At 35.9% G+C, this 47,369-nt stretch carries 43 protein-coding genes, 6 tRNA genes and 1 pseudogene; 7 read left to right on the plus strand and 43 right to left on the minus strand.

The features are described from left to right. Positions 1-504: 504 nt before the first annotated feature. The 15 genes from LZ480_RS18705 to LZ480_RS18775 form a co-directional block, all read right to left on the minus strand. Complete coding sequence (locus LZ480_RS18705; RefSeq protein WP_241371064.1) at positions 505-906, minus strand: NUDIX hydrolase; 402 nt, start codon at positions 904-906, stop codon at positions 505-507. Positions 907-935: 29 nt separating this feature from the next. Then, positions 936-1,484: an AAA family ATPase gene (locus LZ480_RS18710; protein ID WP_241371065.1), complete on the minus strand. Its 549-nt coding sequence runs from the start codon at positions 1,482-1,484 to the stop codon at positions 936-938. Next, on the minus strand, positions 1,481-2,140 hold the full coding sequence (locus tag LZ480_RS18715; protein ID WP_241371066.1) for a hypothetical protein: 660 nt from the start codon (positions 2,138-2,140) through the stop codon (positions 1,481-1,483). Before LZ480_RS18715 ends, LZ480_RS18710 begins: the two co-directional genes overlap by 4 nt. Positions 2,141-2,192: 52 nt before the next feature. Then, positions 2,193-2,600, minus strand: coding sequence for an NUDIX domain-containing protein (locus LZ480_RS18720; RefSeq protein ID WP_241371067.1), 408 nt, complete (start codon positions 2,598-2,600; stop codon positions 2,193-2,195). A gap of 141 nt (positions 2,601-2,741) precedes the next feature. After that, positions 2,742-4,163 (minus strand): HlyD family secretion protein, encoded by a 1,422-nt coding sequence (locus LZ480_RS18725; RefSeq protein ID WP_241371068.1) that lies wholly within the window; start codon positions 4,161-4,163, stop codon positions 2,742-2,744. Then, positions 4,163-4,846 (minus strand): amino acid transporter, encoded by a 684-nt coding sequence (locus LZ480_RS18730; RefSeq protein ID WP_241371069.1) that lies wholly within the window; start codon positions 4,844-4,846, stop codon positions 4,163-4,165. The genes LZ480_RS18725 and LZ480_RS18730 overlap by 1 nt, the downstream gene beginning before the upstream one ends. Positions 4,847-5,259: 413 nt before the next feature. After that, positions 5,260-5,733, minus strand: coding sequence for a GNAT family N-acetyltransferase (locus LZ480_RS18735; protein ID WP_241371070.1), 474 nt, complete (start codon positions 5,731-5,733; stop codon positions 5,260-5,262). Positions 5,734-5,851: 118 nt separating this feature from the next. Beyond that, complete coding sequence (locus tag LZ480_RS18740; protein ID WP_241371071.1) at positions 5,852-6,361, minus strand: YfiT family bacillithiol transferase; 510 nt, start codon at positions 6,359-6,361, stop codon at positions 5,852-5,854. Between the two features lie 230 nt (positions 6,362-6,591). Next, the gene (locus tag LZ480_RS18745) at positions 6,592-7,809 is read right to left on the minus strand and encodes a translocation protein TolB (RefSeq protein WP_241371072.1); all 1,218 of its coding nucleotides are present in this window, start codon (positions 7,807-7,809) and stop codon (positions 6,592-6,594) included. Positions 7,810-8,001: 192 nt separating this feature from the next. Beyond that, positions 8,002-9,651 (minus strand): DUF4179 domain-containing protein, encoded by a 1,650-nt coding sequence (locus LZ480_RS18750; protein WP_241371073.1) that lies wholly within the window; start codon positions 9,649-9,651, stop codon positions 8,002-8,004. Further along, positions 9,638-10,171 carry an RNA polymerase sigma factor gene (locus LZ480_RS18755; RefSeq protein ID WP_241371074.1) on the minus strand — a complete coding sequence of 178 codons (534 nt, stop codon included), beginning with the start codon at positions 10,169-10,171 and terminating at the stop codon, positions 9,638-9,640. The genes LZ480_RS18750 and LZ480_RS18755 overlap by 14 nt, the downstream gene beginning before the upstream one ends. A 267-nt stretch (positions 10,172-10,438) precedes the next feature. Next, positions 10,439-11,314: an ABC transporter permease gene (locus LZ480_RS18760; RefSeq protein ID WP_241371075.1), complete on the minus strand. Its 876-nt coding sequence runs from the start codon at positions 11,312-11,314 to the stop codon at positions 10,439-10,441. A 53-nt stretch (positions 11,315-11,367) separates the two neighbouring features. Beyond that, on the minus strand, positions 11,368-12,282 hold the full coding sequence (locus tag LZ480_RS18765) for an ABC transporter ATP-binding protein (RefSeq protein ID WP_241371076.1): 915 nt from the start codon (positions 12,280-12,282) through the stop codon (positions 11,368-11,370). Further along, a complete protein-coding gene (locus LZ480_RS18770; RefSeq protein WP_241371077.1) occupies positions 12,279-12,701 on the minus strand; it encodes a DUF3021 domain-containing protein in 423 nt (140 codons plus the stop codon). Before LZ480_RS18770 ends, LZ480_RS18765 begins: the two co-directional genes overlap by 4 nt. A 1-nt stretch (position 12,702) precedes the next feature. Continuing rightward, on the minus strand, positions 12,703-13,155 hold the full coding sequence (locus tag LZ480_RS18775) for a LytTR family DNA-binding domain-containing protein (RefSeq protein WP_241371078.1): 453 nt from the start codon (positions 13,153-13,155) through the stop codon (positions 12,703-12,705). Between the two features lie 273 nt (positions 13,156-13,428). Here LZ480_RS18775 and trpB point away from each other — a divergent pair, with 273 nt between their 5' ends. After that, on the plus strand, positions 13,429-14,607 hold the full coding sequence (trpB, locus tag LZ480_RS18780; protein ID WP_241371079.1) for a tryptophan synthase subunit beta: 1,179 nt from the start codon (positions 13,429-13,431) through the stop codon (positions 14,605-14,607). Between the two features lie 185 nt (positions 14,608-14,792). Here the strand turns inward: trpB and LZ480_RS18785 are convergent, their stop codons facing one another. From LZ480_RS18785 to LZ480_RS18835, 11 genes are all read right to left on the minus strand, one after another. Further along, on the minus strand, positions 14,793-15,815 hold the full coding sequence (locus LZ480_RS18785) for an LCP family protein (RefSeq protein ID WP_241371080.1): 1,023 nt from the start codon (positions 15,813-15,815) through the stop codon (positions 14,793-14,795). Continuing rightward, the gene (locus LZ480_RS18790) at positions 15,805-16,332 is read right to left on the minus strand and encodes a sigma-70 family RNA polymerase sigma factor (protein ID WP_241371081.1); all 528 of its coding nucleotides are present in this window, start codon (positions 16,330-16,332) and stop codon (positions 15,805-15,807) included. The genes LZ480_RS18785 and LZ480_RS18790 overlap by 11 nt, the downstream gene beginning before the upstream one ends. Positions 16,333-16,607: 275 nt before the next feature. Next, positions 16,608-17,117: a 4'-phosphopantetheinyl transferase family protein gene (locus tag LZ480_RS18795; protein ID WP_241371082.1), complete on the minus strand. Its 510-nt coding sequence runs from the start codon at positions 17,115-17,117 to the stop codon at positions 16,608-16,610. Positions 17,118-17,301: 184 nt separating this feature from the next. Next, on the minus strand, positions 17,302-20,253 hold the full coding sequence (locus tag LZ480_RS18800; protein WP_241371083.1) for an amino acid adenylation domain-containing protein: 2,952 nt from the start codon (positions 20,251-20,253) through the stop codon (positions 17,302-17,304). A gap of 80 nt (positions 20,254-20,333) precedes the next feature. Further along, positions 20,334-22,079: a methyl-accepting chemotaxis protein gene (locus LZ480_RS18805; RefSeq protein WP_241371084.1), complete on the minus strand. Its 1,746-nt coding sequence runs from the start codon at positions 22,077-22,079 to the stop codon at positions 20,334-20,336. 518 nt (positions 22,080-22,597) lie between these two features. Beyond that, positions 22,598-23,020 carry a FosM family fosfomycin resistance protein gene (fosM, locus tag LZ480_RS18810; protein WP_241371085.1) on the minus strand — a complete coding sequence of 141 codons (423 nt, stop codon included), beginning with the start codon at positions 23,018-23,020 and terminating at the stop codon, positions 22,598-22,600. A gap of 364 nt (positions 23,021-23,384) precedes the next feature. Then, entirely contained in the window at positions 23,385-24,359 is a 975-nt protein-coding gene (locus LZ480_RS18815) for an alpha/beta hydrolase (protein ID WP_241371086.1), read from the minus strand. A gap of 254 nt (positions 24,360-24,613) precedes the next feature. Next, on the minus strand, positions 24,614-25,285 hold the full coding sequence (locus LZ480_RS18820; protein ID WP_241371087.1) for a hypothetical protein: 672 nt from the start codon (positions 25,283-25,285) through the stop codon (positions 24,614-24,616). A gap of 163 nt (positions 25,286-25,448) precedes the next feature. Then, a complete protein-coding gene (locus LZ480_RS18825) occupies positions 25,449-26,225 on the minus strand; it encodes a GNAT family N-acetyltransferase (RefSeq protein ID WP_241371088.1) in 777 nt (258 codons plus the stop codon). A 357-nt stretch (positions 26,226-26,582) separates the two neighbouring features. Continuing rightward, positions 26,583-27,458, minus strand: coding sequence for a hypothetical protein (locus LZ480_RS18830; protein WP_241371089.1), 876 nt, complete (start codon positions 27,456-27,458; stop codon positions 26,583-26,585). A 342-nt stretch (positions 27,459-27,800) separates the two neighbouring features. Beyond that, positions 27,801-28,031, minus strand: coding sequence for a hypothetical protein (locus LZ480_RS18835; RefSeq protein ID WP_241371090.1), 231 nt, complete (start codon positions 28,029-28,031; stop codon positions 27,801-27,803). Between the two features lie 766 nt (positions 28,032-28,797). Here LZ480_RS18835 and LZ480_RS18840 point away from each other — a divergent pair. The 3 genes from LZ480_RS18840 (at position 28,798) to LZ480_RS18850 (ending at position 31,255) form a co-directional block, all read left to right on the plus strand. Beyond that, a complete protein-coding gene (locus LZ480_RS18840; protein WP_332844051.1) occupies positions 28,798-29,475 on the plus strand; it encodes a M15 family metallopeptidase in 678 nt (225 codons plus the stop codon). Positions 29,476-29,856: 381 nt separating this feature from the next. Continuing rightward, positions 29,857-30,375: an RNA polymerase sigma factor gene (locus LZ480_RS18845; RefSeq protein WP_241371091.1), complete on the plus strand. Its 519-nt coding sequence runs from the start codon at positions 29,857-29,859 to the stop codon at positions 30,373-30,375. Further along, complete coding sequence (locus LZ480_RS18850; protein WP_241371092.1) at positions 30,368-31,255, plus strand: DUF3298 and DUF4163 domain-containing protein; 888 nt, start codon at positions 30,368-30,370, stop codon at positions 31,253-31,255. The genes LZ480_RS18845 and LZ480_RS18850 overlap by 8 nt, the downstream gene beginning before the upstream one ends. 161 nt (positions 31,256-31,416) lie before the next feature. On the opposite strand, the gene LZ480_RS18855 is transcribed toward LZ480_RS18850, so the two are convergent. Together LZ480_RS18855 and LZ480_RS18860 are read right to left on the minus strand one after the other, a co-directional pair. Then, positions 31,417-31,974: a copper resistance CopC family protein gene (locus LZ480_RS18855; RefSeq protein WP_241371093.1), complete on the minus strand. Its 558-nt coding sequence runs from the start codon at positions 31,972-31,974 to the stop codon at positions 31,417-31,419. Between the two features lie 259 nt (positions 31,975-32,233). Further along, complete coding sequence (locus LZ480_RS18860) at positions 32,234-32,413, minus strand: TlpA family protein disulfide reductase (protein WP_241371094.1); 180 nt, start codon at positions 32,411-32,413, stop codon at positions 32,234-32,236. Between the two features lie 599 nt (positions 32,414-33,012). Between LZ480_RS18860 and LZ480_RS18865 the strand changes: the two genes are divergently transcribed. From LZ480_RS18865 to LZ480_RS18875, 3 genes and pseudogenes are all read left to right on the plus strand, one after another. Further along, positions 33,013-33,564, plus strand: coding sequence for a sigma-70 family RNA polymerase sigma factor (locus tag LZ480_RS18865; RefSeq protein ID WP_241371095.1), 552 nt, complete (start codon positions 33,013-33,015; stop codon positions 33,562-33,564). A gap of 3 nt (positions 33,565-33,567) precedes the next feature. Then, a complete protein-coding gene (locus LZ480_RS18870) occupies positions 33,568-33,990 on the plus strand; it encodes a PadR family transcriptional regulator (protein ID WP_241371096.1) in 423 nt (140 codons plus the stop codon). Then, positions 33,987-35,321, plus strand: a pseudogene (locus tag LZ480_RS18875) (FtsW/RodA/SpoVE family cell cycle protein). Before LZ480_RS18870 ends, LZ480_RS18875 begins: the two are co-directional and overlap by 4 nt. A 387-nt stretch (positions 35,322-35,708) precedes the next feature. Here the strand turns inward: LZ480_RS18875 and glmS are convergent. From glmS to LZ480_RS18950, 15 genes are all read right to left on the minus strand, one after another. After that, on the minus strand, positions 35,709-37,508 hold the full coding sequence (gene glmS / locus LZ480_RS18880) for a glutamine--fructose-6-phosphate transaminase (isomerizing) (protein WP_241371097.1): 1,800 nt from the start codon (positions 37,506-37,508) through the stop codon (positions 35,709-35,711). A 698-nt stretch (positions 37,509-38,206) separates the two neighbouring features. Then, entirely contained in the window at positions 38,207-39,559 is a 1,353-nt protein-coding gene (gene glmM / locus LZ480_RS18885; RefSeq protein ID WP_241371098.1) for a phosphoglucosamine mutase, read from the minus strand. An 86-nt stretch (positions 39,560-39,645) separates the two neighbouring features. After that, on the minus strand, positions 39,646-40,656 hold the full coding sequence (locus tag LZ480_RS18890) for a CdaR family protein (RefSeq protein ID WP_241371099.1): 1,011 nt from the start codon (positions 40,654-40,656) through the stop codon (positions 39,646-39,648). Next, positions 40,649-41,485, minus strand: a complete 837-nt coding sequence (gene cdaA / locus LZ480_RS18895; protein WP_241371100.1) for a diadenylate cyclase CdaA — start codon at positions 41,483-41,485, stop codon at positions 40,649-40,651. The genes LZ480_RS18890 and cdaA overlap by 8 nt, the downstream gene beginning before the upstream one ends. A 153-nt stretch (positions 41,486-41,638) precedes the next feature. Continuing rightward, the gene (locus LZ480_RS18900; RefSeq protein ID WP_241371101.1) at positions 41,639-42,250 is read right to left on the minus strand and encodes a zf-HC2 domain-containing protein; all 612 of its coding nucleotides are present in this window, start codon (positions 42,248-42,250) and stop codon (positions 41,639-41,641) included. 13 nt (positions 42,251-42,263) lie between these two features. Then, the gene (sigW, locus tag LZ480_RS18905) at positions 42,264-42,827 is read right to left on the minus strand and encodes an RNA polymerase sigma factor SigW (protein ID WP_241371102.1); all 564 of its coding nucleotides are present in this window, start codon (positions 42,825-42,827) and stop codon (positions 42,264-42,266) included. A gap of 146 nt (positions 42,828-42,973) precedes the next feature. Beyond that, a complete protein-coding gene (gene rocF, locus LZ480_RS18910) occupies positions 42,974-43,879 on the minus strand; it encodes an arginase (RefSeq protein WP_241371103.1) in 906 nt (301 codons plus the stop codon). A 184-nt stretch (positions 43,880-44,063) separates the two neighbouring features. Next, a tRNA-Lys gene (locus LZ480_RS18915) sits at positions 44,064-44,136 on the minus strand. 16 nt (positions 44,137-44,152) lie between these two features. Further along, a tRNA-Gln gene (locus LZ480_RS18920) sits at positions 44,153-44,227 on the minus strand. 13 nt (positions 44,228-44,240) lie between these two features. Continuing rightward, positions 44,241-44,324 (minus strand) — tRNA-Tyr (locus LZ480_RS18925). A gap of 31 nt (positions 44,325-44,355) precedes the next feature. Then, positions 44,356-44,431 (minus strand) — tRNA-Val (locus LZ480_RS18930). A 43-nt stretch (positions 44,432-44,474) separates the two neighbouring features. Continuing rightward, a tRNA-Glu gene (locus LZ480_RS18935) sits at positions 44,475-44,549 on the minus strand. 138 nt (positions 44,550-44,687) lie between these two features. Then, positions 44,688-44,763 (minus strand) — tRNA-Asn (locus LZ480_RS18940). A gap of 236 nt (positions 44,764-44,999) precedes the next feature. Next, a complete protein-coding gene (locus tag LZ480_RS18945; RefSeq protein WP_241371104.1) occupies positions 45,000-46,283 on the minus strand; it encodes an alpha/beta hydrolase in 1,284 nt (427 codons plus the stop codon). 128 nt (positions 46,284-46,411) lie between these two features. Beyond that, entirely contained in the window at positions 46,412-47,062 is a 651-nt protein-coding gene (locus LZ480_RS18950) for an FBP domain-containing protein (RefSeq protein ID WP_241371105.1), read from the minus strand. Positions 47,063-47,369 lie beyond the last annotated feature (307 nt).

Here is a 47,369-nt window from a genome sequence, read left to right on the forward strand (position 1 = left end):
TTCATTTTTGCTTCATTCAAGAAGCTGTATTCATTAACGTTGCTTGTTCAGTTTTCAAGGTTCATGTTGTTTCGATGTCGTTTTAGCGACTTCTCTAATTTAACACTTTCAAACTCCGTTGTCAATAACTTTTTCACAAAAGTTTTTTAAGCAATTTCAGTAGTTGATTATGTTGTTTCAAGTACGTCTTAGCGACTCTTAATATATTACAATACTATTCACTGAACCGTCAACAACTTTTTCAAAAAAGTTTTTAGCTAGCTTAATATCATAACTGAAACATTTAAATATCCTGAGTTTCTACTATAAGAATATACGATTAATAAAAAAACTAGAGATGCCTTCATGAATTGTAAATTACATCCGCTTTATCTGGTTGGTTATTAAATTGTAATTCGGTTTCAGCTTGTACAGATGTTCATTTTCCGCAAAAATTTAAAATTAGTAGCTCACAATAACCAATTTAATTAATAGATTTATAATAACCGCGCTAGGTTTTTAAAATTATAATTCATTCACTAGTAATTGCATAATTACCTTTTGATCTTCATTGTAATCATGCTGAATTTGAGCAATTTCATCATAACCCTTCCATGCAATTTCTACAATTGTTTGATCAGGATCGTGATAGGTGATTTCACCGTCAATAATTTCACACAGAAAATATTGCGTCGTAACTTTATAGTTCTCGATAATCGTCTTTTTTATATGCAACGGTTGAATGATTCGAGCCTTATAGCCGGTTTCCTCCCAAATTTCACGAATACACGCTTGCCAGGCGCTCTCACCTTGTTCAACGCCACCAGAGGGAACACCCCAGCTGTTTGTATCCTTTCCACGCACCATAAGTACTTTGTTTTCTTTTATAATAATGGCTGAAGCACCGTTCCAAATTTTATAATCCATTTGTTTGTCCTTTCTCACTTTGATAAAAACTATTTTATTTGAGGCGTGTTCAACTGCTGGATTTCATTCAATATGAAATTAATAATTGTCTCCACACTTACATTCTCTGTATCAATCTCTGGGCCAAAGTTATTTTTCTCATAGGCCTCTAAACATTTATCAGTTTGATGGAAGCACCAATTGCCCTCCTGCTCCCCACGCTCCTTAAGTCTTTTATGAATTGTTTCCTTACTGGCTGTTAAACAAAAATGATAGGTTTGTTCGTCTATGCTTTTGAGGCCGTTATAAATATACTCAAAATACTCTGGCTTTCGGATGGTCATGGGTACAATTAAATGCAGCTGATAGTGCTCAACTAAACGCTTTGCCATCTCTACTGTTAGCTCTTTCCATAGTATAAAATCCTGAAAGTCTCCCGTCGTTGCTTCTGCACGCTTAATATCATTTGGGAGAACATGTCTCAGCATTCCCCCAACCATTTCAGGGTCATAAATCATACTGTTCGCCAATTTTTCGTGCAGTGCCTGTGCAGTAGTTGTTTTCCCAACACCAAAAGCGCCGTTTATCATAATAATCATGTATTTAGCTCCTTTTTCATTAAATATAGTTCACTTACAATAGCATCTATTAACGAATCTAATGGGTTTATAATCCCCACGCCTACTTTTTTCGACGCATTTACCATCGATAACTGGGCTACTGAAATGATCATTTCTTCTTTATTCATCGTATTTATATATTCATAAATTGCCTCATCATATTGTGACTTGTGGCCCTCCATGATTAAGTCAAACGTATTTTCAATGACTTTTACTTCTACATCAATATTTTTTTGATGATCGTGCGCATATTGATGAAGACGTGCCAACGTACCCTTTACTGTTGCAGGGTTTGTAAATAGCATAACTTGTGGTCTTTGGATATTACAGATGCATTCAAAGTACGGTTCATCGATTTTCATAATTGGGATAGATACCATATGTTCTTGTAAAATAGCAATATAATTCGTACACGTAATTAAAATCGCATCGACACGACAGTTAGCAATCCATTCTAATTGCTCATTCACCTTATGTTTAGCGTCTTCAACTGTGAATGCTCTATTTGTAGTAACTTGATGCATTAATGCTGGGTCAACAAAATGCATGAGCTCCACGTCATATGAGGAAAGAGCATTTTCGATATAGGCAATATTGGAATGATGTGCATGTAAGCAGGCTAATGTTTTTTTCATTTAATTTCCGACCTCATAAAATATATCGTAATGATTTTTTTATTGCCCAAACTTAATGTCCATGAACTAGTTTTGTCATTGCTTGCATGGGATCTAGCCAAATTAGGGAATGATCTTCCTCCAAAGGTCCGCTAATATCTTTATCTTTCTCGCATAAATAAAAATGTCCTTCATTCAAATAATGTTTCGCATCATTAACTGAATAAAAATACTGCTGCGCACACCCTAAGTAATGTAGCACTTCAACATTCATTCCAATCTCCTCACGTGCTTCTCTTTGTAGACACCTGACATGGTCCTCTCCATATTCGATACCACCGCCCGGAAGAAAACAATGCTCGGAATTCACGATAACAATCGCAATTCTTTCTTTTTTCTTATCAAATACTACGGAATAGACAGCATCTCTTTTTACATAGCGTTCATTTGCCTTCTTTTCGCCAAATACAGAAATTGTCATGGTTGTCCCCCTTTAAATTCCTTTCTTAATAGAGCTAGCCTTTTCTTCATTATCGGAAATTATTGGAATTTATTTAATTTCACTACTTGCCAATACACCAAAAAGGCAAAGAGCCCCCTCAGCTCTTTGCCTTTTTCATGTTTATTTCAACCAATATTTTAAAATTAATCGCCAATCACTTTCAATATGACTTAATTCAAATGATTGAAGTGGATATGGTAAAAATGTTGGTGCGGATAGGTTGCGGGTTGTTCCATCTAAAAAAATCGGATACAATTCATCCGGTCCTGAAATAACCGCTACATCTATCAGTTCTTCTTTTACCACTTTTGGCTTTGATTCAGCCTTTAAATTTACTGTCTGAATGCGTGGTGTTGTAGGTTGTTCCGTTTCTTCAAGTTCCTCGCTACCCTTCGAATCCATCGTTAGTGCCTCATGTTGATTTAACCTTGATTTATAGACAAAGTATTTTTCAACAGGCTGTAGCAATGTATTACCATTTCCATCAAGCATATAAATATACTGCGCTTTGTCGTCATCCTCATTTTCGATTTGAACAAGCCATTCGTTATCTACACCCAAGCTATGTGGTTCTTCGTTAACTGATATATCTGCGTTAGCTAATGTCCCTATAGGCGTATCGGATATATCCTCACTTAATTGGATACTTACCTCATATACCGTTTCGTTAACATTTATTTTTTCGTGCTTTTTCATTTCTTGAAAGACAATGGACTCAAGAGCTGGAATTTGTTGCTTTTCAATTACACTTCCATCTATCGTTAATTCATTATCTTGCCCTTTGAATAATGTTATTTTAGCCATTTGATCGATTTCGACTTCTTGCCATTGCTTTGGTGTTACATAAGTAACTAGCTTCTTATCAGTAGATTGTATATTGAAGATAATCGAATCTCCTTCTAACACAATCTCCTTCACGATACCGTCAACAGGAGACGTTAACATATTATTTTCACTCAATTGGGTAATACGACTAGACAATAATTCCATTTGTCGCTCTGTTTCAGCTATAGCACGTTGAATAATCGCAATACCCTCGACTGTTGGTGTACCTTGTTCAATCCCTAATTCAATCGATAAAGTAAGATTCAAGATGTCTTCAACACGCGTCGTATTCGAATCGATTGCAGAAGTTGAATCCGTCTCTGTACTAACTATTTCTAGCTGCGAAACAACACTTTTTAACTCTTCTAACTCGGTTTCATAGGCAGCAAGGTCCGATTCTAGTCGAGCAATTTCTTTTTCCGTTTCTTCTAACTTGAAGAGCACCAATTCGCCAAGCACATCTACCGTTTGTCCTTCCGTTACGAGTACCTCATCAACCGCTTGAACAGGTGCTGCGATAAATTGCTCATTGCTTGAAGTTACAATAGCGTCTGTTGAGAGAATTTTCTCATGATCTTTCGTTACTGCAAAGTGTGCATCATTAATATAGTATTTCTTTAAAATAATGTCGTTCTCTCTCAATAGTAGATAAGCATTCACTAATACTAATATCGCAATAATTGCGCCTGTGATTTTCACTTTTTTCGACACATACATTACTTACCTAGCCACCCTTCGATCCATGTAGCCATTGGTAGAATGCTAATAAGGGCCACAATTGCTGCTATTATAACTTGAAGAAGAATTAGTTTAATAAGTAGTACTTTTTTGCGATTTTCCCATTGTGCTAAAAATGTATATTGAATCCATACAGTTACAACGGACGCAACAGTGATCTGATTAAGAAAATAAAGCAAATAATCCTGATAATATACATACGATACCATTGGAGCAACTGAGAAAAATGTAAACGGCGTCGCAAAACCAACCGCTGCAAAAATAATAACCGTAATAAGCTTTTCAACAATAATAATAGGAATCACATAAAGCTGTACCTTTTGAATCCAATGATATGGAATATTACTCGTAAAAGCATATAAAATGCCTGGAATAAAATAATAATAGAATAGGAAATATAGTAACCCTGTCAAAATAGCGCCTATTAATGATATAAGCCGCGCAAAACGGTACTGGTCATAGTCGCCATTTACGAGCAAATACGTCAGTTCCGTTGTGTTCATACCCCAAATATCACGTACAATAAAATATGCAAGGGTAAACCCTAAAATAATCGTTACCCACTTTATGTAACCTTTTAACTTCCCGTTCTCGCTATTTTCTAAACTATGTGCAAGGCGAGAAGGTTGGGAAAGCTGTTGCCAGTAATGAAACTCACTCATATTCTCACCTCGATTTTAGATTTAACCCCAATACTAGATTTCTATAACTTTAGGAGTTTTTATTTTATCGCTATTCTATTAAATACGTTTTCTATTATACACTCTTTTTTAATCTTATTTGTTCCAAGTGAATATTTAAATATTTTTACTAGTTCTATAGTAAATAAGGCGAGCTCGAGTGATAAATTCTCTTTATGCATTCTACGATTAACCCTACAAATTCATAGAATAAAGAGGCTAGGACACAACTCTTTTTTTGAATAATGGTGAAAAAATATTAATATTACGCCTAATCAGATTGAATTCCCACTCGTAAAGCAAAAAAATGTTAGACCAATTATATCTTGGTCTAACATCTTCCCTTTTTACCCCAGTCTATTTGTTTTTAGATTGTATGTGACAAACTAAAATAATCAATCTTTTTTAACCATCGTCATAAACTCCGTACCACCCGTGCTGAAGTTTTTTTCTGCAACAAAACCTAGCTTTTTATATAAATGAATAGCTCTTTCATTAAACGTTGCTACCGTTAATCGGATTGTAGGGTTATTAGGTTGCTGTCGAATAAATTGAATAACATGCGTACAAAATTCAAAACCATTCCCTTTACCTACTAGGGTCGGATTCATACCAACCCCCATATCTACTAAATCTTCAGCGTACACACCATACTGATTACCTGCAGGGACTTTAGCATTGGCTCCAATACAAAAGAAGCCAATTAACGCATCGCTGCCTTCAACAATCGCATAATATGAACCGTCGAGCATTTCTTTCATCGCATCCTCTGTTTGTTCATTATTGTAAAAATCGTACGGCTTATCGTATTGCCAACCCAAAATATCAGTAGCCATCGCTTCATTCATCTGTCGCACAAACAATTGCATTTTGTTCACCTCATGAATTCTCAAATTTTAATAAAAGTAATCCCCCTCCAATAATACAGTAATTTCCTTAAAAGTAAAAAAACGAAACAGGCTGTTTGCGCTGCTTCGTTACCAAATGTTATTTAGCTAATGCGTATTTAATATGCGCCAAGTGGTGTTCCTCATGCCACGCGAGTTTGGCTACCTTTGTTACGACTTTAATTTCACCGTTCACTTGATGCGTGAACACACGATTTAATTGCTCTTCTGTTAAATGCTCTCCCAATTCAACAATGCGTTCGTTAATGCCCTCTAGCATTTTTATCGAGCTTTCTACTGGAAGTTTTGTATCTGGTTGAATCGCCCACTGTTCTTCATCAAAAGCTGGTACAGTTGGATTATTATCTGTTAACGCCAGCTTTAAGCGTTGGTACATATTGAGCTGTGAATCAGCAATATGATGCACCAACTGACGCACATTCCAGCTACCATCCCGATACGTTTTGTTTAAATCATCTTCACTTAAACCATCTACCGTTTCACGTAAGCGCTGTGTATAAGTCTTGGTTTGTTTTAACCATTCTTGAACATTTTTAAGCGTTACATGTTCAGGCACTAGCAATTGACCAATTGGGTATTTTACGTCCATTTACATCTTCCTTCCTTTTTGTATTCAAGTTAACTATATCGAATTGGATTCATTAATGCATGTTTTTAATCCAACTATTCAACGTTGCGAAAAGAGGCCCGGACAATCTTTAATTATAAATATCACCATATTAAGGTATTGCATGTTAATCTATACCGACATCTTTAACTGCATAAAAAAAGGAACTGTAATTACAGCTCCTTTTTAAATAGAATACTTAGATGTATTAATTAATTTGTATCAAAAAAAGTTGGTGCAGCATCTACATTTTTTAACCATCGTTGTTCTAGACCATCCATTCTATCTTTAATCCATACATCTCCCTTGTTTTCTTTTTCAGATGTTCGAAACCAAGTAATCGTTGAACCAACCACTTGAGGAGAATTGTCTAGTTGATTGTTCTCCGGAAAGGTCAGCTGCTTTTGTTCACCTGTATGAATATTTATCACGTATAGCGCTGTAAACATCGTAGGTACTGGGCCCTCGTTCCACTTTTTGTTTTCTTTTGCCCGAGCAACAATTATTTCATTCGCAGAAAGCCATTCCAAGTCAAGGTCAACATATCCTTTTGGTGTGTATTCTTTAGGTTTATTTAATGTAGGAATATCGGCAACAGCTGTATTTTTGTTTTCGACGTAAAATCTTCCTTCACCCGATATGAATGCTAATTGATTTTTCGTAGGAGCCCACTTGATCCAATTTCCCCTCTCAAGCATTTTCCCTATTACTTGAAAGTTGTCTCCTGCTGATGAAAGTACAGATAGCGTATTACTATCAGCAGACCAAGACGCAGTAGGAATTAATAAAAAGCTAACCCAACTACCATCAGGACTCCATTTAAAATATTCTGCATCAATCGCAAATAAGTCAGTTGTATTTGTTTGAACAGTATAAAAAGGCTTTATCTTATTTGTATCAAGATTAGCATCTACGGGCACTTTAAAAAGACGAACAGGTTCCCAACCAGTAGGAAGCAAATTGGATTGCGATGAAACAATAAACTCTTTTCCATTTGGGAACCATTCAAAATCACTAACACCCAGAGATACATTTTCAAAACCTTGTGGTCGCCCATTTTTTGTTTGTGTAACGTTTAGGACACCACCTGAAGTGTAAGCTAGTTGATTGGATGTTGGAGACCATTTATAATTACTTGTTTCAATTGAAATATAGGGCAAATAGCTTTCCTTTTTCTTTACATCATAAATAAACAAATTGGTGTTCTCGCCATTTTTGTCACCTGCTGTATACGCAATAAATTGACCATCTTTTGACCACTGCGGATTGGAAACATACGTACCTTTTGTAAGTTGCGTTTCTTTATTGCCCTCTTTCATCCAAAGCTGATGATCCCTTATAAAAGCGGCTTTAAGTGGAACTGCAGCAGAGGCAACTGTTGAAAAACTAAAGCCCATAAATAGTAGGAATAAAAAAATCCTAATTACCATTCATCACACCTCCTACTTATAAGGTGTCCTTACGAAAAATATATATCCGTAAATTGAAAATAGCAGTAGTTGGTACGATCTATGATTTCCCATAAAGGGTAACATCCACTTTTTCATACTTCGCCATTACATTATCTTCATGTAGCAATAGAGTGAACACCACCTAGTTCCAAACTGCATCGCGAAGCCATATTATTTTCCAGCCTTAAGCGGAACTCGTAGTATATCATCGTGATCATGGGTTCCATAATTCGAAATGAAAATGTCGAGCTCGGTCTTGTCGAAATTCTCATACACGTCCATTCTTTTATTATTCTCACTGCCAAATATCCCCTGAATAGCAGGCATTCCATAATGCCGCTCTTTTCCGTCCAGATAATAAGTTTGAACAACTCCACCGAATATTGTGTCTGAACTTAAAGATTCCACATAGAGGTTATTATCCTTCATATAATAAGTCCATGAAATCGGATATCCCGCAATGTGTGTTGTTAAGCTTTGAGGTTCCGCTGATATATCCGTCAAACGTATCGGATTGTTGTCTCCTTCAGCTTCATTAATACGGTGCTTAGCGATAAACGTCATAGGTTGCTTCGCTAAGGACATCGCATCAATCCCAGTAATTTCAAAGTGTAGTTCCATCTCGTTAGGACCCAGCCTTTTACCTGGCATATACCCAGTTAACAGAGTTCCCCCTATATCCAGTTGATAATCTGTGTAAGGGAAAGTGTAATATTTACCTCTACCTTCAATGATGAGACGAACTTGAGTTGGTGTTACCGTCATCTCGCGAATTTTTCTTTCCATCGGGTCATCGACCAGTGGAATATTTAATACTTCCTTAAATGATGCATTTTTCAGTTGTTTCTTTTCTAAATTTAAATTTAAGTTCCAAATACCGTTAGTAGTTTCTAGTGTATGATTATAAGTTAACTGAAATTTAGTATTCTCTGCACGTAAGCTGTCCGTTTTAAATACTTGCTGGCTTAAGTATTGTCCTGTTGCTCCAGGGGTTCCAAAAGTCGAAGTTTCAGCTTTTTTAATCGGTTGATTCATGTCATCAATTACTTCAATACGGGCCCAGCTTTCACTTGCCATTTTAGTATCTGTAAACGTAACAGATGATCGAAGTAGTGTTTTTTCTCCAGGTTGCTCAAAAGCTTGCACTGTCACACTGTCAATTCCATCCTGCTGAATTTGGAAAACTTGTGTATCAGAATTGTTAGGATTGTAATCAATTGGCTTGTTCGCAACACCGATAAATTGAATATTTTCCATAACAAACTCAACATTGGCAGCCTGTCCTTTTACTATCCAGTCCGTTTCAAAATATCCTTGGAACACACCAAGTTCATTGTTCCACTGGTGCCCATAATTCCCTTCGATTAATTTGCCATTTTGATCTTTCAATCCAACTTGTTCAAAATTAATATCTTTTCCACTCCATGACGCGTTAGGTTTTAGACTATACAATAAAAACGTTCGATTATCATCTATATACGCCGTATGCACGGTTAGCGTAACATCGTTCTTTGTAATGGATTGCTCAATTGTTTGTCCAAATCCTTGTTCTAATGCGGTCTGAATACCTTCTCTATAGGAAAGAATGTTGGACCAGTCATAAGTTAGTGCTCCATAAACAGGTGTTGCCAATAATGCAACGGTTAAACCCGCTACTAAAGCAAATCGTTTTCGTCTTCGAGGAACAATTACAACTGGTTTGCCTCCATTCGTTTTCAATTCGTCCTGCTGAATATCGTTCCACATTTGATCAAAATCTGGATAAGATAAATTATCCGAGTTCTTCATTTCATTTTTAATCTTCTTTTCAAAGCGTTCCAAATTGATTCTCCCCCTTCAACCATGAGTTGTTATTGGATTCAAGCTTTTTGCGCAAAATTTTCAATGCCTTATGAAGCCTCGACTTCACTGTGCCCACAGGTATTTTTAAGATTTCAGCAATTTCCACCATCGACAGCTCGCCAATATAGCGGAGGGTAACAACTGCCATCAACTTATCAGGAAGCTGCTTCAACAGTTCCTCCCATTCCGCCGCAACTGTTTTTTCCAATAGGATAGTGTCTATCGACTTAACCGAGGCCGTAGTTTGTTCATGGGACCATTGAATCTGCTCCTGCTTTTCACGTTGGGTTTGATTCCTTTTTAGTAAATTTAAGCAATGATTCATCGCGATGCGCATAATCCATGCCCGTGTATGCTCAACATCTTTCCAATCTTGGCGAAAAATTGTGACAAACACGTCATGGCAAATATCCTCTGCATCTTGTTTGTTCCGCAGCATGTAATAGCAGGTGCGGTATACATCTTTGTTGTATGCATCGAATAATTCTCTTTCGGTCAATTCGAGGCACCCCTTTCTTCACGTTATACTTTATAAACAAATGACTCTCGGAAAAGGTTCACTTATTTTAGATATTGAAAAACATTGCAGATGGGAGTCATTATTTATTGATACGGGAGTACTTTTTGTAAACTTTATTATCTATGTAAAAGCAATCAATTTGAAACATCTTATTCTTCCAGTTCCCCTCATTATTTGGATAACTTGTTACATACAAAATAAGACCACCCATCGCCGAGCAGCCTTATTTTGTATATATAGTCATTTCTATTTATTTCTCTTTTTAAATATAAGTATGGATAACGCTGCAAATACAATTGTTGTTCCTACTATAATAAGCAAGCTTGTAGTAGAGGCTAGTAAATTGCCATTCATTTTATACACGATGCCATAGTTTATTTTATAAGCCTCTATCTGTTCATTTGAAGCCCCAGCAAAAACCGTTTGAATTGAGTTTTGCATAAATGCCTCGCGTAAAAGAACGGTCGTATGACTGATTGGAAAATACATAATCAGGTTTTGTGCAAATCCAGGCAATACCCCAAAAGGAACATACACACCACAGAGAAATCCTATTACTGTTCCAACGATTGTAGTTAATGTAGAATATGCATTTTGTGAGTGAACAAATAATACGAGAAACATATTCAATGTACTTGCCAATAAGACCGATAAAATTAATATCCCTATCACTTTCACCATTTCTGTAATATTTAATAGCTGACCACCTGTTGCAACAATAAAAATTTCGCATGCTATAAAAGCAATGAATGAAAAGATAAATCCGATGAAAAAAGCATTTAATACATAGCTAAGTTGAATTTTTGCTCTAGAAATAGGTGCCGTTAAAAAATCGGCTGCTGATTTAGATTCAAGATCCTGTATCGCTATGCCAAATGCGCCAAGTGTCGTTGTCACCGCAATCATTGATAATAGACCCGCAACTAACCATTCATTTACCATTGTTATTGTTTCTGGAGTAGCTTTTGTCACCTGTTCAATTGCATCAACTTGCATCTTTTGTAGAAAGATACCGTATAAGGCAATTACAATGATGATAGATAATAATGAAAAGAATACTTGTGTTTTATCTCTTCGAAACATTTTATTATTCCGAGCTACTAAACTAATTAATGCTTCCATTAAACCGCATCTCCTTCATGCATAATATGTGACATCCGCCAGGGGCTTTATCTTCATACAGCGTTTGGACGCTGAATGGAGATAAACACGTCGTCCATTGTGCCTTTAATCACCTCAAATGATGTAATCAATGATTCCATTTGCTTTAATAATGCTAAAGCATGCATGGTAGAAGTAACTCGAATCGAATAAACACCATTTCGCACAGTAAAGGTTAATCCATTTTGTTGTAGCCATTTTTCACCTTCTGCTATACTTTGAAAAACAACTTCTAGCTGGTCATAGGCATATTTCGTTTTTAATGCATCAGGAGTCCCTTCAGCAACAATTTCTCCATTTTTTATAATAACAATCTGATTTGCAACGGCTGCTTCCTCCATATAATGCGTTGTTAAAAATACCGTCATATTTGTCTCCTGCTGCAATTTTTTAATGGCCTGCCAAACAAATTGACGCGTTTGAGGGTCTAACCCAGTAGTTGGCTCATCTAAAAACAATATTTGTGGGCGATGAATTAATGCTCTTGCAATATCCGCTCGTCTCTTTTGACCACCTGATAGTGCACTATATTTTCTCTGCTCAATGTCATCTAACTGTAAATAGGTCGAAACAAATTGATAGTTTTGCTGTAGTTGAATTTTCGATAAACCATACATTTTTCCCCGATGTAATATATTTTCATGAACAGTTAATTTATCATCTAACAAGCTTTGTTGAAAAACAACACCAATAGACTTTCGAATATTCGCCTGATTATTTTCATCTACATCATAGCCATTAATACAAACTGAACCACTTGTTTTTTCTAATAATGTACATAGAATTTCAATTGTAGTAGATTTACCCGCACCATTTGTCCCTAAAAAAGCAAAGAGCGTACCTTCGTCAACAGTAAAAGAAATACCTTTTACAGCTTTATGTTGACCATACGTCTTCTGCAAATTTTTCACTTGTATAATATTTTTCATTTCAGTTCACCACGTCTCTTTTTAATTGTTTTATTCAATTCATCTACATCTTTTTTCATTATGTTTTTCATAATCCACCACGTACCACAATAAATGACAAAAGTAGAGACCAACACAATTATAATTGTCGACACATTCGATACATCATACCAATCCCCTAAATAGCCTGCCGTGAATACACAGACTAAAATCCCTAAAATATGTAGCAACAACTGCCCTAAAAATGGTATTCGTTCAACTTCAAAAATTTGTGAAATAATGCTAATCGCTATTCCCAATCCTATCGCAATAATGACTTCCTTTAATAATTCCTGCCCATTCATTACTTCATTTGACGTAAAAACGACCGATGACATAATGATATAAGAGCAGCTTAGCGAAATGAGTATACTAATGATTAGAGTACGAAGAAATCGCATGTTAGTACCCCCTTCCAATTCCTAGTTGCGTTTTTAGTTCTTTTAAATATTTCCTACTTATGTGTACAGAAACCCCATTATCTAAAAGAACTTGAGTAGTCCCAATCGTCGCTAATTGAATTGAAGCAATTTTATTTAGATTAATAAGTGTCGATTTATTCACCCGAACAAAATCCTTTGCAAATTGTATTTCAAGCTCATACAATTTCCTTTTCGCCTCAAACTCCTGCTCATCTGTTTGTAAATAGACTTTTGGGCCCTCTGCATATATTGAATAAATTTCATCAATCTTGAGCATATGGATTTCTTGATTTAAATAACCATAAATCATCTTTGAAACCTGTGTCGATTGTAATTGCTTCATCAATTGTTCAATTTGATCATTGTACTCTTTTGCATGAATATGAATTTCAGTTTCTTGAAGCGCTTGATTAATTACCAAGTGAATTTTCACCCAAATATCCCCCTAATAACATAACTTTACCATATCAAAATCCAAACAATATTAATTCGTCGATAAGAGGTTACTTAAACACGATAGGTGGTATCTCCTCCCTATTTTTTGTCCAAATTATGAATAGCCTTCACTCCCCATCCTTTTCCACAATAAAAACATAATGATACGTAAAATTAAATTCTAACTATTTCTAATTTTCATAACATATTAGTTCCATTCATGTAATACAATTACAATATATCGTTCAGTTGAAAAGGAGACTAGATTAGTATGAGTTTAGAACAAAAAGTAGAGTTGCAAGAAGGGTTTTTCGGGGAGTTTGGTGGTAGTTTCGTGCCTCCAGCATTACAAAATGTATTAAATGACTTAGCGGAGCAGTTTAATCGTTATAAAGAAGACGAGGAATTTATTGCGGAATACAAGCATTACCTGAAAGAATTTGTAGGTCGAGAAAATCCACTGACGTATGCCAGCAATTTAACAGACAAATTAGGTGGCGCAAAAATTTATTTAAAACGGGAGGATCTGAATCATACAGGTGCTCATAAAATCAATAATGTAATTGGACAAATTTTACTCGCAAAACGTATGGGGGCTACTCGTATTATTGCAGAGACAGGGGCGGGCCAACACGGCGTTGCAACTGCGACTGCATGTGCATTATTCGGCATCCCTTGTACGATTTACATGGGGAAATTAGATACAGAAAGACAAGCCTTAAACGTATTCCGTATGGAGTTATTAGGGGCAAAAGTAGTAGCGGTCAACAAAGGGCAAGGTCGTTTAAAAGATGCCGTTGATGAGGCCTTAAACGATTTAGTAGAAAACTATGAAAATACGTTTTATTTAATGGGTTCAGTAGTGGGACCACATCCATTCCCAACGATGGTGAAGCATTTCCAAGCCATCATCAGTGAAGAATCAAAACGCCAAATTCTCGAAAAGGAAGGCAAGTTGCCAACAGCTGTGATTGCATGTGTAGGTGGCGGAAGTAATGCCATTGGTGCGTTTGCCCATTATATTGATGAACAATCTGTCCGTTTAATAGGCGTAGAGCCAGCGGAAGCCCCTTCATTAACACAAGGTGTTCCGGCAGTCATTCATGGCTTTAAATGTTTAACGCTTTTAGATGAAGAAGGGAAACCTCAGCCAACGTATTCCATTGCAGCAGGTTTAGATTATCCTGGGGTTGGTCCTGAACATTCCCATTTAAAAGTAAGCGACCGCGCTGAATACGTAACGGTAACAGGTGCTGAAACACTCGCCGCTTTCCAAGAACTTTCTCAAAGCGAAGGGATCATTCCAGCACTTGAGAGCGCACATGCCATTGCACATGCGTTGAAATTAGCACCGACATTATCGAAAGAAGACATCCTGATCGTCAACTTATCGGGACGCGGTGATAAAGACGTTGAACAAGTTTTTGAAATGCTTTCTGAACAAAAATAAAGAGAATTGAACTGAATTAGATGGTTCCGATATTCTGTCGGAGCCATTTTTTGGGTTTCATTGCTTTCATAATGGATTGTAATATACTATGTATCGTTCACAAATCCATAACCTAAAAAATCACCTCAAATACTATTAAAGAGGTGATTTTTATTATATACAATCCGTAAATTATCATTTCCTATTTATTTAAATGTAGTTAACTCCTTTGACACAGAATTTAAAAAATCTTCCTCAAACCGATAGATAAATTTACCTGTTGTACTGCTTAATGGTATGTGATCTGCTATCATTCCATCACTTAAAGAAACCGATTTTATAGAATTAAATTTTAATTGATTATCAATCAACGAATCTAGCGACACATTTGCTTCTATTTGAGTAAACAGTTCTTTTAATTGTGTTGGTGGAATTTGGCTCTTTGTTTTATTCATAACAGCATTCATTAGATTTAATAGGTCTTCTTCATCTAAGCCGACTCCCTCTTTCACTGTAGCAGCCATCATTAAGGCCACAACTTCCTCGCCATTCAAACGATGCTGTCCTTTTTCGAAGTCAAAGGCCACTTGTGATACCGCTCTTACTCGCATATCTTCCGGCAAATCATAATCGATCCCATTCACCGAATCAATTAGCGTTGAAAAAGTTTCTAAATCGATAACGGCATAATAATCAATTGGTAAATCTAAGAATCTTGAAACGGTTGTTCTTACATTTTCTGCACCACCAAAATTATAAGCAAATAATAATTTATCGTATACAGTAGTCCCATCATCGTTATCCGCTACCGGCACATACGAGGCATTAGGGAGCGATGCAACTTTCATTATCTTTTTATCTTTACTATAAGTAAGTAAAAGATTTAAATAAATTCGATCATCCATCTCCTTCGACTTCACCGTGATTAAAGTGGTGTAGTATCCAGCTTCCTTAACTACTGGGTCATTTACAACAGTTGTGTTAGATTCTTCATTAAAGTTTCCAGGAAGTATCGATGGAAGATACAAAAACATACACAAGCCTACTGCCAATAAAGAAACTATAAGGGGAGCAAACTTTTTAAAAGAAACAATAGATTTCTTTTTTAATTGAGGATTCGCATCTAGTTCACGAAGTTGTTCAAATACTTTATGACGATCTTCTTTCGTAAATTGTAGTTCTTGGTCCGACGTATTATAAAATTTATCTCTTAATCGTTTATCTTCCATTAAATTCTGCCTCCTTTATCACCGACTCTAACCTTTGTTTTGCTCTTCTTAATCTAGTTTTCACTGTATTAAATGGAATATCTAAAACGTGGGCAATTTCTTCTGTCGATAATGAATCATAGTAGTATAGATAAACCACCTCCCTATACACTTTTGGAAGAGAAAATAGAGCATCTTTTAGTTCTTCTTTTTTGTATTTATCGATAACGGTTTTTTCTGTTGATGGTAATATTGACTTTGCTGTTTCATTTAGAAAACCTTTTACCTGTACCATTTTGTAATTCCAACTTTTTAAATAATCTTTACATTCGTTAATTGTTATACGATAGAGCCATGTTTTTATTTGTGCGTCATATCGAAACGATTCAAGATTTTTATAGCATTTGATAAATGTATTTTGTACCATATCCTTAGCAGTCTCCGTATCTTTCACATATGAAAATGCCAATCGTACCAACTCGTTACCATATTCAATCATCATTTTTTCTAATATAAAATCTTTTTCTTCTCTGTCCAATCTACTCCCCCCTTTCAACCTAGTTCAAATTCGGCTATTAGACGATTGTCGAATCATAATAGGTTCAATTTCCAAAAAATATTTATTTTAACGAAGATTTTCTTCTAATCAGCATTTAATATTTCATTAATTTTTAATAATATTTCGTAAAAAATTGTTCATACAATTATAACTAAAATACAAAACCTGTATCCTAGATTAACAAGTAATCATAGATACAGGTATATTTTTTATAATTATTCCACTAACAATAGCGTTTAACCGGTCAATTTTTTTTATAAAACTACACTCGTATACAATTTCAAATTCACCGACCTATACTCACTACACACACTAATAGAAAGGTCGTTAAATGAGAAGGAAATGACATTGTATTCATTGGCATAGCTATTTAAGTCAGACATATTATCGTTAATACCCTCACCTGTAAATTTTAAAATAGCTTCTTTCCTCGTCCAAATTTCAGAAAATAAAGTACCCCTGTTCAATTTATCTTTTTCTTGTTCATGTAATATCCAACCGTATAATGACTCGTCATAAGGTATATTATTAGCCTCTACATCTATTCCAATATGCCCTATTTCGCTAAAAGCAATTACCAAAAAACGATCTGTATGCCCCCAATTTATAAATTTATCTTCATTTACAATGTAAGGTTTACCCCGTGCATCTTTTTTGATTTGAATCCTGTCAAACATACGTTCAATAATATTTGTAGCCCAATTTTCTTTAGGTTCATTAAAATTAATTTTACTTTTCCAATCTTCAATAATGTATATCTCCATTTACACTTTTCCCCTTAATAAAAAAGGGCTTGTCCGAAAATTAATTTCTGGACAAGCCCTTTGCACCGACGATGGTGAGAATTTATTCTTACCACCGCAGAAGCACCGCCACAGCGGATGATTAACACATAAGTGGAACACTGTCCTAAAAGTAAATACTTTTTGGACAGCCCCTTACTTCTTGTTATGCCATGACTGCTTCTTTAATAAAACCAACTGAAATCGCATGGTTAATTAATTTACCAATGTACTCTGTATCAAGTGCAGGAATGTTAGCAAGTTCTAGCACTTTCATTGTATTAGTACTATCATATACTGCATTAGAATCGTTAGCGCCATCACCATCTAACTGTGCAACCGCTAAGTTCTTCACTTCTTCGCTTACCCCTTCACTTAGGATGTATGAGTTATAAGCATCTCGTTCTACCAATGTAATATCAAAACCTAGCTCGTTTAACTCTGCAATTAGTTTTTCAAAAGTAATAGGGTTAGGATGACTCACATGATACACACGTTGTGGGTTATCCGTTTTCAGTACAGACTTTACTACTACCTCACTAGCAAAATCAATTGGTGTGAAATCTACTTTCCATAAAACATTCGGTGCTTTATTACCAAGGATCATGAGCTTTAACATACGATAAAATGCGTTAGCATCAATATTACTTTGGAATTTACCATCACAATAACGCCCCACTAAATTACCCATGCGGTAAACAAAGACTTGTTTGCCTTCTTTTACTTTATCTAGTACCCACTTTTCAGCAATCATTTTTGTATCCGTGTATACACTTTCTACAGATAAGCCGTCTGGCATTTCTGTAGTACCTTCAAGTAAACTCCATTTACCTTCTGCCAATAAATCTTCTACTACCCCAACAGTTGAGATATGGTGGAATACGATTTTAGGGTTCACTTCTACTAATTCAAAGATGTTTTGCGTACCTTGTACATTGATTTTTTCAAAGTGTTCTCTATCACCAAAATGGCGCACATCAGCAGCACTATGAATAATTGCATCAATGCTTAGAGCTAACTCGTTAAATTCTTCTTCTTTTAACCCTAAGTATTTTTCAGTTAAGTTACCGTTAACGACTTCAATCTGTGACGACACTTCTTTATTGAAGAAGTATTGAACTGTATCGTTTACACGTTGGTTTGCATTGTCACCACGTACTACCAATACTACTCTTTTACCTTCTTCTACTAGTTTATTCGCAATGTGACTACCTAGGAAACCAGTAGCGCCAGTTACAAGTACAGTTTCAACGGTAGGTAATACCTCATTGACATGCATTTTAGGGAATTCTGTAAGCTGCGTAAATTCCTTTTTAAACTCTTGTACCGCTAGCTTAGAATCCGCCTTTACTTTTTCAGCTAGATTTTCTATTGTCTTCAATTCAAAGAAATCCTTAATTGATAACGTACTGTACGTTACCTTCAACTTAGATAAAATAGCGATGATTTTTAAAGAGTGACCCCCAATGTCGAATAAATCGTCCGTTACCCCGATGTCCTCTAATCCTAAAACAGCTTTCCATGCTTCAAGTATATCTGCTTCTACTTCATTACGAGGTGCTACAATAATATCAGATTTATGCATGACTACTTGATCCGCTTCTAATTGTTCTAATTTTTTGCGGTCTGCCTTACCAGTAGGTGCAAAAGGAATATCTTCAATCTGTTTAAGCTTTGTTGGAATCATATAGCTAGGTAATGTTTCTTTTAAATTCTCGACGATATGATGGAATGGTAATTCAACATCAGCAGTGAAGAATCCTTTTAAAGTCTTTTCACCGTCAATGACCTCAACCACTACTACTGCATCATTCACTTCAGCTATCTCGTTCATACGCGTTTCAATCTCGGCAATTTCAATACGATGCCCACGGATTTTTACTTGCGTGTCTTTACGTGATACAAATTCAATATTTCCATCTGCTAAACGTTTTACTAAATCTCCTGATTTATAAAGCATACCGCCATGGATATTTTCATCAAAAGGATTCTTGATAAATTCTGAATCTGTTTTTTCTTTATTGTTCAGGTAGCCTAAAGAAATACCTTCCGAAGCAATCCATAACTCCCCTACTTCATCAGTAGCACAAATATTACCTTCTTCATTTACTACATAAAGCTTCGTCCCTGGCAAATCATTACCAATCGGAACACTGAATACAGACTCGTCTAAATTGTTTGGTACTTCATAACATGTAACAATAGCTGTCGTTTCTGTTGGTCCATATAGATTGAAGAAACGAATTTCCTCACCGATGCTAGATTTGAATTTACGTGCTAAATCACCTGTTAATAACTCTCCTGCAACCCCTACAATTTTTACGTTTTTAAATGTGTTTAATTTTCGCTCGTTTACATAGTTTACGATGCGGTTGAAAAATACGGTTGGAATCGCAGGAATAATTGAAATGCCCTCCCGTTGAATTACTGATAGGAAACCTTCCTCCGACATACGTTCAGAATCATCAATTAAGTATAATGTTGCCCCGCTATATAGAGATGCAAACGTATCTAAAATTGAAGCGTCGAAGCTGTATGTAGCAAATTGCATAATAATATCTTCATTTGTAATGCACCAATCTTTTAACATATATTCCATAAGATTGATTACCCCACGTTGGCGAATTAACGTGCCTTTAGGGTTTCCAGTAGTACCTGAAGTGTAAATAACATATGCTAAATCATCAATAGCATCGTCAGTAAATTCGATGTCTACCTTTTCTAAAGTTTTTAGGTTCTCCATTAATAAGACATTGGTATTTCCAGCTACTAAATCTGTAATATTGTCTAAAAGACTCTCACTTGTAATTACATTAGTGGATTTCGTGTCATTAATAATGTATTTATTTCGTTCTACTGGGTGCGTAGGGTCAAGTGGCACATACACACCGCCAGCTTTAATAATACCTAAAATTGAAATGACTGTTTCCATACTACGCTTTAAATAGATACTAACAAACTCACCCTTTTGCAAACCTTTTTCCTTTAGATAGTTAGCAATTTTATTTGATTCTTCATTTAGCTCGTTATATGTAATTGTTTTCTTACCTTCTTTAATCGCTACGCACTCACCGAAGCGAGCTACTACTCCATTAAACTCTTTTAAAATTGTATTCATAATAAAACTCCTATGACTGTTGTGTATGTAATTATGTATTAATACAAGGGGATGCTTTTGATAATCCCCCTGTACGTTTATTATTTATTAAATTTGCTAACTTCTTCCTCTAACTGCTCAGAAGTGTCTGTTAATTGTTTTGACATATTACCGATTGTCCCCAGAGTTGCTTGTTGATTTTCTACGTTTTCAACAATAGCCTCATAGCCACCTAAAATTTCTTTAGCACTAGATGACAAGGTTACAATCATAGCTGTTGTTTCCTCTACGCCTGCTGATATTTCTTCTGACGAACTTGATACATTTTGTAATTTTGCTGAGATATCCGTATTAAAGTTAAGAATTTTATTAAACATTTCACTTGTTTCTTGTGTTAATAATCTGCCTGTTGAAACTTCATTCTGAATACCAGACATAACTGTTTCGGCTTCTTTTACAGAAGCGCGTACTCTATTGACTAATTCACGAATATCTTCTGTCGACTGTGCGGATTGTTCAGAAAGCTTTTTAACCTCTTGAGCGACTACTGCAAATCCTTTTCCATGCTCTCCCGCTCTTGCTGCTTCTATACTTGCGTTTAATGCAAGTAAGTTCGTATTGCTTGAAATTGAATTAATAACTGTTAGAATTGTTCCAATTTCATCTGACAGTTGTACTAAATTTTCGATCGTTCTATTTGATTCTTCAACATCATTTTTAATAGATACCATTTGGTCTGATACTTTTTCTGTTAGTACTTTACCATTTTCAGTATAAGAAATAACTTCTTCTGAATATTTGTATACATCCGCTACATTTGAAGCGATTTCCTGTACTTGTTTTGACATGTCTTCCATTGAATATGCCGCTTCCTCAATAGAAGTTTCCTGTCCACTTAAAGTAATCTTCATATTATTTACTGAATCCGTGATCTTTTCAGATGATTCGTAAGTTGCATTAAATGTATTGTCTAATTCTTCAGCTCCTGTTTTTAAAGTAGATGCTGAATTACTAACCCCTTTTACCATATGAATCAACGAGTTGATCATGTTGTTGAAGCTTGCATTTACAGTTCCTAATTCGTCTTTACTTTCTGGTAAGTCAGATTTCAACTCGCCATTACTAGCTTTATTAATGCCAACCAATAGGTACTGCAATGGTTTTAATTGCTGTTTAACAATAAAGTATTGAGCTACAATGACTAGAATAAGTAGTACCGATAACACAATAAGGGACATTTTTAATAAATCTATTTGACCTTTACCGATACTAGATGCATCTACATCAATTGCATAATAAGCAAATAATTCATTATTACTATCAAGGATAGGATACATAAATGTTAACCACGTACCAAAATCATCTTTATAAATTTCAGTGAATTGAGGTTCTTTTGTTTCTTTTAACTTCGTTAGACCGTCTACTACTAAGCCTGGTTGTTCGTACATATCACCGACAACCATACCTTCAGAACTAAACGCTTCCCATAATTCTGTGTCAAAAGCAATTAAAGAGGTTTCATTTCCCTTGTCCCCACCTAGTTCAGTTCCGAAAATGTAACCGTGTGATACTGATGGATTATATTCACTCATTTTATCGAACATATCTGTATATTCCATATGAGTTTTACCTTTAATATCAGTATCTTCAGCTAATTCCTCAATTACTGCACCGTCCATTTGCTCATACCAAGATTCTGATATAGCTTTTGTTTGGCTACGCAATTGCTCTTTCAAAAGACTACCTTGAATGAAATAGCTAACTCCTATTAGAAATAAACTTATCAGTACAATTCCCGAAACAGTTGACATCATACTTTTCTTAAAAAACGTCATATTTTTAAACATAAATTTCTCCTAAAAATTATATTGTAATATTACGTTATAGTATCAAGTTGTTATATAATTTGTTGCTTTACTTCCTATAAAACTATTTATTTTCCCTCCCTAAAAACAACTCCAAATAACGCTAACAACTTTAAACTATACCATTAAACCTATTATTTCCCAAGTGAATATAGTCATTTGGGTTGTTCTTAAAAAATCATTACTTTTTTAAAAGTAGGTAAAAATAATCAATTTATTGTTAATTTACAATTAAGTAAATTCCGCATATCCACCTAGGATTATTAAGCAAACTTTGTTTTACATAATGGAACTCACTAGTATCGCATAAATAACGCTTGAATTTTCCTATATTTCAAAAAATATAAACACCTAAGCAGGGAGTAAAGCGTGAGAATCTTCAACACAAGAATTTAGCAACAGAACAAAAAAACCAATCTCTGTGTGAGGAGATTGGTTTTTAAATAATGTTCGCTCAAAGTTGGGCTGCAAACGTGCTTTTAGATATTGAAGAAATCCACCTAATCGAAAAACTCCATATGTGTTTTGTCACCTTTATAGTAATCTAATCTATCTTGTAATGTACCTGTATGAAATTCAAATTTATGTCCATCTAGGTCCGTAAAATAAATGGACTTTTTATCCCTTTCATCTCTCTGACGACTTGACAAGATATTTACATTTAATTTCTTTAATTTATCGTACATTTTATTAAAATCTTCTTCTTTAATTGAAAACGCGATATGTGTGTAGGATTGGTGTATTTCATTACGGGGTATACCTCGCTCTACATTCAGAGCAAACCACATTCCATATACATCGAAGTAAGCCGTTTTCTTACCCTTTACTAATAATTTTGCGTCAAATACATTTTGATAAAACTCAATAGAATTTTCTAAATCAGAAACAGAAAATAAAAAATGATTAAGCCCTTTGATTGACATCTTTCCACCTCAATAAAATTTCATCCTTATTTATAATATAAATCTCTGCACTCCTGCATGGAAATAGCAATTTTTCGGTTCCTGCGCTGTCCGAAGAAGCGATCATCATGATGAAAATTTCATTAAAAAAGCGCAGGACAGTATTGGCTTCAAACAACTTATTACTATTCTCTATGCAGATACAATTCTTTTCCTCGTTCCATATCTTCTGAAATATTGTTGCTTATTATAGCTTCCCCACGTAAAGGTAATACACATTTGCCAAGTACTACTGTAAAAGCAAAAAAGGCAACTGTCAGCTTTACACTGATGTTGCCTTTTGTATACGCAATTTTAACATGATTATGTGAACAGGTGAATGATTTTATTTAACTTCTTCCACTTGTTCAGTCTCTACCTTCACTCGGTCAAGACCAACTTTAATGGCATTTATATATTCCTGTATTACTTGTTGCGCTAATTCTGATTGTGGATTTATTATTTCAAAACCATGGTAGGCACCTGGATATAGATGGAATTCCACATCAACGCCTGCCTGCGCTAATTTTGTCACATATGCGATTGTTTCATCTCGGAAAGGATCTAACTGACCTACACATGTATACGTATAAGGTAAATTACTGTAATCTTCAGCGCGTGAAGGTGCAGCATAAATCGGCACATCATCTTTCCCATGTAAATCCCCTAAATAACATGTCCAACCAAAATCATTTGTTTTTTGATTCCAAATCATGCCCTCTTTAATTTCATTCGCAGAAGGTGTATCATTGCCATCATTAATCATTGGGTATAATGGCATTTGGAAACAGATCGAAGGGTAAGCTCGATCTCGTGCTAGTAACGTTAAACCAGCAGTCAAACCACCGCCTGCACTTGCACCAGCTACACCAATTCGATTGGCATCCACTTGTAATTCTTTCGCGTGTTCTGCAATCCATGTTAACGCACTATAGCAGTCCTCTAATGGAGCAGGATATGGGTGTTCTGGCGCTAATCGATAATCCACTGAAACGACAACACAATTCGACGTTTCAACAACTTGTACACAAAGATGATCATTATCTTCAATACTACCTAAAATATATCCGCCACCATGGATCCAAAGCAAAACCGGTAATTCTGTATCTTGTTGAACCGGCTTATATATGCGAATACGTATATCATTGTCATCAATACCTATAATCGTTTTATCCAAAATATCTACTGTTTCCGTACTCGTTAAAGACTGGTTTAATTGTGCCATTCCTTCACGAATAGCCGGCAAGTCATCCACGTTAAATGCAAAATTTTGAAATGCTTCTAAACCAGGTAAAAATTCAGGATGTACTCTGCTTTTCATACTATTCCCCCATAGTCTCTGTCAATTTTGGCTCTCTGTACTACTCTATTCATTCAATTAAGTAATTAGTACAACTTCAAAAACAACAATACTTTACTCATGTTATAGAAGTACTTTTTCTTATAAATGAAGGAACAATTGATCTATAAGAAAAGTGGGAGGATGGGAGACTATTTGTTCCGATAACTTACCTAAAAATAACATATATTTATTTTGAAGAAAACACATCAAAACAATAGTTTTCTGATATTTTACTATTCTAATTGAAACTCAATTGATTTTGCTTGATACATTTTATTACGGTATTCATAAGTGATGATAATACTACCCACAAAAGCACCTGGAGATAATCGTGGATGTAGTGTAGCAATAAGTTGATTATTTTCCACTTCATAGTTAATAATGCTTCCAAAATTAATTTCATTAAACATGGTCTCGGGGAGGAGCTTTAACGCTTTCACATTCATTACATAACGTTTCTTACCAATCATTATTTCGGCTTTGCTTGGAGTTAAGTTTGCTTTAACATTTTTATTAATTATCGCCATTGGATGGTCAACAAGCACCTCTTCAAAATGATTAGTATCTATATGAAAAACATTCACTTCCTGGTCTAAAACACCTGTACCGTAACCTTTCGTTAAGATGACGATTAATTCGTTCTTTCCATCTTTATTAATGTCTTCGTAATATACTTGTGGCACATAGGCAGGATTGGTGACATTTATCCAAAAAGGTCTTGAATAAATTTTCCCCTTGAAATCAATTTTAAAATCTTGAAATAACCCATCCTTTTTCTTGGCATAGATCGTTATATTCTCCTTATCCAATTGAGCTACTATAATCTGTTCTGGAGTTGCTGCTACTGCTATATAAAGGGAACTTGCAAGAAGAAATATGAAGCTAAATATAATATATTTTTTCATTAGGTCACCACCTCGTTGTACTAGTATTCCCTAATGTGATTTTGCAATTCGACTTACCTGCACCGTTAGCCATAACAGCGTATAAATAACTTCGATGCGACGTTATTTCAAACCTACACTAATAATCAGAATTGACTCCAGCGCTATAATTCATCGAACTTTCTTATTTTGTGTCTGGTGACTGGTATCCATAAGAGTATGCGAGACAGTCAAAACCGCATTTTTCTAGAATTGGTTTACTCATTGGGCTGGCGTCAACAGTAAGGAAAGGATGTCCCTTTTCATACGCCTTTTGTGCACGAGCAGCTAGTAGCTTGGTGTAATAACCTTTCCCTCGAAATAACGGTAGCGTTGACCCTCCCCAAAGACTAGCAAAGGATGAATTAGCCTCCAGGTACATCCAAGCCGCGCTAACAAGCTGCTCTTCTTCATAGATTCCGTAAAGATATAATGTGTCAGGACTACTCTGTTTATCTCGCCAAAGTCTTTTTCCAAGTTCCTCATGAGACTCGTTCCATATGGCATCTTCTAGATCCACAATATGTTGAATCCCTTGTTCGTCTGTTATTTCCTTAACATCAAGGAGTTGGCTATCCATTAACAAAGTATGCGTACCCGCTAATTTCATGACCATAAGCGCTTCAGGCTCGCCACCTGTAAACCCTTCCTGTTCAAGTAATTCCTTCAAATGATCCGGCTTATCATAGCTATACACCTTCCACTCAAAATCCTGCTTAAGATTATTAAAATAGTTTAATTCGTTTTTAATAACCGCTTTCACATTGTCGTTATTTACATTCGAAGCAATAATAAACCCCGATTCACCAAATTCTGAAATGTGACGCACAACATGCTCGGTTTCTTCTCTTATGTATCCAGGTGTTTGAGCCTCATATCTAAGTTCTTTATGAAACAGTGAAACTAATTCGTTTTTATCCATTGTCGAGCTCCTTTCAGGTTAAAATAATATACTATTAAATTAAAGTTTGAACATTTTCTTTCTGTTGTCCAACAAGTATGCCCATTAGATGAACGACACCTAACTCTTTGCGACTTTGTCTATTTTCCCAATACTAGTTCCAACACATTTTTCAACATTTGATAAGAGGTGTGGCTGCTCTACATTAAGAGCAAGCCGCACTTCATTTTCATCAAATAAGCCGTCTCCCAACTCTTTACTAATAAATTAGTATCGAATAAATTTAAAAAACTCAGTCGAATTTTCTAAATCAGAAACAGAAAATAATAAATAACATTTCATTCTTCCACTCACTTTTCCTTGTTTAATTAAGTAACATTATTCAAACGTTCGGCATTGTATTTCACTTTCTTCTGGCGAAATATGTTTCTTTATTTTTAAATTTGTTACTTGTAACCCTGTTAGGTTAGAATCACTTACAGAAAAAGTAAGTTTATTATAATCTCCACCGTGGTGTCCTGAATAGTTTAAAGCACTTCCATAAATGAGGTGTCTCCTAGGGTCTCCATCAATGGGTTCAATTTTGATTTTGGGACACATAAAAAATTCCGCATAAGATGGTCCTAAATGAGATAAATAACGTGAATATAATGCTTCCTCGAGTAACTCTTCTTTAGTAAGCCCGTCCACTTCTTTTCTCCAACCTACCATGAGCCAATCATAAAGAGATTGTGACTTTAATCGCACTTTTTGACTATTTTCCGAAACGATAATTTCCCCTTCTTTAGCCGTGCAAATGTTGCGTTTATTATCAACTACACACGTATAAGCTGGTTCTATCGTGATTACTTCATCATTTGTCATTTTTATCGTTAATTTATTGGATGGATTATCTAAAGTAGCTTCGATTGTTCCATTCACTCGGTCAGAGTTATTAAGCCAGTAAACCACTTTTCTGAGTACACGTTCTTGAAAACCATCATTGATACTGAATACACGCTGAAGTCCGGAATCATTTTCAACTTTAATGTATTGAATATCATTATGCTCTAATGAATGCGTCATCAATTGTTCAAAAGTAGGTTGATTGGTATTCTTTTTTGCCTCAGCCATTTGGTTAGATAAATTCATTAAATTCCCATTAAAATCATTCTTTCTAATAAAACCTTGGCTAGGTGCATCTTGCTTCGCAAAAACAATAGCAATATTTACGAGAAATAGGACACAAAAAAGGACGTAGAATTTTTTCTTCAATAAAGCACACCTACCTTTCTTGATAGGTATCTTCCCCGAATATTCTTCACCTATCCAGCTGCGTTAGTTGAAGTACATTTCTTCGCAATCTTATCGTGATATTAACTTAAATATCCAACCAAAAAATTATTTCAAATCTAAAAATTTACTGTATTTAAAATGAAGTTTGATTAAAAAGTCCTTGAAAACCAATATTTCACGCTAAATTAAATGAACCCGCTTTGAAAAAGAGTGATCAAAACAACTTCATTCTCTTTGAAGCACTTTATAGTTTTTATAATATAGTTTGATTATTTTCTGCCGCTGTTCCTCAACAAACGCGCCTGATTCTGGAATAATCTCTTAAGGAGCAAATAGGAAAGGCAGTAAAGTTGCCAGCGAGAAAAGAAGGATAATTATGTTTCCAAATAGAGCAATTACTCTAAGTTTGGTTCGAACCTGTAAATAATAAAAAGCAAAAAACAAAGCTATTAATGCGTATGGTAATAAATTGCTACCCGTTGCTATGGCTGAACCTAAAACAAACAATACAATTAGCCCCGAAATAATATTGAATATGTGTATTTTTTTCATTTTATCATTCTCCATTCTCCCTTCGAAAGCAATGATCATCAATTATCTGGCCCGTTTGTTTATGAGTGGTCAGCTTTGGTATGTTCCCTTTTCTTCTGTCGAGAAAATTCCCCATAAAACAAACAATTCCTAATCTGTTATAAATTTCCTGCATAATTTCATTAAATCTTAAGAAATGCCCTAAGTTTTTATTAATATTTTCTTTTTATAATTAGTACTATCTTGATGGAAGGAAGATGACATATTAAAAAAACTATTACTACGAACACAGATTTTTTGATGATAATGTAATTTAGTCAAAAAGCCCAGTGGTGATATGCCAACCATAAAAAACATTGAATCTGAAAACTTTTAAGCTACTAATAAACTGTTTATAAGCGCTCAAATAAACCTTGCATTTTTTGTGCAAAAAAAAATGGACGTAAATGAAAGCTAATTAAAGGGTCTGAAAGAAAGTGAATAGGTAAATACTCTCTCCTATCGGTTGGTATGTGGATGTGATTCGTGCGTAGTAGCGAATGCATGAGGCGTACAAGTATAAAATTGGATAACACAAATAAGCAGGTAAGTACCTGTTAGCTATACTATTTTGAATGGTTAAAATGGAAGTTCCTTTTGGTACCTCGTGTAAAACAGGACAACATAAATAGAGTGAGGGAGCCAAAAGGCGACTATCTCCTATAAGAAATCCAACAGGTCGTCCAGATCAACAGGAAATTCTATTGGAAAGAGCTTTTACTACTAATATATGAGGAGTCAAATAAATATGATAAAAAAAATAGTTGCATTTGCATTACTAATGATGATTCTAATTGTTTCTGGCTGTTTCGGAAATGAACAAAACAAACAACAAAAACAACAGGAAGTACTTACTGTCGATGATCCTGAAAGTATCACGGTTCTAGTCAACAAACAATATGCTTTTCCGGAAGGCTATGAACCGAAAGATCTCGTTTATCCAAATGCTCCATTTATATTTAATGAAAAAATAGAAAAAAGAATGATGAGAGAAGAAGCAGCGAAGTATCTCGAAAAAATGTTCCATGCGGCGAATCAGCAGAATATTCATCTAGCAGGTGTTTCAGCCTATCGTTCTTCTCAAACTCAAACAGTCCTATTTAATAATTATGTTGAAAGAGATGGAATCGAAAAAGCAAGAACATATAGTGCTGTTCCTGGAACAAGCGAACATCAATCAGGATTAGCAATTGACGTTAGTGGATCCGATGGTTCTTGTGCAGCAGAGGACTGTTTCGCGAATACAGAAGAGGCAGCATGGCTTGAAGATAACGCCCATAAATATGGATATATCATTCGCTTTCCAAAGGACAAAGAAAATATTACCGGTTACCAATATGAACCATGGCATATTCGTTATGTTGGTGTAAATTTATCCACTGAGTTATTCAATAAAGGGTTAACATTAGAAGAATATTATGAGTAGCACCTGTGAGCAGAGAGTGAAAATAACAATGAGTATCTTGAAGAAGTAAAATTTCTCCAATTATAGGCGTGGGAGAAATTAATTTAGTGGGCCCCCATTGAAAAATGGGAGCTCTTTTTAATCTGTTAAGTATAGAAGTAAGGGAGAAATTAAGCATGGAAAAGTGGGGCTTTTTATTAATTTTTGCAATCAAGGGGTGCTGACTATTTAAATACGTTGTTTTAATACGGGCTTACTTTGTTTTGGTATGTCACTACTTTGGAATGATCAAACTTATCTCATCTTAGGATAAGTTTTTTATTGCTATCAACTTTTTCTCCCCTTTCACACGTCTAGTAGTTGTATACAATTTTTAAATGTAAAAAAGGAGCTTCTTAGGACATGAAAACAAGAAATGCATTTCAACATGAAGAAATATTTGTCCAGTTTATTCGCGAACAGAAAGAACGTTTTTATTTGCTCGCGTATAACTATACGAAAAATGAACAGGACGCACTTGATGTTGTACAAGACAGTATTCAAAAAGCAATGCTTTCTCTCGATCGACTAGAAAATGTCGAGTATATGAAAAGCTGGTTTTATAAAATCGTCGTACGTACAGCCATTGATTTTTTACGTAAGCATAAACGCTTACAGGTGACAGACGATGATACTTTGCAAAATTTAACACCTGCACAAGAGGATGTCTACGAAAACGTTGATTTAGAGCATGCGTTAGACGAGTTACCTCAAATGTATCGTGAAGTTGTCATTTTACACTATTTTGAAGATTTAAAGCTCGCTGATGTAGCTAATATTCTTAACATTAATTTGAGTACAGCCAAATCTCGCCTTTATAAAGCGTTAAAACTCTTAAAAATTCAATTGCAAGATGTGAAAGGAGAAACAGCACATGGATAAAAAATTAAAAGAATTAGAAAAGCAATATAATGAGGTACCTATTCCAAAAGAGCTTGATTTTGTAGTTGAAAAAGCACTAAAGCAAGGCACAAAGAAGAGAAAAAACCGAGCACCACAATGGTTACTTGGATCTGCAGCGGCGGCTATACTTTTTACAGCTAGTTTAAATGCCAGTCCAGCTATGGCGCAAAAACTTTCAGAAATCCCTGTTGTTGGTAGCATCGTCAAAGTTTTAACATGGACTGAATATGAAGTAAAAGAAGACACATATGATGCTAACATTAAGGTACCTTCTATCGAAAACCTAGAAAATAAAGATCTTGCCAATACTTTAAATGAAAAATACCGTTCAGAAGGTAAGGCTCTATATGATGCATTTGTTTCTGACGTTGAATATGTAAAGGGACAGGGAGGTGGTCATGTAGGGATAGATAGCGGTTATGAAATCAAAACAGATAATGACCAAATCTTATCGATTGCCCGTTATACCGTCAATACAGTTGGATCATCTTCTACAACTATGCACTACGATACAATTGATAAACAAAATGAAATTTTAATTACACTACCGATGTTATTTAAAGACGATAGTTATATTAAATCGATCAGTGAAAACATTATTGAACAAATGCGTGAACAAGCTGCATCCGACCCAGATAAAAAGTACTGGGTAATAGGAGGAGGTCTCCCTGATGAAGAAGTTATAGATGGATTTACAGCTATTAAAGCTGATCAACAATTCTATATTTCTGATAAAGGTAAACTTGTTATTTCCTTCGATAAATACGAAGTAGCAGCAGGCTATATGGGTATAGTAGAATTCGAAATCCCAACCGATGTCCTAAAAAATGATCTTGTAAGTTCTGAATATATTCATTAATCATTTTGCTAAAAAGCATAGTTCCAAAATACGAGGTATTTGACGATTAAATTGTCAAATACCTCGCTTTTTTATTTATGAAATACTTCTTTGATTCTTCTTTTAAGGGGAGTCTATCAATAGACTACACCTCACTCATGTACACAAACTATGGCTATCATTTATTTTTTTCGACGAGATAATACAACGATTGATAAGATTAGAATTATCGCAATAATTCCTACTACAATCCAAACTACCGAAGATGATTCTTCTTTTTCGCTTGTTTCTTGAGAATCTAATTGTTCTTCATTCGATGCTACTTCTTCTGTAACTGCTGTTTCATCTGATGGAGTTGTTACCTCCTCCACTACAGGTTCCTCTGCAACATTCATAGTGAACGAATATGATCCCTCTAATGGGTGACCATCTGCACTGATAATTGTCCAATCTACCTTATATTCATCATTTGCTAAAGGGTTCACCAGTTTACCAATTAATTGTTTATCAGCAATTACAACTTCACCCAATTCAATTTTTTCGCCATTTGAAGTATAAAGCTCCATAATACTACCTTGTTCAATAGCCTCTTCAAAGTTTAATACTAACTCTGTTAATGACTCTGTTACGACTTCACCATTTGCTGGTACAGTTTCACCGATATGTGAATGGGCAAATGCAAATGTATTTATACTAAATGTAAACAAAATAGCAGCAATAGCAGTTATGAATTTTTTCATTAAAATTCATCCTTTCTATCAAAAATTTTTTTGTAGCGGTTTTCATTATAGGCAATTACATCATACTTAACAATGTCCAGTCTCTGCTCAAATAATAATTCTACTCAATTTTTGTCCAATTAATTAATTGTTTGTGAAAGACTTATTCACATTTTGAAATTTATTATTTTTTATAATTAAGGTTATTATCCGCCAAAAATAAAACTATCTCGCATATATGCAAGATAGTTCATTTATAACAGCGGTTTAATATATTTTTCTAATAGCTCTTCTCCAACGGTCCTGCTATTTCTTGCTCGATTTCACCTTCACTTTTCAAAATAATCGTTGTAGGAATTGAAAAAGCACCATACATCGTGCTAATATCACCGGAAGCATCCAGTAAAATATTCAAATTGTCTTTTAGTTTTCCAACCAGTTGTTCTTTTTGCATTTCCATCTGAAGAGAAATCTTGTATTTTTAGCCTACGTATATACTTACTTAATTCCCCCTGTCCTCTTCCTTGTTTTACATATCGTTAGTTTTTTTCTTCCATCCATCCACTTTTTTTTTCGCCATTTAAAATAACGCCATTTTAATGAAAATAAAAAATCGTATTCAAGGAAATAATTACCTTAAATACGATTATTAATAAATGAAACAAATAGTATACAACTTTATTATTGAGTGCTTAACTTTATAATTCAGTTTAAATCTTTATTATCTAGTTTATACCTTTGTTATGTTTTTGTTTAATAACAACAATGTCGGGTACTCCAAAATACTGTAATCCGCATTTCTAGGTTATGTGAAATGCTTAACACAAAAGAAAGTCGGGAACTAAGATGTCTAGGATTTTTGGGAAGGATTGTAGAATTATAATCTATAATGAAAATTAAATAAGGGGGATAAAATGGTTGGTATAATTATTGCATTAATTTTCGTTGTTCCTTTTTCCACTTATACTCTAGAATACAGGCGGTCATAAAAAAAATTATATTTTTTCAAACCGAATGAAGGGTAGCTTCGTCTAAGATATATGAGGGGGTGACAACTAGATGAATGAACTAAATCAATTGGCGGTGACAGATGAAATGATGCTGGATGAGCGTGAGCAGATCATTGATCAATTAATGCGTGAATACAGCGATGATATCCTGCATCTTGTATATACATATGTAAAAAACCGAACCATAGCAGAAGATTTAGCACAAGAGATATTTATAAAGTGTTATGAAAAATTAAATCAATTTAATCAGCAGTCAACAATAAAAACTTGGCTATATCGCATTGCGAGTAATCATTGCAAGGACTATTTAGGAAGCTGGCATTATCGCAAAATAACGCTTAGCAATAAAGTATTTGACCATATCCCTTCTAAGTCAAAACAGGTGGAAGAGGAGGTTATCAAGCATAGTGAAGAAAATAGCTTAACGAATGCCGTCATGAATTTGCCTCTAAAGTACAGAGAAGTCGTATTTCTACATTATTATGAAGAACTGTCTTTAAAAGAGATCAGCAAGATTACTTCAGTAAATATAAATACATTAAAAACGAGATTAAAGCGTGCGAAGGAATTATTAAAAGACAAGATGATAGAGGAGGTTTAGGAGATGAATGATCCATTTAAGAACCTGAAGAGTTCGATGGAAAAATCAATATTCAAGGATTTTTCTTTTTCTAATGAAAGAAAAAATGCCGTGCGTGAAGCCATTCGTACGAATCAGCAATCACAATTTCATACAGAAACCATTATAGCTATATTAGAATCTGTTCAGCATGAATCAAAGGATGGCTACAGTATTTCCGTCCAACTTTTTCAAAAAAATGAACGTGCTTTCCAAAAAAATGAAGGGCAGCTTTATACACTGCTACATCTATTAGAAAATAAAGAAATGCTTACTTCAAATTGGATAAATAACAAGAAATATTATTCTTTAAACTCCAAAGGTAAAAAATACTTAGCTACTTATAAACAAGATACCACTAAACAAGGATTATCCCTTAATCCCTTCATAACGGAGGCATCTTTATGAGTTCTCCCAAAATTGAAGAATTTTTAAGCAAAGTCACTTCCAAAGTCAAATCTACGGAGGCCCACAACAGGATAAAAAAAGAGCTTACTCATCATCTGCAAGAGTTAAGTCAATCTTACAAAAAAAGAGGATTTTCTGAAGAAGATTCAGATGAAGAGGCCATTCAAGAAATGGGAAATCCATTTATAATTGGAGAGAAATTAAATCACCTTCATAAGCCAAAAATCGATTGGATTCTAATTGTTTTATTTGTTATTTTTGCTAGTATCAGTTTTCTCCCGTTAGTTGGTGGAATTCCTGGGATTTCATCATCAATCACCCATATTATGGGGAGACAAGCTATCTGGTACTCCTTAGCTGCTCTTGTGATTATTGGGTTTCTTTTCTTTAATTATCAAAAATCAAAGAATTGGTGGATGCACTTTTATGCTATCGGCTTGTTCATTCACGTATATCTCTATTTATTTGGATATACGGTCAACGGAGCAAAAAGATGGATTTCACTTCCAGGCCTAACGGTCGATGGCACTATATTGAGTTTATTTTTCTTTTTCCTGGCTTGGGCCGGTATTTTTAACAAAATAAATGAGTTTCGCAGTTGGAAAAAACAAGGATTTCTTCTTGTTTTATTTTGGATTCCCATATTGCTCTACATGATAGTGCCAAACTTTATGGTTGGGGTAATTTACTTTTTCTGTTTACTAGGAATGTTTACATTTGCACGTGTTCATAAGAAATTAGCTATCAACCTAGTCGTATCAAATCTAGTGGCTGGTATCATCTTCATCATTATGATTATTACTACGACCTCACACCAAAGTTATTTTCTTACTAGATTATCTACTTTTATAAACCCAAATGCCGATCCAAATGGAGCCGGATATATGTATATGGTCGTTAGGAATGTCCTTGCAGAAGCGGGATAGTTCGGTAACGGACTTAATAATGATTTGAAATTTCAATTGTTGCCAGAATCACATACAGATTTTGCTTTCCCCTTCCTCGTCTATTCTCTTGGTTGGACATTCGGAATCGGTCTTTGTTTGGTTCTGCTGATTTTTATTTTAAGAATCTCAAAAAATGCATTTAAAACAAAAGATCTTTATGGGAGATTAATCGTAATCGGTGGTGCTGTATTATTTGCCGTTCCTACTACTTGGAATATATTGATGGCCTTTGGAATCGTGCCCATCATGGAAGTTTCCCTGCCGTTTATTAGTTATGGAGGAAGTGCAATCCTCTTTTACGCTGCTGTTTTAGGGTTCATTTTAAATGTTTATCGAAGAAAGGATATTGTAGAACCCACGATAGCAGATGATATAAACATTTAAAGTCAAAAATCTGAATGATGATAAAAAGGGCGACAGCTAAATAATAGTTGTCGCCTTTTTATTAATGAGACAAATTTAGTTATTCCATAAAAGGGCGCGATTGTGGAGCAACTCTCTTAGGAATGAACAAACTTTTTTATGAAAGTCTCATGCTTAACTAAAACGAAAAGTTCTTGACGGTACGTCCTGAGTTGTTAACCAGGGCTTATACTTACTGAGTTAAGAGAAGTTATGTATATAGTTATATTTGTAAAAAAATCTGTTCGCTAGATGCGAACAGATTTAAGCTAAACAATTTTAAACAACTTTATTATTTTTTATACAATCATTTTTTAAACAACTTTATAATTTTTTAAACGACTTTATTACAAACCATCCATCAAACTCCTACTCAACCGTTACCGATTTTGCAAGGTTACGTGGTTTATCCACATCACAGCGACGGTGAAGGGCTGCATAGTAGCTAATTAACTGTAACGGCACAACTGATACTAACGGTGTTAATAGCTCATGTACGCGAGGGATGACTAGGCGGTCGCCTTCTTCCTCCATACCTTCCATTGCAATAATACAAGCGTTGGCACCGCGCGCTACGACTTCTTTCACGTTACCGCGAATGTTTAGTGCAACGTCTTTTTGTGTTGCTAAAGCGAATACTGGTGTACCTTCCTCGATTAACGCGATTGTACCGTGCTTTAGCTCACCGCCGGCAAATCCTTCCGCTTGGATGTACGAAATCTCTTTTAATTTTAGAGCGCCTTCTAAAGACACACAGAAATCCATGTTACGTCCGATGAAGAATGCATTGCGTGCGATTTTTAAGAAGTCTTCAGCAATTTGCTCCATGACATCTTTAGAATCAACCATCGCTTGGATACCGTTCGCGACAATGGCAAGCTCTTGTTTTAAATCAAAATCAAGTGTGATTCCCTTTTGTTTTGCTACCGCGTAAGCTGCTACTGCTAATACTGCTACCTGTGCCACGTATGCTTTCGTAGAAGCTACCGCAATTTCTGGACCAGCATGTAATAGTAATGTGTAATCTGCTTCACGAGAAAGCGTAGAGCCTGGAACATTTGTTACGGTTAATGCTTTGTAGCCTAGCTCTTTAATTTTTACTAATACTTGTCGGCTGTCGGCTGTTTCACCTGATTGTGAAATGAAGATGAATAATGGCTTTTCAGAAAGTAATGGCATGTTGTAGCCGAACTCACTTGAAATGTGTACTTCAACTGGAATTTTTGCAATTTTTTCGAAGTATTGTTTGCCGATTAAACCTGCGTGATAGCTTGTGCCTGCTGCAATAATATATAAACGATCTGCCTCGGCGATTGCGTTTAAAATATCCGCATCGATTGTTACATCTTCGCCTTGCTCGTATGCTTGAATAATTTTACGGATAACAGTTGGCTGTTCATCCATTTCTTTTAACATATAGTGAGGGTATGTGCCCTTTTCAATATCAGAAGCATCTAGCTCTGCTGTAAATGGTGCACGCTTAACAATACGGCCATCTAATGTAGCGATTTCCACTTTGTCTTTACGTACAATCACAACCTCTTTATCATGTAATTCGATAAATTGATCTGTTACTTGTAGCATCGCCATTGCGTCTGATGCGACAACGTTGAAATCTTCCCCAACACCTACTAGAAGCGGTGATTTGTTTTTAGCAACGAAGATTGTTTCTACATCTTGGTTATCAAGTAGCGCTAACGCATATGAACCATGCACTAATGATAATGTTTTACGGAACGCTTCTAATGTTGATAATCCTTCTTTTGCAAATAGGTCTACTAATTGCACGATGACTTCCGTATCTGTATCAGAATTCATTTGAATCCCTTTTAAATAGGCTTTTTGTAATAAATGATAGTTTTCGATAACCCCATTGTGCACTAATGTATAGCGACCTGATGCACTCGTATGAGGGTGTGCATTTAAGCGATTTGGTACACCGTGCGTTGCCCAGCGTGTATGACCAATCCCTACTGCTGCCTCTACATCACCATCAACAGCTGAACGTAAATCGGCAATACGGCCTTTTTCTTTGAACACTGTTACGCCTTCTTCATTGTGTACCGCAATACCTGCTGAATCGTAACCACGGTATTCTAATTTTTCTAAGCCTTTTAATAAAATTTCCTTCGCGTCTAATACGCCGTTATATCCTACAATTCCACACATAATCCGTTACCTCCGCCTAGCGTACATCACTTTTAGACAATACAAAAGTAAACTACTGTATCTACCTTTTTTGGGGACGAAAAGAACCTGTGGCGTTTGTTCTCGTTTAGCAAAGCTCCCACAAGTATTAACCCAAAAAGATGATGTAGCTTGTCATAATTTTTGTTTAGATATGCCGTTTCGTTTGTTTGTGCAAGAAATTGCTTTCCTGTTTTGAAAACGAAATTACAACCGGGCATGTGCAGTTGGGAGGCATCCGCCGAAAATTCGATAAACCTCCACCTCGTCAGCTAAGAATTTGTTACCATCCGATTTTCTTAGCTCTGGCGCTATAATTGTTTTTCCGATTTGTTTTATGCGCTTCTAGTTCTCCCCTTTCGCGCAGCTCAATTTACGAGCATTTACATCATACACAAAAACAATTTCATCCGTCAATGAATCCATTCTAATGAAAGCGCTTCAGCTAAAAATATTCCCCATTTCGCATTAAAACGTAGAATATCTGAAGTCTATTCTATTGTATGCAAATTGACTCATTCAGGATAAACAAATACTGACTCATCTTTGTAAATGCTACAATATCATCCCCTTCAATTTGGTAGGTAAAACATGCTTTGTCCATTGCTACTAGTAAGCAAAAAACATCGGTAGTTCCCCCAAAATAGAGGTACTCCCGATGTTCCTAAAAATGCTTTTAATTATTCAGTTAAACCCATTTCCGCACGCACGACTTCTGCAATACGATTTACGAACGTTTCGCAAGCTTCTATTGTTGCAGCTTCTACCATAACACGCACTAAAGGCTCTGTACCTGAAGGACGCACTAATACACGACCATTGCCGTTCATTTCTGCTTCCACTTCGGCAATTACTGCCGCCACTTTTTCGTTTTGTGTGACAGCATGCTTGTCTGTTACACGAACGTTTACTAATTTTTGAGGGTAAATTGTCATTTCAGCTGCAAGTTCTGAAAGCTTTTTACCTGTTGCCTTCATGATTGCTACCAATTGAATACCCGTTAATAAGCCATCACCTGTTGTGTTGTAATCTAAAAATACGATATGGCCTGATTGCTCGCCACCAACGTTGTAGTCGTTTGCACGCATTTCTTCTACTACATAACGGTCACCAACTGCTGTTTGTACACTTGTCATTTCGTTTTCTTCTAATGCTTTATAGAAGCCCATATTACTCATAACTGTCGAAACAACTGTATTTTTCGCTAAGCGACCTTTTGCATTAAAGTACTTACCGATGATGAACATAATTTGGTCACCGTCTACGATTGCCCCGTTTTCGTCTACTGCGATTAAACGGTCGCCGTCGCCATCAAATGCTAAACCAATGTTAGCTCCACGCTCGATAACAAACGCCGCTAGTTTTTCAGGATGAGTCGAACCAACACCCTCGTTAATGTTTAGTCCATTTGGAGAAGCACCCATTGTTGAAATATCTGCTTCTAAGTCAGCAAATAAATGTGTCGCTAATCCAGAAGTTGCTCCGTGCGCGCAGTCTAATGCTACGTGTAAGCCAACGAAGTCCTCATCGACCGTTTGTTTTAAGTAAGAAATATACTTTTGACCACCTTCGAAGTAGTCTGTTACCGAACCAATGGCAGCACCTACTGGACGTGGTAATGTATCTTGTTCTGCATCAATTAGCGCTTCGATTTCTGCTTCTTGTGCATCTGTTAATTTAAAACCATCTGGACCGAAAAATTTAATGCCGTTATCCGCCACAGGGTTGTGTGACGCTGAAATCATTACACCCGCTTCTGCGTTCATCACACGTGTAAGATAAGCAACACCTGGTGTACTAATAACACCTAAGCGCATTACCTCTGCACCGATTGAAAGAAGACCTGCAACAAGTGCTCCTTCTAACATTTCCCCGGAAATACGTGTGTCACGTCCAATTAATACTTTCGGGTGGTCTTTAGCATCCTTTGTTAGCACATAGCCGCCAATACGACCTAATTTAAATGCGAACTCTGGTGTTAACTCGCTATTTGCGACACCGCGGACGCCATCTGTTCCGAAATATTTACCCATTACTTTTTCTCTCCCTCAACGCCTGACATATCATACGTGTTAAATTATTCGCCTATAACGAATCAATTTGTTGACATTGTATATAATTAATTACCCTCAGTCTCGTCAGTGCTAACTTCAGCATCGACTTTACTAACGTTTTCTTCTTCGCTAACCGATTCATTAATTACATCTGCATGAATAATCAGTTGATCTTGTGATAATTTTGTTGCCCCTGTTGGCAAAGTAATTTTAAAGTCATATGAACCCGATTCCTTTAGTTGAGCTCGATCTACTTCCACAACGACCTCTTTTAATGCGTCAATCGCTGCTTTTTTGCCGAAGACCGTTACTTTCGATGTCACTAACGATAATTTTTCAATCGTTACACCTTCAGGTAGCTCCCCTGTCTCTTTCAGTGTAATCGGTAGCTCTCGGCTATATTCACTAATGTCGACCTTCACATTTACTTTTTCTGGATTCACTTGTACGTCCAGCTTGTTTAAATCACGGTCTAATACTTTCACAGTAGCCTGTTGCTCGAATGATTTTTCAATTCCCTTATCCCCTGTAACCGTTGCCTTTACATAGCTAATGCTATCGATGACGCTTTTCGCTCCAGTAATCGATACGCGCGTTGGCTGGATTGTCATACTTTTTACGATAAAGTCGTCTTTGACAAGGCGATTATTCATTTCAGGTTCAACACGGAACTCTTCTGTAATCTTTTCTTCAATCTTCACATTGACGAATTTAGGATCGATTGAAACATTTAGTTTCTCAGAAAAGTTTTCTTGCTGTATTGTAACGCTATGTTCGCCAATTAACAATGAGTTTAAATCGACAAAAACTTTAAAGTCTTTCTCGAGCTTTGTTTTCATAACGATTGCTGACGATCCTGAAACTTTTACATCTACTGTGTCTGGAAGCCCTGTTACAACCAAATTTTCATGATCGTAATACACTTCTAACGGCACATTTGTAATAACATCGGTTTCGTTAGAGGAGCCCGTTTCCGCCATGCGCTTTTCTTCAATTTGAATATATAAAAATAGCGCCAACGCCAAAAATAGCGCTGTTAAACGTAGCATCCATGGGCTATCGAATAATTTATCCATTCTTCTTCCCTCCCCAAGTCCACTTAGAAGCTAAGTTAGAATCTTGCTCAGGGCCAAACCACATTTTACGTAGTAGCTCTTCAAATTCTGAAAGTGATAAATTTCGGTGCAAATTACCATTTGCTGTAATACTGATTGCACCTGTTTCCTCAGACACAACAATGGTAATCGCATCTGTCACTTCACTCAACCCAAGAGCTGCACGGTGTCGCGTCCCAAGCTCTTTTGAAATAAAGGCACTTTCTGATAGAGGTAAGTAACAAGCTGATGCAGAAATTTGATCTTTTTGGATAATCGCTGCGCCGTCATGTAACGGTGTATTTGGAATGAAGATGTTAATAAGCAGCTCTGAAGAGATACTCGCATCCATTTTGATACCCGTTTCTACATATTCGTTTAAACCCGTTTCTTTTTCAATCGAGATTAGCGCACCGATTCTACGTTTCGCCATATAGCTGACTGATTTTTTCATCGCCTCAACTAAGCGAGATTGCTCATCCTCTTGCTGATTGTTTGTACGTTGGAATATCTTTCCACGCCCAATTTGTTCTAACGCCCTACGTATTTCTGGCTGGAATATGATGATAATCGCTAGGAAACCAAAATCAATGACCTCTTCTAACAACCAATCAAGAGTGTCTAAGTTAAACACATATGTAGCTAACTTCGCTAACACAATCATTAGCAACCCTTTTAATAATTGAACCGCTTTCGTTCCTTTTATGAGGGTTAATGATTTGTACACGACGTACCACACAAGCAGTACATCTAATATTTTAAAAATAATACCTACAGCTGCAATGTCTGTAAACTGCTGAAATATTTGCATGTGGCATCCCCCACTTTTAATAGCTAATCATATTGTACTTAAGTATAGCACAAATCATGTGTTGATTAACTTTCTTAACAGAAAAAAGTCTACCCAAGCGAGTAGACTTTGCTTTCTTTAGTAGAACGTCTTTTTTTCTGAAAAGTTTCTGCTTTATTCAAATAATGCCGTAAAATCATTGAATCCTCTTTTGATTTTGTACCATAGCCATTCGAACATTTCATCGATTTCTTCGACTTGCCCTGTTACGACAGCAGTAGATGCCATGTAATTACCATTAATGACTGTAATATTGCCATCTACTTCTCCCTCTACGATAATGTCACCGTTTTTCACGACGATATCACCTTTTACGATCTCTCCAGCAGGTACAGTTACCGTTTGGCCATCCACCACTAAGTTTGGTTGTTTTGTTACTGAAAAATGCTCGTCATTTGGAAAGCTCCCTAACAACGTTGCACTCATAAATAAGCAAAACACAGCTGCTGCCACGAGCACCGGGTGATGACGGAACCATCGTTTTATGCCAACCGCACTTTTTCGCTTCGGTAAACGGCTCATTACTAGTTCCTCTAAATTAGGAGGGGCAGTAATATGCGCTGCACTCTTGATAAACGCAACCGTGTCACTTAATTCATGCATATGTTGTTGGCAATTTCGGCATGTTTGTAGATGTTGCTTTAAGTGTTTCTCATGCTCACGACTAATATCACCATCTAAATATTCGTGCATATAATCCACGAATTGTGATGCACACGTTTTCATGCGTATCGTCCTCCTACAAATTGTTTAACTGTTTTCTTAATGCTTCTCGCCCACGATGGATACGGGTTTTTACCGTTCCTAGTGGCATATCTAAAATTTCACTAATCTCCTGCAACGACAACTCTTCAATATATTTCAAAACGATGACCGAACGATATTTATCGGGTAATCGACTAATCTCATACTGAATACGGTCTTGAAGCTCCATTTGTTCTACTACCTCTTCAGGTAATTGCTCATCGGCGGCAATCTGCGAATACATATCTAATCCCTCTGTACCAGCAACCTCTGCATCTAAGTAATAATCGGGCTTCTTTTTACGTATTCGGTCAATACAAAGATTCGTCGCGATCCGATAAATCCACGTCGAAAATTTTCGTTTTTGATCATACGAATGAAGATTGATATAGGCACGTATAAATGCCTCTTGCGTGATATCCTCGGCTTCTTGCTTATTGCCAAGCATACGATAGCACACTTGATACAGCTTGTGCTGGTAGAGGTTAACAATATCGGCATATGCGTTTTGATCACCTTTAAGCACTTGCTTTATTCTTTTATTCACTAACGCATCCATCTGTCTTTCCTCTCCACCTTTTCAGCTGTTCTATATATACGGTTGGAACTTTTAAAGGTTTCATTTTTTACAAAAATTAAATTTTAAAAATCGGCTCTTTTATTATAGCAAACTTTCGTTTCTTCCATTATATGTTTTCTCAACATTCATACTAAAGTTTCCCCAAATAACGAACCAATTAGCGCAACCGCAACATCTGCTGTTTTATTGCGCTCATCTAAAATCGGATTAACCTCTACAAATTCTGCCGATGTTAGTAATCTGGATTCTTGAATCATTTCCATCGCCAAATGACTTTCACGATACGAAATTCCTCCTGCAACAGGCGTCCCTACCCCTGGCGTATACAGTGGATCTAATGCGTCTAAATCCAGTGATAAATGTAGTCCATCTACTTGCTGAGTTTTAAAATATTGAAGTGTCTCTTCCATAACATATGTCATGCCTAAACGATCGATTTCATGCATCGTATACACTTTAATTCCACGTTCTTTAATTAATACACGCTCTCCATCATCAATCGATCGCCCACCAATAATGATGATATTTTCAGCCTTAATTTTTGCTTCGCTATGCAAAATTGACGTTAAGCGCTCATGCCCTAGCCCAATACTCGTCGCAAGCGGCATACCATGAATATTACCTGATGGCGTTGTTTCTGGTGTATTTAAATCTGCATGCGCATCAAACCAAATAACTCCTAAGTTTTTATACTTCACAGAAAGTCCAGCGAGCGTACCAATTGCAATACTATGATCCCCACCTAATACAAGTGGTGTACGATTATTTTTCACAACTGTATCTACTTTTTCTGCAAGCGTAGTACTCACTCGTACAACTTCTTCTAAATTTAATAGTCGATGATCTTGCTGCTCCACCTCATCAAAATCAACAACCTGAATATTGCCCTCATCCGCAACATCATAACCAAGTGTTTTCAACCGTTCCTGTAATCCTGCGTAGCGAATTGCACTCGGACCCATATCAACCCCACGTCGTTGCTGACCATAGTCACACGGCACCCCTATAATTGAAATATTTTTATTCTCCATCTTTTGCATCTCCTAACATATCCTTATATTCTAGCTTCACTCTACTTAACTATGCTTAACTTATTCATTTCGAGTTTAAATATGTTTTTCCCTTTTAAAATGCAAAAAATCCCTTACTTAAGTATTAAGTAAAGGATTGTAATTTTTATATTTAAGTACACTTCTAGATTTCAAAAAATAAAAGTGAGCCATGAAGGACTCGAACCTTCGACCCTCTGATTAAAAGTCAGATGCTCTACCAACTGAGCTAATGGCTCATAAAAAATAAAAAAATGGCTGGGGAACCTGGATTCGAACCAGGGCATGACGGAATCAAAATCCGTTGCCTTACCGCTTGGCTATACCCCAAACATTTTATAGATGGTGGAGGGGGACGGATTCGAACCGCCGAACCCTAAGGAGCGGATTTACAGTCCGCCGCGTTTAGCCACTTCGCTACCCCTCCGACATGTTGTAACACACTGTTTAAAGTTATATGGTGGAGGATGACGGGCTCGAACCGCCGACCCCCTGCTTGTAAGGCAGGTGCTCTCCCAGCTGAGCTAATCCTCCATACTAACAAGTGTTACGTTTTATTTTTTTATGAAGCCTTAAATGGTGACCCGTACGGGATTCGAACCCGTGTTACCGCCGTGAAAGGGCGGTGTCTTAACCACTTGACCAACGGGCCGTATTTTAGCATGTTTGTTGCTCTCTTTAAGACAAGACTTATAATATCATTATTATTAAAAATACGCAATAGATTTTTAAAAAATTTTTAAAATAATTTTTCCATTCAAATTTTCAATCGCAAAAAGCGCAAAAAAAATGGCTCCGAAGGCAGGACTCGAACCTGCGACCTGCCGGTTAACAGCCGGATGCTCTACCAACTGAGCTACTTCGGAACGCTTCTATTATGTACTTTGACTGTGTTGCTCTCTTTAGTACATTACTTATTATAACAACGATTTTAATTAATACAAGCGGTTTTTCAAAATAATTTATTTATTTTTCATTTTATTATAAATCTTTAGAATAAAATGGGATTCATTTATTTTGATTGGATTTTCTCGTAGAAAAACCAATAATAGCGCATGATTATCCCATCTATCATAACCAATCATGCGCCTCATTCCTTCATTTATTGAGTAAAGTTGATTATTTCCTCAATTAACCCTGCAGCTAATGGCAAATCAGGGTTTGTATAACTAGCAATATTTTCTTTGTAATCACCTTTGATATCTTTTAATACATGATTCATATGCTCAAAATAATGAATGGTTGCTTTTTCATTTCCTGCTTGTAATGCCTTTGTATCAGTTTCTGTTATTTGGATATCCTTTTTGCCTTGAATGATCAAAATAGGTGCTGTTACTTTTTTGATTTCCTGCTGTGGATCATATTGAAGCCACGATATCAGATAAGGTTGCACAGACGGTCTAAATAATGCTAATAGCTCACTTGAAACATTTGCTACCGTTTCCCCTACCTTTAATTTTTCAAGTACTGTTTTGGATTCAATGAACAAATTTGGTGGTAAACTTGCTGACAATTGCTCGAGTAAAATTTCATCTGCTGGACGACCTGCACCAGCTAATAATATTAACGAATCAATTTCAACGTGTTGTGCAGCCAGCGTCATCATTAACGCCCCTTCACTATGACCGAGTAAATGAATTGACGTAAAACGGCTGTCTTGCTTCATAAAATCTACAATTGCTAGAACGTCATTGACATAGTGAGCGAATGTTAAATCGGCTTCATTTGAAATTAGCGCTGTGTTTTCTCCAATACCTCGTTTATCAAAACGCACCGAGGCAATACCTTGTGCTGCTAAATCTTCTGCAATCATCTTCAGACTATTGTTCTTCCCGCTACCAATTGTATTGCCATCCTTATTTGTTGGACCCGATCCTGCATGAATGATTACAAGCTCACCTGTAAGTTTATCTGGCATTTGCAGTGCTACCTTTAACTCACCACCATCTACCGGAATAGTCAGCTCATCATAGGTAACAGTGCCCTCAGTATATGGCTTTAATAATAGTGGATACGTTTGACCGTTTTGCGTAAAGGTTGCATTGATTTGATTATATTCTAATGTTCCGGCAATTTTTATCAATGAGCCACCAAAATCTATTGTAATAGCTACTTCTTGACCATTATAATCCACATTTTCAAATGAAAAATCACTCAACCCTTGTGCTGGAATTGAGAAACTACCATCACCTTGTCGCAAATTTAAAAGAATTTCAAGCGGCATCTGTGGACTTTCAATCAAGCCTTGCCATTTTCCAAGTAATGCTTCGTTCATAACAATTGCCTCCTGTTCTTGCTTTGATTGCTCTTGTTGTTCACTTACTTTTTCATCATTACAAGCAGTTAGTAACAGTACCACTGCTAAACTAAAGACAATTTTACGCACCGATAAGCCCCTCTCTAAATAGCTTTTGTACTTAGTATTACGGGAATAAATGGAAAAAGTTTCGAAATTAAAGAATTATTAGCGATTTTAATGATTACAGCTCTCTCAACCGTATTATTAATTTTTTACTACTTACCACACTCATTACTAGCTAAATTTCGATAAACAAATTGTTCAAGTTTCGTATAATCACTAACATAAGAATTACAAACTAGCACGTCTTCACAAATATAATTGCTATAAGAGGTATAGTGATCACCATTACCTTTTACAGTCGCTGTAAATAGATGCACCGAGCTATGTTGATTACAAATTGCACATACCCCTTTAGTTGATGTAGATGCTTCATATATGCCGCGTAACGCTATATATTCTCCTTCATTTTCAAGTACAATATATTGACGGTTCGTACCTTTATCAAGCCAAGAAAGGTAACTAATAGTCTGCCAATCAATCGAATCCAACTTCGGTAATTTAAGCTTTTTATCCTTTTTAAAGAGTTTTTGAAGACCTTTATCAGAAATCGCTTTAAACGGGATCGTATACGCTTTTAAGCTATGGAAAAATAGCTCTGTATTAATGCTATCTTCCAAAATCTCGACTTCTTTGAGGATGTCTTCATTAACCATGTTTAGTTTTTCGCGTAATTCTGCAACTGCCAGTCCTCTTACCGTATTTACTATTTTCGTATCGCTTGATGATGATTTTGCACGAAGTATTTTCTTCACTTGCTGTTCGATTAATCGCACATCAGCAACAGTTAAAAATGGTGCCGTCATATTGTTTTCCTCCCATATTTAGATTTGATTTTGTTTATAAAATTTCGCTCACTCCCAATCGTATTGTTTTCCTTTTAATACGTCAAACGAACATCATTGAATAGATGGAGCTTACTTATCCAAAATAAAAAATCCAAATAAATGTGTATTTACTCACAATCATTTGGATTACTGTTTCTATATGTATGTTGTTAATTATTTTTGAATATAAAAAAGCCACTACTGACTAAATCAGCAGCGACTTTTTGAGCGAAGCGACGTTCTACTCTCACAGGGGGAAACCCCCAACTACCATCGACGCTAAAGA

Origin of the sequence: Solibacillus palustris (assembly GCF_022549215.1) — a bacterium.
In the GTDB taxonomy this organism is placed as follows: Bacteria; Bacillota; Bacilli; order Bacillales_A; family Planococcaceae; genus Solibacillus; species Solibacillus daqui.

Bases quoted from the DNA above. Each gene is read 5' to 3' on its own strand.
- LZ480_RS18705 (WP_241371064.1), bottom strand. From the start codon at position 906: ATGGATTATAAAATTTGGAACGGTGCTTCAGCCATTATTATAAAAGAA.
- LZ480_RS18710 (WP_241371065.1), bottom strand. From the start codon at position 1,484: ATGATTATTATGATAAACGGCGCTTTTGGTGTTGGGAAAACAACTACT.
- LZ480_RS18715 (WP_241371066.1), bottom strand. From the start codon at position 2,140: ATGAAAAAAACATTAGCCTGCTTACATGCACATCATTCCAATATTGCC.
- LZ480_RS18720 (WP_241371067.1), bottom strand. From the start codon at position 2,600: ATGACAATTTCTGTATTTGGCGAAAAGAAGGCAAATGAACGCTATGTA.
- LZ480_RS18725 (WP_241371068.1), bottom strand. From the start codon at position 4,163: ATGTATGTGTCGAAAAAAGTGAAAATCACAGGCGCAATTATTGCGATA.
- LZ480_RS18730 (WP_241371069.1), bottom strand. From the start codon at position 4,846: ATGAGTGAGTTTCATTACTGGCAACAGCTTTCCCAACCTTCTCGCCTT.
- LZ480_RS18735 (WP_241371070.1), bottom strand. From the start codon at position 5,733: ATGCAATTGTTTGTGCGACAGATGAATGAAGCGATGGCTACTGATATT.
- LZ480_RS18740 (WP_241371071.1), bottom strand. From the start codon at position 6,361: ATGGACGTAAAATACCCAATTGGTCAATTGCTAGTGCCTGAACATGTA.
- LZ480_RS18745 (WP_241371072.1), bottom strand. From the start codon at position 7,809: ATGGTAATTAGGATTTTTTTATTCCTACTATTTATGGGCTTTAGTTTT.
- LZ480_RS18760 (WP_241371075.1), bottom strand. From the start codon at position 11,314: ATGGAAGCATTAATTAGTTTAGTAGCTCGGAATAATAAAATGTTTCGA.
- LZ480_RS18765 (WP_241371076.1), bottom strand. From the start codon at position 12,282: ATGAAAAATATTATACAAGTGAAAAATTTGCAGAAGACGTATGGTCAA.
- LZ480_RS18770 (WP_241371077.1), bottom strand. From the start codon at position 12,701: ATGCGATTTCTTCGTACTCTAATCATTAGTATACTCATTTCGCTAAGC.
- trpB (WP_241371079.1), top strand. From the start codon at position 13,429: ATGAGTTTAGAACAAAAAGTAGAGTTGCAAGAAGGGTTTTTCGGGGAG.
- LZ480_RS18785 (WP_241371080.1), bottom strand. From the start codon at position 15,815: ATGGAAGATAAACGATTAAGAGATAAATTTTATAATACGTCGGACCAA.
- LZ480_RS18795 (WP_241371082.1), bottom strand. From the start codon at position 17,117: ATGGAGATATACATTATTGAAGATTGGAAAAGTAAAATTAATTTTAAT.
- LZ480_RS18800 (WP_241371083.1), bottom strand. From the start codon at position 20,253: ATGAATACAATTTTAAAAGAGTTTAATGGAGTAGTAGCTCGCTTCGGT.
- LZ480_RS18805 (WP_241371084.1), bottom strand. From the start codon at position 22,079: ATGTTTAAAAATATGACGTTTTTTAAGAAAAGTATGATGTCAACTGTT.
- fosM (WP_241371085.1), bottom strand. From the start codon at position 23,020: ATGTCAATCAAAGGGCTTAATCATTTTTTATTTTCTGTTTCTGATTTA.
- LZ480_RS18815 (WP_241371086.1), bottom strand. From the start codon at position 24,359: ATGAAAAGCAGAGTACATCCTGAATTTTTACCTGGTTTAGAAGCATTT.
- LZ480_RS18820 (WP_241371087.1), bottom strand. From the start codon at position 25,285: ATGAAAAAATATATTATATTTAGCTTCATATTTCTTCTTGCAAGTTCC.
- LZ480_RS18825 (WP_241371088.1), bottom strand. From the start codon at position 26,225: ATGGATAAAAACGAATTAGTTTCACTGTTTCATAAAGAACTTAGATAT.
- LZ480_RS18835 (WP_241371090.1), bottom strand. From the start codon at position 28,031: ATGAAAAAAATACACATATTCAATATTATTTCGGGGCTAATTGTATTG.
- LZ480_RS18840 (WP_332844051.1), top strand. From the start codon at position 28,798: ATGATAAAAAAAATAGTTGCATTTGCATTACTAATGATGATTCTAATT.
- LZ480_RS18845 (WP_241371091.1), top strand. From the start codon at position 29,857: ATGAAAACAAGAAATGCATTTCAACATGAAGAAATATTTGTCCAGTTT.
- LZ480_RS18850 (WP_241371092.1), top strand. From the start codon at position 30,368: ATGGATAAAAAATTAAAAGAATTAGAAAAGCAATATAATGAGGTACCT.
- LZ480_RS18855 (WP_241371093.1), bottom strand. From the start codon at position 31,974: ATGAAAAAATTCATAACTGCTATTGCTGCTATTTTGTTTACATTTAGT.
- LZ480_RS18860 (WP_241371094.1), bottom strand. From the start codon at position 32,413: ATGGAAATGCAAAAAGAACAACTGGTTGGAAAACTAAAAGACAATTTG.
- LZ480_RS18865 (WP_241371095.1), top strand. From the start codon at position 33,013: ATGAATGAACTAAATCAATTGGCGGTGACAGATGAAATGATGCTGGAT.
- LZ480_RS18870 (WP_241371096.1), top strand. From the start codon at position 33,568: ATGAATGATCCATTTAAGAACCTGAAGAGTTCGATGGAAAAATCAATA.
- glmS (WP_241371097.1), bottom strand. From the start codon at position 37,508: ATGTGTGGAATTGTAGGATATAACGGCGTATTAGACGCGAAGGAAATT.
- glmM (WP_241371098.1), bottom strand. From the start codon at position 39,559: ATGGGTAAATATTTCGGAACAGATGGCGTCCGCGGTGTCGCAAATAGC.
- LZ480_RS18890 (WP_241371099.1), bottom strand. From the start codon at position 40,656: ATGGATAAATTATTCGATAGCCCATGGATGCTACGTTTAACAGCGCTA.
- cdaA (WP_241371100.1), bottom strand. From the start codon at position 41,485: ATGCAAATATTTCAGCAGTTTACAGACATTGCAGCTGTAGGTATTATT.
- LZ480_RS18900 (WP_241371101.1), bottom strand. From the start codon at position 42,250: ATGAAAACGTGTGCATCACAATTCGTGGATTATATGCACGAATATTTA.
- sigW (WP_241371102.1), bottom strand. From the start codon at position 42,827: ATGGATGCGTTAGTGAATAAAAGAATAAAGCAAGTGCTTAAAGGTGAT.
- rocF (WP_241371103.1), bottom strand. From the start codon at position 43,879: ATGGAGAATAAAAATATTTCAATTATAGGGGTGCCGTGTGACTATGGT.
- LZ480_RS18950 (WP_241371105.1), bottom strand. From the start codon at position 47,062: ATGACGGCACCATTTTTAACTGTTGCTGATGTGCGATTAATCGAACAG.